This is a genomic window from Mesorhizobium sp. CNPSo 4689, from assembly GCF_057784325.1.
Map to the genome: position 1 here is coordinate 1 of NZ_JBWLUZ010000011.1, position 56,523 is coordinate 56,523.

53 protein-coding genes and 1 pseudogene (1 of these 54 only partly in view) are annotated in these 56,523 nt (G+C 63.7%); 26 read left to right on the forward strand and 28 right to left on the reverse strand.

Going from position 1 to position 56,523, the window contains the following annotated elements:
• The coding region (locus tag AC04SI_RS16735; protein ID WP_488474515.1) for an alcohol dehydrogenase catalytic domain-containing protein at positions 1-851 on the reverse strand (851 nt) is incomplete at its 3' end.
• Between the two features lie 257 nt (positions 852-1,108).
• On the opposite strand from AC04SI_RS16735, the gene AC04SI_RS16740 reads away from it, so the two are divergent.
• A complete protein-coding gene (locus AC04SI_RS16740) occupies positions 1,109-3,121 on the forward strand; it encodes an acetyl-CoA carboxylase biotin carboxylase subunit (RefSeq protein ID WP_404279073.1) in 2,013 nt (670 codons plus the stop codon).
• Positions 3,122-3,179: 58 nt separating this feature from the next.
• Here AC04SI_RS16740 and AC04SI_RS16745 read toward each other — a convergent pair whose 3' ends face one another.
• Positions 3,180-3,632 (reverse strand): hypothetical protein, encoded by a 453-nt coding sequence (locus tag AC04SI_RS16745; protein ID WP_404279075.1) that lies wholly within the window; start codon positions 3,630-3,632, stop codon positions 3,180-3,182.
• Between the two features lie 4 nt (positions 3,633-3,636).
• Positions 3,637-3,864 (reverse strand): hypothetical protein, encoded by a 228-nt coding sequence (locus tag AC04SI_RS16750; RefSeq protein WP_404279077.1) that lies wholly within the window; start codon positions 3,862-3,864, stop codon positions 3,637-3,639.
• A gap of 242 nt (positions 3,865-4,106) precedes the next feature.
• On the opposite strand from AC04SI_RS16750, the gene dnaE reads away from it, so the two are divergent.
• Positions 4,107-7,634, forward strand: coding sequence for a DNA polymerase III subunit alpha (gene dnaE / locus AC04SI_RS16755; protein ID WP_488474516.1), 3,528 nt, complete (start codon positions 4,107-4,109; stop codon positions 7,632-7,634).
• Between the two features lie 46 nt (positions 7,635-7,680).
• A complete protein-coding gene (locus AC04SI_RS16760) occupies positions 7,681-8,484 on the forward strand; it encodes a potassium channel family protein (protein ID WP_404279383.1) in 804 nt (267 codons plus the stop codon).
• A 10-nt stretch (positions 8,485-8,494) separates the two neighbouring features.
• On the opposite strand, the pseudogene AC04SI_RS16765 reads toward AC04SI_RS16760, so the two are convergent.
• Positions 8,495-9,376, reverse strand: a pseudogene (locus tag AC04SI_RS16765) (DMT family transporter).
• A 202-nt stretch (positions 9,377-9,578) separates the two neighbouring features.
• Between AC04SI_RS16765 and AC04SI_RS16770 the strand changes: the two are divergent.
• Positions 9,579-10,082, forward strand: coding sequence for a hypothetical protein (locus AC04SI_RS16770; RefSeq protein ID WP_404279083.1), 504 nt, complete (start codon positions 9,579-9,581; stop codon positions 10,080-10,082).
• A 21-nt stretch (positions 10,083-10,103) separates the two neighbouring features.
• Here the strand turns inward: AC04SI_RS16770 and AC04SI_RS16775 are convergent, their stop codons facing one another.
• Positions 10,104-11,432 carry a DNA polymerase IV gene (locus tag AC04SI_RS16775; protein WP_404279085.1) on the reverse strand — a complete coding sequence of 443 codons (1,329 nt, stop codon included), beginning with the start codon at positions 11,430-11,432 and terminating at the stop codon, positions 10,104-10,106.
• 67 nt (positions 11,433-11,499) lie between these two features.
• On the opposite strand from AC04SI_RS16775, the gene AC04SI_RS16780 reads away from it, so the two are divergent.
• Positions 11,500-12,075 (forward strand): GNAT family N-acetyltransferase, encoded by a 576-nt coding sequence (locus tag AC04SI_RS16780; protein ID WP_404279087.1) that lies wholly within the window; start codon positions 11,500-11,502, stop codon positions 12,073-12,075.
• Positions 12,076-12,182: 107 nt separating this feature from the next.
• The gene (locus AC04SI_RS16785) at positions 12,183-13,709 is read left to right on the forward strand and encodes a hypothetical protein (protein ID WP_404279089.1); all 1,527 of its coding nucleotides are present in this window, start codon (positions 12,183-12,185) and stop codon (positions 13,707-13,709) included.
• A gap of 11 nt (positions 13,710-13,720) precedes the next feature.
• Here the strand turns inward: AC04SI_RS16785 and AC04SI_RS16790 are convergent, their stop codons facing one another.
• Positions 13,721-14,374 (reverse strand): hypothetical protein, encoded by a 654-nt coding sequence (locus AC04SI_RS16790; RefSeq protein WP_404279091.1) that lies wholly within the window; start codon positions 14,372-14,374, stop codon positions 13,721-13,723.
• Positions 14,371-14,670: a DUF3572 domain-containing protein gene (locus AC04SI_RS16795; protein WP_040582650.1), complete on the reverse strand. Its 300-nt coding sequence runs from the start codon at positions 14,668-14,670 to the stop codon at positions 14,371-14,373. Before AC04SI_RS16795 ends, AC04SI_RS16790 begins: the two co-directional genes overlap by 4 nt.
• Positions 14,671-14,892: 222 nt before the next feature.
• Between AC04SI_RS16795 and AC04SI_RS16800 the strand changes: the two genes are divergently transcribed.
• Positions 14,893-15,264, forward strand: coding sequence for a response regulator (locus tag AC04SI_RS16800; protein WP_006201772.1), 372 nt, complete (start codon positions 14,893-14,895; stop codon positions 15,262-15,264).
• Positions 15,265-15,291: 27 nt separating this feature from the next.
• Complete coding sequence (locus AC04SI_RS16805) at positions 15,292-16,665, forward strand: PleD family two-component system response regulator (protein WP_488474517.1); 1,374 nt, start codon at positions 15,292-15,294, stop codon at positions 16,663-16,665.
• Positions 16,666-17,183: 518 nt separating this feature from the next.
• Here AC04SI_RS16805 and rpmG read toward each other — a convergent pair.
• From rpmG to AC04SI_RS16845, 8 genes are all read right to left on the reverse strand, one after another.
• A complete protein-coding gene (gene rpmG, locus AC04SI_RS16810; RefSeq protein WP_006201775.1) occupies positions 17,184-17,351 on the reverse strand; it encodes a 50S ribosomal protein L33 in 168 nt (55 codons plus the stop codon).
• Positions 17,352-17,539: 188 nt separating this feature from the next.
• Positions 17,540-17,998 (reverse strand): YqfO family protein, encoded by a 459-nt coding sequence (locus AC04SI_RS16815; protein WP_404279107.1) that lies wholly within the window; start codon positions 17,996-17,998, stop codon positions 17,540-17,542.
• Positions 17,999-18,096: 98 nt separating this feature from the next.
• A complete protein-coding gene (locus tag AC04SI_RS16820) occupies positions 18,097-19,272 on the reverse strand; it encodes an MFS transporter (RefSeq protein ID WP_404279109.1) in 1,176 nt (391 codons plus the stop codon).
• 16 nt (positions 19,273-19,288) lie between these two features.
• Positions 19,289-20,029 (reverse strand): NUDIX hydrolase, encoded by a 741-nt coding sequence (locus tag AC04SI_RS16825; protein WP_404279111.1) that lies wholly within the window; start codon positions 20,027-20,029, stop codon positions 19,289-19,291.
• A 168-nt stretch (positions 20,030-20,197) separates the two neighbouring features.
• Entirely contained in the window at positions 20,198-20,632 is a 435-nt protein-coding gene (locus AC04SI_RS16830) for a DUF983 domain-containing protein (protein ID WP_404279385.1), read from the reverse strand.
• A 17-nt stretch (positions 20,633-20,649) separates the two neighbouring features.
• Positions 20,650-22,956, reverse strand: a complete 2,307-nt coding sequence (rnr, locus tag AC04SI_RS16835) for a ribonuclease R (RefSeq protein ID WP_488474518.1) — start codon at positions 22,954-22,956, stop codon at positions 20,650-20,652.
• Between the two features lie 6 nt (positions 22,957-22,962).
• Complete coding sequence (topA, locus tag AC04SI_RS16840; protein ID WP_404279115.1) at positions 22,963-25,569, reverse strand: type I DNA topoisomerase; 2,607 nt, start codon at positions 25,567-25,569, stop codon at positions 22,963-22,965.
• A gap of 383 nt (positions 25,570-25,952) precedes the next feature.
• Positions 25,953-26,330, reverse strand: a complete 378-nt coding sequence (locus AC04SI_RS16845) for a COG4315 family predicted lipoprotein (RefSeq protein ID WP_040582653.1) — start codon at positions 26,328-26,330, stop codon at positions 25,953-25,955.
• Positions 26,331-26,512: 182 nt separating this feature from the next.
• Between AC04SI_RS16845 and AC04SI_RS16850 the strand changes: the two genes are divergently transcribed.
• From AC04SI_RS16850 to AC04SI_RS16875, 6 genes are all read left to right on the forward strand, one after another.
• Entirely contained in the window at positions 26,513-27,259 is a 747-nt protein-coding gene (locus AC04SI_RS16850) for a cytochrome c biogenesis CcdA family protein (protein WP_404279117.1), read from the forward strand.
• A gap of 160 nt (positions 27,260-27,419) precedes the next feature.
• The gene (gene glmU / locus AC04SI_RS16855; protein WP_488474519.1) at positions 27,420-28,778 is read left to right on the forward strand and encodes a bifunctional UDP-N-acetylglucosamine diphosphorylase/glucosamine-1-phosphate N-acetyltransferase GlmU; all 1,359 of its coding nucleotides are present in this window, start codon (positions 27,420-27,422) and stop codon (positions 28,776-28,778) included.
• A 187-nt stretch (positions 28,779-28,965) separates the two neighbouring features.
• Positions 28,966-30,789, forward strand: a complete 1,824-nt coding sequence (gene glmS, locus AC04SI_RS16860) for a glutamine--fructose-6-phosphate transaminase (isomerizing) (protein WP_404279121.1) — start codon at positions 28,966-28,968, stop codon at positions 30,787-30,789.
• A 125-nt stretch (positions 30,790-30,914) separates the two neighbouring features.
• Positions 30,915-31,196: a type II toxin-antitoxin system RelE/ParE family toxin gene (locus tag AC04SI_RS16865; RefSeq protein WP_404279387.1), complete on the forward strand. Its 282-nt coding sequence runs from the start codon at positions 30,915-30,917 to the stop codon at positions 31,194-31,196.
• A gap of 36 nt (positions 31,197-31,232) precedes the next feature.
• Positions 31,233-31,532 (forward strand): HigA family addiction module antitoxin, encoded by a 300-nt coding sequence (locus AC04SI_RS16870; protein WP_404279123.1) that lies wholly within the window; start codon positions 31,233-31,235, stop codon positions 31,530-31,532.
• 107 nt (positions 31,533-31,639) lie between these two features.
• Entirely contained in the window at positions 31,640-32,371 is a 732-nt protein-coding gene (locus AC04SI_RS16875) for a DUF502 domain-containing protein (protein WP_404279388.1), read from the forward strand.
• Here AC04SI_RS16875 and recG read toward each other — a convergent pair.
• Complete coding sequence (recG, locus tag AC04SI_RS16880; protein ID WP_404279125.1) at positions 32,323-34,431, reverse strand: ATP-dependent DNA helicase RecG; 2,109 nt, start codon at positions 34,429-34,431, stop codon at positions 32,323-32,325. The two genes, AC04SI_RS16875 and recG, sit on opposite strands and share 49 nt — an antisense overlap.
• 92 nt (positions 34,432-34,523) lie before the next feature.
• On the opposite strand from recG, the gene AC04SI_RS16885 reads away from it, so the two are divergent.
• The 4 genes from AC04SI_RS16885 (at position 34,524) to AC04SI_RS16900 (ending at position 40,734) form a co-directional block, all read left to right on the forward strand.
• Positions 34,524-34,811 (forward strand): succinate dehydrogenase assembly factor 2, encoded by a 288-nt coding sequence (locus tag AC04SI_RS16885; protein WP_404279128.1) that lies wholly within the window; start codon positions 34,524-34,526, stop codon positions 34,809-34,811.
• 13 nt (positions 34,812-34,824) lie between these two features.
• On the forward strand, positions 34,825-38,316 hold the full coding sequence (mfd, locus tag AC04SI_RS16890) for a transcription-repair coupling factor (RefSeq protein ID WP_488474520.1): 3,492 nt from the start codon (positions 34,825-34,827) through the stop codon (positions 38,314-38,316).
• 148 nt (positions 38,317-38,464) lie between these two features.
• Positions 38,465-39,838, forward strand: a complete 1,374-nt coding sequence (locus AC04SI_RS16895; RefSeq protein WP_065518317.1) for a class II 3-deoxy-7-phosphoheptulonate synthase — start codon at positions 38,465-38,467, stop codon at positions 39,836-39,838.
• Positions 39,839-40,029: 191 nt separating this feature from the next.
• Positions 40,030-40,734 (forward strand): hypothetical protein, encoded by a 705-nt coding sequence (locus AC04SI_RS16900; RefSeq protein ID WP_404279390.1) that lies wholly within the window; start codon positions 40,030-40,032, stop codon positions 40,732-40,734.
• Here the strand turns inward: AC04SI_RS16900 and AC04SI_RS16905 are convergent.
• The 3 genes from AC04SI_RS16905 to AC04SI_RS16915 all read right to left on the reverse strand — a co-directional run bounded on the left by AC04SI_RS16905 (position 40,731) and on the right by AC04SI_RS16915 (position 42,995).
• Entirely contained in the window at positions 40,731-41,501 is a 771-nt protein-coding gene (locus tag AC04SI_RS16905) for an RES family NAD+ phosphorylase (RefSeq protein ID WP_404279133.1), read from the reverse strand. The two genes, AC04SI_RS16900 and AC04SI_RS16905, sit on opposite strands and share 4 nt — an antisense overlap.
• Positions 41,461-41,838, reverse strand: a complete 378-nt coding sequence (locus tag AC04SI_RS16910; RefSeq protein WP_404279135.1) for an antitoxin Xre/MbcA/ParS toxin-binding domain-containing protein — start codon at positions 41,836-41,838, stop codon at positions 41,461-41,463. The genes AC04SI_RS16905 and AC04SI_RS16910 overlap by 41 nt, the downstream gene beginning before the upstream one ends.
• 86 nt (positions 41,839-41,924) lie before the next feature.
• A complete protein-coding gene (locus AC04SI_RS16915; RefSeq protein ID WP_488474521.1) occupies positions 41,925-42,995 on the reverse strand; it encodes a GGDEF domain-containing protein in 1,071 nt (356 codons plus the stop codon).
• Between the two features lie 341 nt (positions 42,996-43,336).
• Between AC04SI_RS16915 and AC04SI_RS16920 the strand changes: the two genes are divergently transcribed.
• The 3 genes from AC04SI_RS16920 to AC04SI_RS16930 all read left to right on the forward strand — a co-directional run bounded on the left by AC04SI_RS16920 (position 43,337) and on the right by AC04SI_RS16930 (position 44,884).
• A complete protein-coding gene (locus AC04SI_RS16920; protein ID WP_404279140.1) occupies positions 43,337-43,756 on the forward strand; it encodes a GFA family protein in 420 nt (139 codons plus the stop codon).
• A gap of 79 nt (positions 43,757-43,835) precedes the next feature.
• The gene (locus tag AC04SI_RS16925) at positions 43,836-44,195 is read left to right on the forward strand and encodes a diacylglycerol kinase (RefSeq protein ID WP_404279142.1); all 360 of its coding nucleotides are present in this window, start codon (positions 43,836-43,838) and stop codon (positions 44,193-44,195) included.
• A gap of 101 nt (positions 44,196-44,296) precedes the next feature.
• On the forward strand, positions 44,297-44,884 hold the full coding sequence (locus AC04SI_RS16930; RefSeq protein ID WP_404279144.1) for a hemerythrin domain-containing protein: 588 nt from the start codon (positions 44,297-44,299) through the stop codon (positions 44,882-44,884).
• Positions 44,885-44,887: 3 nt separating this feature from the next.
• Here the strand turns inward: AC04SI_RS16930 and AC04SI_RS16935 are convergent, their stop codons facing one another.
• Entirely contained in the window at positions 44,888-45,484 is a 597-nt protein-coding gene (locus AC04SI_RS16935) for a DedA family protein (RefSeq protein WP_488474522.1), read from the reverse strand.
• A complete protein-coding gene (locus AC04SI_RS16940; protein WP_404279148.1) occupies positions 45,484-46,044 on the reverse strand; it encodes a DUF1003 domain-containing protein in 561 nt (186 codons plus the stop codon). Before AC04SI_RS16940 ends, AC04SI_RS16935 begins: the two co-directional genes overlap by 1 nt.
• A gap of 88 nt (positions 46,045-46,132) precedes the next feature.
• On the opposite strand from AC04SI_RS16940, the gene AC04SI_RS16945 reads away from it, so the two are divergent.
• From AC04SI_RS16945 to AC04SI_RS16955, 3 genes are all read left to right on the forward strand, one after another.
• Positions 46,133-46,846, forward strand: a complete 714-nt coding sequence (locus AC04SI_RS16945) for a DNA-3-methyladenine glycosylase I (RefSeq protein ID WP_488474523.1) — start codon at positions 46,133-46,135, stop codon at positions 46,844-46,846.
• A gap of 140 nt (positions 46,847-46,986) precedes the next feature.
• On the forward strand, positions 46,987-48,663 hold the full coding sequence (locus tag AC04SI_RS16950; RefSeq protein ID WP_488474524.1) for an NAD+ synthase: 1,677 nt from the start codon (positions 46,987-46,989) through the stop codon (positions 48,661-48,663).
• Between the two features lie 422 nt (positions 48,664-49,085).
• Complete coding sequence (locus AC04SI_RS16955) at positions 49,086-50,891, forward strand: ABC transporter ATP-binding protein (RefSeq protein WP_404279183.1); 1,806 nt, start codon at positions 49,086-49,088, stop codon at positions 50,889-50,891.
• Positions 50,892-50,971: 80 nt separating this feature from the next.
• Here AC04SI_RS16955 and AC04SI_RS16960 read toward each other — a convergent pair whose 3' ends face one another.
• The 5 genes from AC04SI_RS16960 to AC04SI_RS16980 all read right to left on the reverse strand — a co-directional run bounded on the left by AC04SI_RS16960 (position 50,972) and on the right by AC04SI_RS16980 (position 54,422).
• Positions 50,972-51,283 carry a PilZ domain-containing protein gene (locus tag AC04SI_RS16960; RefSeq protein ID WP_192177583.1) on the reverse strand — a complete coding sequence of 104 codons (312 nt, stop codon included), beginning with the start codon at positions 51,281-51,283 and terminating at the stop codon, positions 50,972-50,974.
• Positions 51,284-51,404: 121 nt separating this feature from the next.
• On the reverse strand, positions 51,405-51,893 hold the full coding sequence (locus tag AC04SI_RS16965; RefSeq protein WP_404279185.1) for an NUDIX hydrolase: 489 nt from the start codon (positions 51,891-51,893) through the stop codon (positions 51,405-51,407).
• 209 nt (positions 51,894-52,102) lie between these two features.
• Positions 52,103-52,603 (reverse strand): xanthine phosphoribosyltransferase, encoded by a 501-nt coding sequence (gpt, locus tag AC04SI_RS16970; protein WP_006200882.1) that lies wholly within the window; start codon positions 52,601-52,603, stop codon positions 52,103-52,105.
• Positions 52,604-52,748: 145 nt separating this feature from the next.
• The gene (locus AC04SI_RS16975) at positions 52,749-53,582 is read right to left on the reverse strand and encodes a universal stress protein (RefSeq protein WP_404279188.1); all 834 of its coding nucleotides are present in this window, start codon (positions 53,580-53,582) and stop codon (positions 52,749-52,751) included.
• Between the two features lie 90 nt (positions 53,583-53,672).
• Positions 53,673-54,422: a competence/damage-inducible protein A gene (locus AC04SI_RS16980; protein ID WP_404279190.1), complete on the reverse strand. Its 750-nt coding sequence runs from the start codon at positions 54,420-54,422 to the stop codon at positions 53,673-53,675.
• 153 nt (positions 54,423-54,575) lie between these two features.
• Between AC04SI_RS16980 and AC04SI_RS16985 the strand changes: the two genes are divergently transcribed.
• A complete protein-coding gene (locus AC04SI_RS16985) occupies positions 54,576-55,589 on the forward strand; it encodes an alpha/beta fold hydrolase (protein WP_404279192.1) in 1,014 nt (337 codons plus the stop codon).
• Positions 55,590-55,643: 54 nt separating this feature from the next.
• The gene (locus AC04SI_RS16990) at positions 55,644-55,931 is read left to right on the forward strand and encodes a hypothetical protein (protein ID WP_404279194.1); all 288 of its coding nucleotides are present in this window, start codon (positions 55,644-55,646) and stop codon (positions 55,929-55,931) included.
• A gap of 74 nt (positions 55,932-56,005) precedes the next feature.
• On the opposite strand, the gene AC04SI_RS16995 is transcribed toward AC04SI_RS16990, so the two are convergent.
• Together AC04SI_RS16995 and AC04SI_RS17000 are read right to left on the reverse strand one after the other, a co-directional pair.
• Complete coding sequence (locus AC04SI_RS16995) at positions 56,006-56,245, reverse strand: DUF2188 domain-containing protein (protein WP_120017345.1); 240 nt, start codon at positions 56,243-56,245, stop codon at positions 56,006-56,008.
• A gap of 28 nt (positions 56,246-56,273) precedes the next feature.
• A protein-coding gene (locus AC04SI_RS17000) for a DUF982 domain-containing protein (protein WP_404279196.1) crosses the window boundary here: on the reverse strand, positions 56,274-56,523 show its 3' portion. The gene runs 29 nt beyond the window's last position; the window shows 250 of its 279 coding nt (coding positions 30-279); the start codon falls outside the window, past its right edge — the gene reads right to left on this strand; the stop codon is at positions 56,274-56,276.

Below are 56,523 nucleotides of genomic sequence, written 5' to 3' on the forward strand. Positions count from 1 at the left end.
TGCGAGGCTTCCAGCGCCTGGCGCATCACCTTGGTGCTGCCGGTGCAGTCGAAGGTGTAGTCGGCGCCGCCGATCTGGTCGGCACCGCGCTTGGTCATGTTGACCAGATGCGGGACGATGTCGCCGTCGATCTCCTTCGGATTGACGAAGTGCGTCATACCGAACTTCTCGCCCCACGGCTTCTTGTCGTTGTTCAAGTCGACGCCGATGATCATGTCGGCGCCGGCAAGCTTCAGGCCCTGGATGACGTTGAGGCCGATGCCGCCGAGGCCGAAGACGACGGCGGTGGCGCCTTGCTCGACCTTGGCCGTGTTGATGACCGCGCCGATGCCGGTGGTGACGCCACAGCCGATGTAGCAGATCTTGTCGAAGGGGGCGTCGGGGTTGACCTTGGCCAGCGCGATCTCCGGCAGCACGGTGAAGTTGGAGAAGGTCGAGCAGCCCATATAGTGGAAGAGCTTGTCCTTGCCGATCGAGAAGCGCGACGAGCCGTCGGGCATCAGGCCCTGTCCCTGCGTGGCACGGATGGCGGTGCAGAGGTTGGTCTTCCTCGAAAGGCAGGACGGGCACTGGCGGCATTCCGGCGTATAGAGCGGGATGACGTGGTCGCCCTTCTTGACCGACGTGACGCCCTTGCCGACATCGACGACGACGCCGGCGCCCTCATGGCCGAGAATGGCCGGAAACAGGCCTTCGGGATCGGCGCCCGACAGCGTGAACTCGTCGGTATGGCAGATGCCGGTCGCCTTGATCTCGACCAGCACTTCGCCATCGCGCGGACCGTCGAGGTCGACCTCCATGATTTCCAGCGGCTTTCCGGCAGCGACAGCGACAGCGGCGCGGGTTTTCATCAGGCAGTTCCTCCCAAGGCAATCGACAGAATTTCAGGTTGTGGCCGGCCTGTTCAGCCTGCCTGACGAGGCGAATGCCCGCCAGCCCTCCGCAGTGAGCCCACATGCCACCTTATCGCGTTCGGCGATGGTGGCAAACTTCCCTTGCGACGTTTTTCGGCGCACCGGCCAGAACGCGCTGGGTGGACTGCCGGGGCACTTGAGACATAGCCGGAGAGTCCATAGAACTGGTTCCTCCGGAGGGACATGACATCAGTATGTTCAAGAAGATCCTGATCGCCAATCGCGGCGAGATCGCCTGCCGTGTCATCAAAACGGCACGCAAGATGGGCATCGCCACGGTCGCCGTCTATTCCGATGCCGATCGCGATGCCGTGCATGTCGAGATGGCCGACGAGGCGGTGCGTGTAGGGCCTTCACCGGCCTCGCAGAGCTATCTGGTGGCCGAGAAGATCATCGCCGCCTGCAAGGAAACCGGCGCCGAAGCCGTGCATCCCGGCTACGGCTTCCTGTCGGAGCGGGCTTCCTTCTGCGAGGCGCTGGAGAAGGAGGGCATCGTCTTCATCGGGCCGAAGCCGAAAGCCATCAAGGCGATGGGCGACAAGATCGAATCGAAGAAGTTCGCCAGCGCCGCCAAGGTGTCGACCGTGCCTGGCTGGCTCGGCGTCATCGAAAATGCCGATCATGCCGAACAGATCGCCGGCGAGATCGGTTATCCCGTGATGATCAAGGCCTCGGCCGGCGGTGGCGGCAAGGGCATGCGCATCGCCTGGAACCAATCGGAAGTGCGCGACGGCTTCGACCGGGCACGTTCCGAGGCGAAAAGCTCGTTCGGCGACGACCGCGTCTTCATCGAAAAATTCGTGGTGGATCCGCGCCATATCGAGATCCAGGTGCTGGCCGATGCGCATGGCAACGCGCTCTATCTCGGCGAGCGCGAATGCTCGATTCAGCGGCGCAATCAGAAGGTGGCCGAGGAGGCGCCGTCGCCGTTTCTCGACGCCAAGACCAGGAAAGCCATGGGCGAGCAGTCGGTGGCGCTGGCCAAGGCGGTCGATTACCAGAGCGCGGGCACGGTCGAGTTCATCGTCGATAGCGAAAAGAACTTCTATTTCCTTGAAATGAATACGCGATTGCAGGTCGAGCATCCGGTGACGGAACTCGTCACCGGCATCGATCTGGTCGAGCAGATGATTCGCGTGGCGGCCGGCGAAAAGCTCGCGATCAAGCAGAGTGACGTGAAGCTGAACGGCTGGGCGGTGGAGAGCCGGCTCTATGCCGAGGACCCGTACCGCAATTTCCTGCCGTCGATCGGCCGGCTGACCAGATACCGGCCGCCGGAGGAGGGAACATTCGGCGATATCGTCATCCGCAACGACACCGGCGTCACCGAAGGCTCGGAGATTTCGATGTTCTATGACCCGATGGTGGCGAAACTCTGCACCTGGGCGCCGACGCGGCTCAAGGCCATCGACGCCATGTCGGAGGCGCTGGACAGCTTTGTCGTCGACGGCATCGAGCACAACATTCCGTTCCTGGCCGCACTCATGCAGCATCCGCGCTGGCGGGAAGGGCGGTTGTCGACCGGCTTCATCGCTGAAGAATATCCCGATGGCTTTGCACCGATCGTGCCGGACAAGGACGAGAAGGCGGTCCTGGCGTCGATCGCGACCGCCGTCGAATTGCTGCGCCGCGACCGGCTCGACCGGCTGGGCGGGCGGCTGGCACCACATTCCGGCATCCTGAAGCGGGACTGGGTGGTCAAGATCGGCGCCGACTATCTTTCGGCCGCCATCATCGAGGGCATGATCTCGATCCCGATGGAACTCGACCTGTCGATCGACGGCGGCAAGGCGCTGACCGTGGCCTCCGACTGGCGGCCCGGCGATCTGATCTGGCGCGGTACGGTGGACGGCCGCAGGATTGCGGCACAGATCAGGCCGGTGCCGAATGGTCTGCGCATCGCCTGGAAGGGCATGTCGGTGACGGCTCGAGCCATGCTGCCGCGCATCGCGGAGCTTGAAAGGCTGATGCCGGAGAAGGTGCCACCGGATACCTCCAGGATGCTGCTTTGCCCGATGCCCGGCCTTGTCGTGTCGATCGCCGTTGCCGAGGGGCAGGAGGTCAAGGCCGGCGAGACGCTGGCCGTGGTCGAGGCGATGAAGATGGAAAATGTGCTGCGCGCCGAGCGCGACCTCACCGTGTCGAAGCTCAACGCCAGGCCCGGCGACAGTCTCGCCGTCGATGCGGTGATCATGGAATTCGCATGACTTTCGTCACAGGCTGAAGGAGGGCAGGCCCGAAAGGCCCGCCCCCCGTGAGGTCACATCAGGCGTGTGCCACCAGCGCGCTCTGATCGGTGACGACGTAGACGCAAGCGCGGCAGGCGTCCGCGCCGCGCTGGCTGTACCAGCGGCATGTGCCACGGATGACGCAGCGCGGCAGGTTTTCGGCAGGCGCGATGTTCTGGTCGGCCATGCCTGTCAGAACCTTTTCGATGACGTCGCAGGAATTGCCGGTCCATTGCTTGCACTTGCCCTCGACGCAACGTCCGCCAAAGCGGAAACGCGCTTCGGGCACGCCCGATTTGCTTGCCCGCTCGACGAAGTCCGCGTCGATTTCGAGCCGGGTCGGGATCGGCTGCACGATGCCGTCGGCCCCGACGACACCGATCAAAAGCGCTCCGGGTTCGGCGTGGGCGCTTGGACACGACTTTTCGCCGTGATCGGCGATCTTCGGGTTCGCCGCGCCCTTTTTGCCGTCTGCCGGAGCGAGCGACATGGCGTCAGCGGATCAACCCGCCGATCTCTTTCTCGACGGCGGGCAGCTTGAGCTGGTCGATATGCGCAACCAGGCCGAGCCATTCCTTCGGGAAGCGCAGGACGACGTCCGGTTGCGCGCGGGTTTCGGCAATCGACGCCAGCACCGCCTGCTGGATGGTCTTTGCCAGCTTCTCGTCCATGCTCTTGGAGAGTTTGAGTCCGGATAGATCGACGACAAAACGACTAGCCATGGAAATTCTCCTCGTAAAAAAACTTCCTCTACATCCGGCAGTTTGTGGCAGCTGTTGCGGATCAACCATGAAGTGCTTCACACGGAGCCGCAACGAGAGGGACAGTGGGGCTTTTCCGCTCGAATCGGCAAGTTTCAGGGGATCGGTCGACGCTGGGACTGGGAACGCTGGCGGCTCGTTGCCGCGGCGCCTAGATTAGGGCGACGAACCAAGATTCGCGGATCAGATCAAAGGCAGGCCGGGTGGCAGACGAGAAAATGACGCGCGATCCGTTGCTGCGTGAAGCCTATGAGAGGGCGTCGAGGCCGGAGGCGCCGGCGCGGCCCTTCATTCATCTGCGCGCGCATTCGGCCTATTCGCTGCTGGAAGGTGCCTTGCAGCTCGGCACCGTCGTCGGCCACGCGGTCAAGGACGAATGTCCGGCGATCGCCGTCACCGACACCAACAATTTGTTCGGGGCGCTGGAGTTCGCGCAGAAGGCGGTCAAGGACGGCATCCAGCCGATCATCGGCTGTCAGATCGATCTCGCCTTTTCCGGTGAAAACAGCGACGGCCAGCGCGACCGCCGGCGGCAGGGACCGGAGATGCGCGCCGTGGTGCTGATTGCCGCGACCGAGGCCGGCTATGCCAATCTGGTCCGGCTCGTCAGTCGGGTTTATCTCCACACGCCGCCCGGCGAGCCTGTACACCTGACGACCGACATGCTTCAGGGACAATGCGATGGCCTGATTTGCCTGACCGGCGGGCCGCGCGGCCCTATCGGCAACGCCTTGAAGGAAGATCGCCGTGATCTCGCCGAGGCAAGGCTGCTGACCCTGAAAGCGCTGTTCGGCGACCGGCTCTATGTCGAACTGGAGCGGGTTTCCGGCTATGACCGGACAATCGAGAAATCGACGGTCGATCTTGCCTACTGCCACGACCTGCCGCTGGTCGCCACCAATGAGGCGTTCTTCTCCGCCCGCGACGACTACGAGGCGCATGACGCGCTGATTGCCATTGCCGAGGGCTCCGTGGTCGCGGCCGACAACCGCCGCCGGCTGTCGCCTGACAATTTCCTGCGCAGCCAGGCCGATATGGCCAGGTTGTTTTCGGACCTGCCGGAAGCGATCGACAACACCGTCGAGATCGCGTTGCGCTGCTCCTACTACCCGAAGAACCGCAACCCGATCCTGCCGCGCTTTACCGGTGGCGATGGCGCCGACAATGAAACGGCGCTGAAGGCAGAAGCCGACGAGCTGCGCCGCCAGGCCCATGAAGGGCTTGATGCGCGGCTGGCGGCGCATGGACCCACCGTCGGCTATACAGCCGAGCAGTATCGCGAGCGGCTCGATTTCGAGCTCGGCATCATCGAGAAGATGAAGTTTCCCGGTTACTTCCTGATCGTCGCCGACTTCATCAAATGGGCGAAGGCGCAAGGCATTCCCGTCGGACCGGGCCGCGGGTCGGGCGCCGGTTCGCTGGTCGCCTATTCGACGACCATCACCGACATCGACCCGTTGCGTTTCTCCTTGCTGTTCGAGCGCTTCCTCAACCCCGACCGTGTGTCGATGCCCGACTTCGACATCGACTTCTGCCAGGATCGGCGCGAGGAGGTCATCCGCTACGTCCAGCAGAAATACGGCCGCGACCAGGTCGGACAGATCATCACCTTCGGAACGCTGCAGGCGCGCGCCGTGCTGCGTGACGTCGGCCGCGTGCTGCAGATGCCCTACGGCCAAGTCGACAAGCTCTCCAAGATGGTGCCGCAGAATCCGGCCAATCCGGTCAAGCTGGCGGATGCCATCGCCAACGAGCCGCGCTTTGCCGAAGAGGCGGAAAAGGAGCCGATCGTCCAGACGCTGCTCGACATGGCGCAGAAGCTGGAAGGGCTTTATCGCCACGCCTCGACGCATGCCGCCGGCATCGTCATCGGCGACAGACCTCTGTCGGAGCTGGTGCCGATGTACCGCGATCCGCGCTCGGACATGCCGGTCACCCAGTTCAACATGAAATATGTCGAGCAGGCCGGGCTGGTGAAGTTCGACTTCCTCGGCCTGAAGACGCTGACGGTGCTGGAAACGGCGGTCAAGCTGATCCGCCGCCGCGGCATCGAGATCGATCTCGCCCGCATTCCGCTCGACGATCCCGACACCTATGCCATGCTGTCGCGCGGCGAAGTGGTCGGCGTGTTCCAGGTGGAAAGTGCCGGCATGCGCAAGGCGCTGATCGGCATGCGGCCCGACTGCATCGAGGACATCATCGCCCTGGTCGCGCTCTACCGTCCCGGCCCGATGGAGAACATCCCGACCTACAACGCCAGAAAGCATGGCGAGGAGGAGATGGCCTCGATCCACCCCAAGATCGACCATCTGGTGAAGGAGACGCAAGGCGTCATCGTCTACCAGGAACAGGTCATGCAGATCGCGCAGGAACTGTCCGGCTATTCGCTCGGCGAAGCCGACCTTTTGCGCCGCGCCATGGGCAAGAAGATCCGCGCCGAGATGGACAAGCAGCGCGAGCGGTTCGTCTCGGGCGCCGTCGAGCGCGGCGTCGGCAAGCCGCAGGCCGACTTCATTTTCGACCTGCTGGCAAAATTTGCCGACTACGGTTTCAACAAGTCGCACGCCGCGGCCTATGCCGTGGTGTCCTATCAGACGGCCTATCTCAAGGCGCACTATCCGGTGGAGTTCCTGGCGGCGTCGATGACGCTCGACATGGGCAACACCGACAAGCTCGCCGATTTCCGCCAGGATGCGCTGCGTCTCGGCATCCAGGTGCTGGCGCCGTCGGTGATGACCAGTTTCCGCGACTTCGAGGTCGGCGAGAACAAGATCTTCTATTCGCTGGCGGCGCTGAAAGGTGTCGGCGACGCGGCGGTCGAGCACATAGTCGCCATGCGCGGCGAAAAGCCGTTCAAGAACCTTGCCGATTTCTGCGAACGCGTCGATCCGAAGATCGTCGGCAAGCGCGTCTTCGAAAGCCTGGTCATGGCCGGCGCACTCGATTGCTTCGGCCACGACCGTGCCGCCATGATGGCCGGCGTAGAGCGGATGATGGGGCTGGCGTCGCTGGCGCAGCAGAATGCCGTCTCCGGCCAGGCCGACATTTTCGGCGCTTCGCTCGGCGCCCAGTCGCAGGCGCTCAACCTGCCGGCGACCGAGCCGTGGCTGGCCGCCGACCGGCTGCACCGCGAATTCCAGGTGGTCGGCTTCTATCTCTCGGCGCATCCGCTCGATGAATACAAGGCGGCGCTGCAGAAGATGCGGGTGCAGAACTGGGGCGAGTTTTCGGCCGCCGTCAAACGTGGTGCCGCCGCCGGCCGGCTTGCCGGCACCGTCACCACCAAGCAGGAGCGCAAGACGCGCACCGGCAACAAGATGGGCGTCGTGGCCTTTTCCGACACGTCGGGCCAGTACGAGGCGGTGCTGTTCTCCGAGGGGCTGGCGCAGTATCGCGACCTCCTGGAGCCCGGCCGTTCGGTGGTGATCACCGTTTCGGCCGAAGACAGGCCTGAAGGCGTCAACCTTCGCATCAACTCGGTGCAATCGCTGGAAGACGAGGCCAGCCGCATCCAGAAGGCGCTGCGCGTTTTTGTCAGGGACGATGGGCCAGCGTCGATCATTCAATCGCAGCTCAAACAGCGTGGCGACAGCCAGGTCAGCATCATTGTCCTCAAGGGAGAGGCGCAGGGCGAGGTCGAGATCGCTCTACCAGGTGGATATCGCGTCTCGCCACAAATCGCATCCGCCATGCGCGCGGTGCAGGGCGTGGTGGAAGTGGAGTTGGTGTGATCGTTCCCGCTGGTCGCGCACCCTGCCGATTTCGGCCATGTCCGCCATGATGGCGGCAGACAAGAACGGATCGCGGGACATTTCAGCCTTGGCGCCGCTTCGCGATGTGCTGCGCAGGCTCTATCACGGGCGGACCCCGGCGGCCTTCCGCTTCCAACTGGCGGCGGTGATCGTCGATCTTGCCATTATCGCCTTTTTCATCGCCACGCCGGTCCTGCAGGACAAACCGTCATTCCTCTGGCTCGACTATTCGGTGGCAGCCCTTGTCGCCGCCGACATGATCGCCCGGCTGCTTGCCTCCAACGACATGCTGCGGCTGATCAGGCAGCCGACCTCCTGGGTCGATGGCTTCATTCTTCTGACGCTGCTGATGCCCACGGCCTTCGCCAATCTCGCCTTCCTGCGCATCCTGAGGCTGTGGTCTCTGTCGCGCAGTGGCTCGCTCTGGCGGCATTTCGAGATGCGTGGGCTGAAGCCGTGGCGCGAGGCAAGCCAGGCGGTGATCAACCTTTTGACCTTTCTCTTCGTCGTTACCGGCTTCGTCTACACCTTCTTCTTCCGCAGCCAGGCAGGTCTCGAAGGCTATATCGATGCGCTCTATTTCACGGTCGCGACGGTGACGACGACCGGCTTCGGCGACATCGTGCTGCCGGGGATAGCAGGCAAGCTGACGGCGATCGTCACCATGATCATCGGCATATCGCTGTTCGTGAGGCTGGCGCAGGCGATCTTCCGTCCAACCAAGGTATTCTTTCCCTGCCCGCAATGCGGACTGCAGCGGCACGAGCCGGATGCCGTCCACTGCAAGGCCTGCGGCCATCTGCTGAACATACCGGACGAGGGGAACTGACAGGGTAGGGCTACGACGTGGCGACCTCGGCCGGTTGCGGCGCCTTGCGCTGCAGATTGAGCAGATTGCCCAACAGAATCAGCAAGGCGCCGCCGGCGGTGAAGGCGTCGATCTGCTCTTGGTAGAGCAGCCAGCCGATCAGCGCCGACAGCGGCACGCGCAAAAAATCCATCGGCGAGATGACGGTGGCATCGGCATGGGCAAGCGCGCGGGCCATGCAGAAATGCGACGACATGCCGGTGAAGGCGACGAGCAGGATCCATGGCCAGAGTTCGACCGGCGGGTTGCGCCACACATAGAGCGCCGGGATGAGGCCGAGCACCGACTGGATGATCAGCATCCAGAAGATGATGCGCACGACGCTGTCCGTGCGCGTCAGCGACTTGACCATGACCACCGAGATGCCGAAGCAGACCGCCGCGCCCAGCACGACAAGATGTCCGGGGTCGACGGAACCGACGCCCGGGCGAACTATGATCACCACACCGACCAGCCCCAGCACGATTGCCGCGAGCCTTGGCCGCGACAGTTTTTCGCCCAGGAAGCTGACGGCCAGGATCGCTGTCCAGATCGGCGTGGTGAATTCGATCGAAATCAGGACAGCCAGCGGGATCAGCGTCAGCGCATAGAGCTACGCGGCCTGGCCGGCATAGTGGACCACGTTGCGGGCAAGATGGGCCAGCGGCCGCTCGGTTCGCATCGCGGCAAAGCCGCCATTCGTCATCACCAGCGGCAGCAGGATGAAGAAGCCGATCACCGAGCGCAGCTCAACCACCTGAAAGACGTTGAGCTCGGCGGTCGTGGCGCGGCCGGCGACCGACATCGCCAGGAACGACGCAATCGACAGCGCCATCCAGAATGCGGCCTTGGGGATCGAGGGAGCGGGTGCCATGCGCGCTATGTCGCAAGCTACGCCTGCCATCGCAACCGCTAGCAACTGCATTCGACTGGGCCAGCCGCCGGAATCCGGGCGTTAAAAAACAGTCATGTTGAAGGCGGAACCTGCCGTCTTGGCAGGCGTTCCTTGAGTCTGCGTATTGCCAGCTTCGCTGGATGCACCGCATTTCCGATAAACTTTCTCGGGGGAGAGTTCCATGAAACCACTTGCATGCCTTGTCCTTGCCGGCAGCCTGATGGCCGCGGCCGACGCCCGTGCCGACGATGCCGACTTCCTGCGTTCGTTCCAGGGCAGCTTCGCCGGCAAAGGGACCGTCAAGGTGACAACCGAGGCGCCGACGGTGAATGTTTCCTGCACCTTCAGCTCCGGCGCGACCGCGACATCGCTGTCGCTCGATGGCAAATGCCGCGGTCTCGTCGTGGTGACGCGCGCCATCAGCGCCGATCTGAAATCGAGCGGCGCCGGCTACACGGGCGTCTATGTCGGGTCCCGCACCGGGCCGGCGCAGCTCGCCGGCAAACGGTCCGGCAATGCGATCAATCTCGGCATCCGCTGGGCGAAGGAGGTCAATGGCGACCGCAAGGCGCGGCTGACGGTCGAGAAAACCGGCGGCAACGGCATGCGGCTGACGGTGACCGACGTCGATCCCAAAACCGGCAAGACCGTGGTGACCAGCCGCATCGATCTGCAACGCACTTGAACGCGATGCAGGCGGCCGGTCTTAGTCTTCGATCGGTTCGGGCGGGTTGGCACTGCGGCCCTTGCCGAAGGTGTAGCCGGTTTCCACGGCCTTCTTGCCGAACTTGCCGCGCAGCGTGTCGATGGCGCCTTCTGCAAGCGCGCGCTTGCGCGACTGGATGTCGACCAGATCGGGCGGATCGGCCTTTTCGTCGTCCGAGAGATCGCTGACGCCGATGCCGAGCAGCCGGTACTTTGTCCCGTCCGCTTCCCGGCGCAACAGGTCGAGCCCGGTTTGGAAGATGCGGTCGGCCAGCCGGGTGGGATCGCCGAGCTGGCGGTTGCGGGTGCGGAGCTTGAAATCCTGCGTCTTCAGCTTCAGCACCACGGTACGGCCGGCAATGCCCGACTTCTTCAGCCGCGCCGAGACCTTTTCCGACAGCGCCCGCAGCACCGGGACAAGCTCGGCCATGGCTGAAATGTCGGTGTCGAAGGTGGTTTCCGCCGACACGCTCTTGGCGTCGCTGTCGGGGTGGACGCGGCGGTCGTCCTCGCCGCGCGACAGGTGGTAGAGCCGGTCGCCCATCACGCCATAGCGGCGCATCAGGTCGCCGCGCTCCATGCGCTGCAGCTGGCCGACTGTGCGAATGCCGTCACGCTCCAGGCTTGCGGCGAAGGCTTTGCCGACGCCCCAGATCAGCGTCACCGGCTGTTCGGCCAGGAAGCCGAGCGCCTCGACCTCGCCGATCACCGACAGGCCGCGCGGCTTGCGGAAATCGGACGCCACCTTGGCGAGGAACTTGCAATAGGAGAGGCCGGACGAAACCGTGATGCCGAGTTCCTTTTCCACCGTCAGCGCGAAGCGCGCCAAAACGACGGCAGGCGGCATGCCATGCAGGCGCTCGGTGCCGGAAAGGTCGAGAAACGCCTCGTCGATGGAGAGCGGTTCGACCAGCGGCGTCAGCGCCTGCATTAAGGCACGGACCTCGCGGCCAACGCGGACGTATTTCTCCATGTCCGGAGGGATTACCACTGCTTCTGGGCAGGCCTCGAGCGCCTTGAACATCGGCATCGCCGAGCGCACGCCGTGGATGCGGGCGATGTAGCAGGCGGTGGAGACGACGCCGCGCTTGCCGCCGCCGACGATCACCGGCTGGTCCTTCAGCGCCGGGTTGTCGCGCTTCTCGATGGCCGCGTAGAACGCATCGCAATCGATATGGGCAAGATGCAGCCGGTAAAGCTCGGGATGGCGGGCAAGCCGTGGACTGCCGCAGCGCTCGCAGCGGCGCGTCTCGCCGCGCTGAAAGGTCAGGCAGTCGCGGCAAAAACCGTGATCGGGATTGTTGACAGGAGCCGCCATCGCTGCGAACATAAAGAGAACAGATGCAATGGTACGTCAGGACGGAAGCCGCCACAAGCGGTTAGCCGGGAGAGAGTTTATGAGCACGACCATCGCGCCACTGGCGCCCGAACTGTGGGCGGATTTCGAGGATCTTTTCGGCAAGCAGGGCGCCTGTTACGGCTGCTGGTGTACGCATTTCCGGCTGGCGCCGGCGGTGCGTCGCGCGAGCGACCGGGAGCGCAACAAGGACCACATCAAAGCGCGGATCGAAGCCGGACCGCCGCCCGGGCTGCTGGCGTTCGAGGACGGCAAGGCGGTCGGCTGGATGCAGATCGGCCCGCGCGCCGACGTGCCCGAATGGAACAATCAGGGCAGGGGCTCGGCTCCCGTCGATCCGGCCGACGCCGCCGACCCGGGCGTCTGGGCGATCTCGTGCTTCTTCATCCGCGTCAAGGCGCGCGGCAGGGGCATCAGCCATCGCCTTGTCGACGGCGGCATCGCGTTTGCCCGGGAAAACGGCGCGCGGCTGGTCGAGGCCTGCCCGATCGACCTGTCGCGCGATTCGCGTTCGATCGGTCTGTTCGTCGGCTCGTCGCGGGTGTTCGAGAAGGCCGGTTTCGAACGGCTTGTCGAACGCAAGCCGGGGCGGCCGCTGATGCGGCTGGTGCTTTAGGAAAGCGACGGCCTCGTGTACTGGTCTTCGTCTTGCGGCTGTGATGGTATTTCCCTAACAGAAGCAAGACGTGATTTTTGCCTGCAAAGGCCAAAGGGAGAAGCGACGTGAAGCGTATTTTGCCATTTGTTTTCGTTCTCGCGCTCAGCGCGCCTGCCTTCGCCCAGACCGTCGACAGCCAGGGCGCGAAGCAGCTTTCCGAAGATCTGTCCCGCTATGTCGGCAAACAGGCGATCGAGAAAGGCGTGCTCAAGGTTTCGGTTGAAGGCGACGCTTACAGGATCACGTTTGATCTCAAGGCGCTGGTCAACGCCTTGCCGGAACAGAAACTCGTGAAATTCGACTTTGCGCCCTACGCGATGATGGTGAAACCGCGTAGTGACGGATCCTGGGACGTCTCGATGGAGTTCTCGCAGACCGGGTCCTTCGAGGTCAACGGGCCGGAAGGTTTGCAAAGCACGCAGTTCACGATCAAGGACGGCAAAGGCAACGGCGTTTACAATCCCGATCTGGCAGCGTTCACCAGCGGCGCCAGCACGATGGCCGGCATGACGATGACGTCCAAGGATGCCAAGCAGCACATGGACATCAGCGCCGGCGCCAGCACGGCAAACTTTGCAGCGACCAAGTCCGCGAATGGCGGCGTCGACGTGACAATGACGCAGAAGATGTCGAGCTTCGTGGAAGCGATCAAGTTCGACGATCCTGAGAGTGGGACGAAATTTCCGGTCACCGTGAAGTCGCCGGAACTGTCGGTGGATGCAACCGGCAAGGGAATGCGGACAAGGCCGCTGCTCGATCTGCTGGCATTTGCCGTGGCCAATGAAGACGAGGCCGCGCTGAAAGCAAACCAGGCGCAGCTCAAGTCGCTTCTTCTGGCGGCGCTGCCCTTGTGGGAAAGGCTCGACGGAACCTACGGGTTCAAGGATTTCGCGGTCGAAAGTCCGGTCGGCAAATTCGGCGCTGCGCAGCTGGGCACGGCGTTCGGAATGGACGGCATCGCCCAGGACGGAAAGATCAACTATGCGATCAAGGCATCGGGGCTGACGATACCCGCGCAGCTCCTGCCCAGATGGAGCGTGGCTTTGTTGCCCACCGATATCGACCTCAACTTCGGCGGCGCCAACATCGATCTCGACAGCATGGCGAAGAAAGCCATCGAAACCTTTGACCTCAACAAGAATCCGCCGCTGCCGGCTGATTTCGGCGATCAGATTTCCGCCGATTTCCTGGCCAAGACGCCCAAGTTCGTCATCGGGCATAGCACGGTGAAGAACGGCAATATCGAGATCGCGCTGGAAGGCGAGATGACCTTCCCCGGCAAGAAGCCCGATGCAAATGTGACATTCGATGTCGCGGGCTATGACAAGATCGTGGCGAGCCTGCAGGAGGCGGCCAAGACCGAGCCCGAGGCGGCGCAGTATTTTCCCATCGCCTTGGCCATCAAGGGATTTGGCAAGACGCTGCCGGACGGCCGCATCGAATGGGCCATCAACGCCAAGCCGGATGGTTCGGTCATCGTCAATGGCGCCGTGCTGAAACAGCCCGATCCGGTCACGGATGACAGCACCGATCAGGATGCGAGTCCTGGCGAGGGCAATAGCGGCGGAGCAGGAGCGAAGCTGAAACCCTGAATGTTCAGGAGCTAAAGCCCGAGCGCCGCCGCGATCTTCGGCGCGGCGTCGCGCCAGTCCTCGACGACGGTGACGCCGTCCGGCGCGGGCGGCAGGAAGGCTCGCAGCGAATTATCGGCCATCAAATGGAAGAGATGCGCGTCGGCGACCGAACTTTTCACCGACGCCAGGTTCGACGGCTGGTCGTCGACGAAAACCACCGGCCGGCCCTTCTTGCCGCGCAATTTGGCCACCGCCGGTCCCTTGGCCATTTCGGTGGTCAGAAGCGGGTAGGGCAGCCCGAGCGTGTCGAGATGGGCGCGGCGCACGGCACGGTGCCTGTGCGGCATGGCGGTCAGCAGGACGATCTCGGCGCTGCCGCCGAGCGTGCCTAGGGCTTCCGCCGCGCCGTCGGTGATGCTTTGCCATTCGGCCTGGGCGTCGAAGAATTCACCCAGAAGCGCCGTCACCTCTTCCTGTTCGATCAGGCGGCCGCTCGCCGTTTCGGCGATGTTGCCGGTGAGGCGGAAGGACGCGAGCGTCAGGCCGAAGCCGCGCGATTTGAGAAAATGCGGGAAGGGCCGGATAAATTCTAGCACGACATCGTCGACGTCGAGCACCAGCAGCGGCCGGTCGTCCGCGGCAAGCTCTTCGATCTGCCGTGCTGTCTCGGGATCGTCGCTCATATCGAACGCTCGTGATCGTCGTCGCCGAGCGGCAGCGCGCGCAAGGCCTTGCCGACGGCAGCCGGCGGGGTTCCGGTCTCCTCGGCGAAGCGCAGCAAGGTCGGTTCGTGGGCCAGGATGAACTGCAGCACGCCGGCCAGGAAACCCGGCTCGCCTGCCGCGCGCCGGATCGACTGCGCCTCGATGCCGGTGATCGCCAGGAAGCGCGGCAGAAGCTCCGGATCGGCCGCGACGAAGCCCAATGCCTTGACGGCAATGGTCTCCGCTTCCTCGCGCATTGACGCTGCGTTTGCCATCATTACCTTCTGAATGCGGAATGAGTCTCTTTCCGCAGTAATGGCAAGTGTCCCTTGCGGCAAGCCATCACCGTCTCCGCGTTGGAATCCGGACAGCTTTTGAGGCGGCCGGTTTCCGTTTCGTCAATCAAATTGGCGTAGAGTGGCGAAGGGTTGGGGTGCGATCCGGCAAGGACGCATGACGATGGTCTTCACGCAGAAGGCCGTCGGGACGGGAAATCGATGCCTAAGAAGGTCATGATCGTCGAGGACAACGAGCTCAATATGAAGCTCTTTCGGGACCTCATCGAAGCCAGCGGTTACGAGACGGTTCGCACACGCAATGGCCTGGAAGCGCTGGATCTGGCGCGCCGGCATCGGCCGGACCTGATCCTGATGGACATCCAGCTGCCGGAGGTTTCGGGGCTGGAAGTGACCAAATGGCTGAAGGAGGATGACGACCTCCACTCGATTCCGGTCATTGCCGTCACCGCCTTCGCCATGAAAGGCGACGAGGAACGCATCCGCCAGGGCGGCTGCGAGGCCTATATTTCCAAGCCGATCTCGGTGCCGCGCTTCATCGAGACCATCAAATCCTATCTGGGCGATGCCTGATGTCCAGCCAAGCCGGAGCCTTGTGACATGACCGCGCGGATCCTCGTCGTCGACGACGTCCCTGCCAATGTGAGGCTGCTCGAGGTTCGGCTGCTTGCCGAATATTTCGAGGTGCTGACTGCGTCCAACGGGCCGGACGCCATCGAGACCTGCGAGAACGGCAAGGTCGATGTCGTGCTGCTCGACGTGATGATGCCCGACATGGACGGCTTCGAGGTCTGCAAGCGGCTGAAAAGCGATCCGGCGACCGCGCACATCCCAGTCGTCATGATCACCGCGCTCGACCAGGTTTCGGACCGGGTGCGCGGCCTCGAGGCCGGCGCCGACGATTTCCTGACCAAGCCGGTCAACGACCTGCAGCTGATGACGCGCGTCAAGAGCCTGGTCAGGCTGAAGTCGCTGACCGACGAGTTGCGGCTGCGCGCCTCGACAACCCGCAACATCGGCATCGAGGAGCTTTTGAGCCGCAACTTCACCGCGGCCGACACCACGCCGAAGGTTCTTTTGATCGACGAGCGCAAATCGTCCTACGAGCGTATCCAGAAGATGCTGCGCGGCAGGGCCGATCTCGACATCGCCAGCGATCCGCATGCCGGTTTCTTCCAGGCGGCCGAGACAGCCTATGAATGCGTGCTGATCTCGACGGCGTTCGCCGATTTCGATCCGCTGCGGCTGTGCTCGCAGCTGCGCTCGCTCGATCGCACGCGCTTCCTGCCGATCATCCTTCTGGCCGACGAGGGCGAGGAGGGGCGCATCATTCGCGGCCTCGAACTCGGCATCAACGATTTCCTGATGCGGCCGATCGACCAGCAGGAGCTGACCGCGCGGCTGCGCACGCAGGTGCGCCGCAAGCGCTACAACGACCAACTCCGCGCCAGTGTCATCCAGACCATCGAGATGGCGGTGACCGACGGGCTGACCGGGCTGCACAACCGCCGTTACCTCGACAGCCATCTGCAAACGCTGTTCGACCGCTCCGTGGCGCGGCGGCGGCCGCTATCGGTGATGATCACCGACCTCGACCGCTTCAAGGCCATCAACGATCTGCACGGCCATGATGGCGGCGATGACGTGCTGCGCGAATTCGCGCGGCGGTTGCGCAAGAACGTGCGCGGCATCGACCTTGCCTGCCGCTTCGGCGGCGAGGAGTTCGTCGTGGTCATGCCCGACACGGACGGCGCGGTGGCCGAAAAGGTCGCCGAACGCATCCGTGCCGAGATCGCCCAGATGCCCTTTGCGATCGGCCATGAGGGCAAGACGATCGAGGTCACCGTAAGCGTCGGCGTATCGTCTGTGCTGAAGGGGACCGATACGGTCGCGGCGCTGATGAAACGCGCCGACCTTGCGCTTTACGAGGCCAAGAGCGGTGGCCGCAACCGCGTCGTCGCCAAGGCTGCATAGAACCTGTTCCCTCCCGATGGAGCCGGGACGGGGCTCTATCTTTTTTGTTCGAGCATGATCTTTTCCGAAGCCGGATACCACTTTTGGGGGATCATGCTCTGGCGCCGGCGCCCGATTTCCCGGTCAAGCCAACAAGGTTAGGAATTTACCTTAATCCAAGCGATTCGCGAGGCTTGGTTAAGAAACTGTTGATTTTTATAAGGTCTTGCGCAAATGTGAAGCCATAGACCAAGACGACCGGCACGAGGATGGATTTGCCGGTTCGATCCGAAAAATACCCCATGATGCTCAGGTCCGCCGCATCTCCTGGGTCCGTGGGGTCGGCCGGCCGGCGCTGGCACATAGTGGCCTCCTCGTACCGCTGCCAAACGCCGACCGGCCCCCTTTCTCCCAAAAAACGACATCAGGATTCCGCGCCGAGCGGCGGAAGATCTGCGTTTTCGGCGCGGGCTGTCAGTCCACCCAAACGAAAAACGCCGCCCGGTGGGCGGCGCTTCGGCATACTCGGAGGAAACCGATTACTTGATCTTGGTTTCCTTGAATTCGACGTGCTTCTTGGCGACCGGATCGTACTTGCGGAACGACAGCTTGTCGGTCTTGGTACGGCTGTTCTTGCTGGTCACGTAGAAGAAACCGGTGTCGGCGGTCGACAGAAGCTTGATCTTGATGTTTGCGGCTTTGGCCATGATGTTCGTCCGTTAATGTTCGTGGAGTTTTGGCCGCTGGAGCACGGGGAAAACACCCGGACGCGGGAAACTTGGCGCGACACATAAAGAACGTGCCCGGAAAGTCAAGCCCGGCCGGGCCTCTGCCGCGCCCAATGCCCATGTTGCCGCAGGCAAGGAGCGTGCCGACGGCAGCGACGTCGGCAGCTTCAGGCGTCCTCCCTGACCGGTGAAGCGGCCTTCTTCCAGTCGCCCGTGGTGTTCCACCAGCGATTGGGGTTGGCGCGGTCGTCGAGACCTTTCGAGCTGCTGGCGAGCAGCGGCTGGATGCGGATCACCGGCTCCTGATAGGAATGCGCCTGGTAGATCGCCTCAACGATTCGGGCGGCCAGCGTCTGGTCGTCGGGCAGTTCGAACGACACCTCGACCGTGCCTGGCCGCTCACGCAAGATCGTCTCGGCGCCGGCGGCAGCACCTTCGAGCGGCCGGTAGCGCTCGACGCCGCCAGCCGACTGGAAGGCGTTGCTGTCATAATTGCCCATGCCGAGCGGGTTGATCGCCACCACCGCTTCCATGATGCGGTCGACATCGGCGGGCGGTGCCTGGAAGCTGACAAGCAGCAGCAACTCCATCCGCACCGATCTGGTTTCAAATCCACTGTCGATCATCTGATATCTCCCTGCTTGTGGAGCGTCGATATAGCAGGGGTGCTGCTGACACGGTGATGTCAGCAGCCTCGTGCGCCGAGGCGCCTGATCGAGCCGCTCTACAGGATTTTCCGGACGAGCCTGATGCCGACCAAAGCGATATAGGCGGCGAAGAAAACACCGAGCGACCAGCCGAAGCCGGAGGGGCCGAAGATGTCCATACCGATGCCGATCGCCTGCGGCCCGAGCACCATGCCGACGCCATAGCAAAGCACGAAGGCGGCGTTGGCGGAGGCCAACTCATGGCCGGAGAGCTGGGAGCCGAGATGGGCAAGGCCGATCGTATAGAGCGCGGCGACCACGCCACCCCAGACGAACAGAAGCGCTGCCATCAGGTGCCAATTCGCGGCGAAGTGCGGCATGAAGACGGTGCCGGCGAGGCCGACGGTGGCGCAAGCCAGGAGCAGATGGCGGCGGTCCGAGACGCGGTCGCTGATCATGCCGATCGGGATCTGCAGAAGCACGTTGCCGAGGCCGATCATGGTCAGCAGCAGGGCGGCGTCGGCTTCGGAGTAGCCGATGCGGCTGCCATAGATCGGGAACAGTGCGAAGCCGCCGGTCTCGACGGCGCCGAACACCAGCACCGCGAAGGTGGCGGTCGGCACCAGCCAGATGTAGCGCAGGAAATTGCTGGTCTCGCCGTCCGCCACGATCGTCGGGCTCTCGTTGCGTGCCGCCAGCACCGGTATTGCGGCCAGTGTCACCAACCCGATGATGACGCCGAAGGGCCGGAAGCCGGAGCTGCCGAGATGGGAAAACAGCCACGGCCCGGCAGCGAAACCGAGCGACAGTACGGTGGCATAGATGCCCAGCACCAGGCCGCGCCGGTGCGGCGGTGCCGAGGTGCTGATCCAGAATTCCGACAGGATGAACAGCACTGTCAGCGCGATATGCAGCACGACGCGCAGCGGGAACCACATCCAGAAGTCCGGCGCGAAATGGAAGCCGACGAAGGCGAGCGCGCCGGCGGCAATCATGGCTAACATGGTCCAGGCGACACCGAAGCGCATGGCAAGCGGCGTGGCGAGCGGCGCACCGGCGATCGAGGCCAGGCCGGCGACGGCGGTGTTAAGGCCGATCATCGAGGCCGAGTGGCCGCGCGTCTCCAGGATGACGCTGAGCAGCGGCATGCCGAGGCCGATGGCGATGCCGACAACGCTGATCGAGGAGATCGCAGCGACCATCGGCAGCCAGTGTACGCGTTCGTCTCCCTGTTGCTGGGTATCGACCGTCATGTGATGCCTGAATTACCTATAGAATTTCGCGGATGAAGCGGTTGCGGACAAGCCGGTAGAGGGGCACGGAGCCGCCCGGACGCAGCAGCGGATCGTCGGCGAGCCGCCTTTCCAGCTCCTCCAGGATCATGCGGGTGATGTCGGGTATGTCTGCCTGCCTGGCCTTGGCCAGCGGCAGCCAGACCAGCTCCTCCAACTCATTGGTCGGACCGCCGCCCGGAAGCTCAACCGCCACGTTGCCGCGCCAGGCGCTGAAGAAGCGGGTGTCGAAACGGCGTACCCGGTTTGGCGGCGTGATCGCCCGCGCGATGAAACGCAGCGGCTCCAGCGAGGGCATCACACCGTGTTTGGCAAAGCCTTGCCAATCACGACTGGTCGTCGCGAAGGTGCCTTTGCGGCCGATGAGCAGGCCGGCTTCCTCGTAGGTCTCGCGGATCGCCGACAGCGCAATGGCGCGGGCGCGTGCCACGCTCGTGCGGCCAAGGCCGGTGGTCAAATTGGCTTGTTCCTCCGAGTGGAGCCCTGCTGCGACGGGAATGCGGCTGTCGGCTGGATCCGTGCGGCCGCCGGGAAAGACGAATTTCCCGGGCATGAAGGCATGACCGGCATGGCGGCGGCCCATCAGCACCTGGATGTCATCGCCCTTGCGGTCGAGCAGAATCAGCGTCGCGGCGTCGCGCGGACGCAACGCCCGGGCCTGTGGCAGTGCAACACTCCGCTCAACCTTGTCGATGTCGGCCTTGGTCATCCCGTCCATACGCTCGACCTGATGCATGTCGTCCAGAAGGTTCGGGGACCAACGACCTGCACGGAAATAAGATCTGAAGCGTGTCGCGTGAACCCGTTCATACGCGACGCGCTTTAGCGGAAACTTGTCTTGTGCGAAAGTGGCGTTCAGCCATCGCCGATTGCACCAGCCGCGACTTCAAGCCTCGGGGTGAGACTCGATGACATCCTTTTCGCCGCCGAAGCCGTGCATATAGAGCGCCCATTGCAGGCCGATGACGGCGCCCTTGACCGGCTGTAAGAGCACCACCGCGAGCAGGATGGTCAGCGGCACCCAGATGGCGATGTGCTGCCAGGTGGAGAGGGTGGAGGTTGCCTCGACGCCCATGAAGGCGCCAAGCACGATATGGCCGACGATGACGATCACCAGATAGGCGGGCAGGTCGTCGGCACGGTGGTGATGCAGTTCCTCGCCGCAATGGTCGCATTTGTCGACGGACTTGGTGAAGCCGCGAAACAGCTTGCCTTCGCCGCAATGCGGGCAGCGGCCGAGCAGGCCGCGCTTCATCGCTGTCCACAGCGGTCGTGCGACCCGGCCCGAATGAAGTTCGCCGCCGAAAACCTGGTCTTCCATCTGCAACTGTCTTGCCATCATCGTCTCCTGCCGCGCGTGCCCGGACGCGATTGCGACGCGCGGGCGCGGCCCTTGGCCTTGTGGAACGACCGTTTGGAACCGGGCAGCGGCTTCGGGTCGGTCAGCGTCTCGAAACGCATCGCGCCGGCCATCGGCGCCACCTCGACCAGGCGAACCTCGACGCGGTCGGCAAGCTGATAACCCTTGCCGGTGCGCTCTCCGAACAGCGATCGAGCGGTTTCGTCGTAGATATAGTAATCGCCGTCCAGACTTGACACCGGGATAAAGCCATCCGCGCCGTACTGCGGCAATTGGACAAATAGTCCCGATTTGGTGACGCCGGAGATGCGCGCGTCGAAGCGGTCGTCGATGCGTTCGGCCAGATAGGCCGCGACCAGCCGGTCGACCGTGTCGCGTTCGGCCGCCATGGCGCGGCGCTCGGTGCCGGAGATCAGCACGGAAACATCTTCCAGCCGGTCTGCCTCATTCTGTGTCAGGCCGCCCGCGCCGAGGTCGAGTGCGGCAATCAGCCCGCGATGCACGATCAGGTCGGCATAGCGGCGGATCGGCGAGGTGAAATGCGCGTAGCGTTTCAGGTTAAGGCCGAAATGGCCGATATTCTTCGGCGAATATTCGGCCTGGCTCTGCGAGCGCAGCACCACTTCGTTGACCAGCCCCTCATTGTCGGCGCCGCTGACGCGCTCGAGGATGCCGTTGAACTGGGCCGGGCGCATCTGGGTGCCGCGCGCCAGCGACAGGCCGAGCGTCTGCAGGAATTCGCGCAGCGATTCCTGCTTGGCCAGCGAAGGCGCATCGTGGATGCGGTAGACCAGCGCCTGGCGCTTGGCCTCCAGCGTTTCGGCGGCCGCGACATTGGCCTGGATCATGAACTCTTCGATGAGCCTGTGGGCGTCGAGCCGCTCCGGCACGACGACGCGGTCGACGGTGCCGTCCTCCTTCAGCAGGATCTTGCGCTCCGGCAGGTCGAGTTCCAACGGCTGGCGGGAATCGCGACCGCGCTTGAGGATGGCATAAGCGTCCCATAGCGGCTTCAGCACCGCGTCGAGGATCGGGCCGGTCTTGTCGTCAGGCATGCCGTCGATGGCCGCCTGCGCCTGCGGGTAGGCGAGTTTCGCCGCCGACTTCATCATGACACGGTGGAAGGAATGCCTGACTTTGCGGCCGTCGGCGGAAAAGGTCATGCGCACCGCAAGCGCCGGGCGATCCTGGCCCTCGCGCAGCGAGCAAAGGTCGTTGGAGATGCGTTCGGGCAGCATCGGCACGACGCGGTCGGGGAAATAGACCGAATTGCCGCGCTTCAGCGCCTCGCGGTCGAGCGCGGTGCCATAGCGGACGTAAGCCGCGACATCGGCGATCGCCACGGTGACGACCACGCCGCCGGGGTTCTTGTCGTCGGTGTCGGGCGTGGCGAACACCGCATCGTCATGGTCCTTGGCGTCGGCCGGATCGATGGTGACAAGCGGCAGGTCGCGCCAGTCCTCGCGGTGATCAAGCGTCGCCGGCTTCACGGCCTCGGATTCGGCGATTACGTCGGCCGGAAAGATATGCGGAATATCGTGGGCATGGATGGCGATCATCGAGACCGCCTTCTCGCTGGTCAGCGAGCCCAGCACCGTCAGGACTTTCGCGCGCGGCAGCCCGTAGCGGGAGGCGCGCGCCGGCTCGACCTCGACCAGGTCGCCGTTCTTGGCGCCGTTCTGGAATTCCTTGTCGACGACCAGTTCGGGCTGGCGCCGTTCCACCGGCTCGATCCGGAAGGTTCCGTCCTTCAGCACACGAAAAACGCCGAGCACGGCATCCGTGCGTTTCTCGAAGATCTTCATCACCCGGCCGGTATAGGCGGGGCCTGTCGCATCGTCGGTGGGGAAGGTCTTGGCCAGCACGCGGTCACCGATGCCCGGCGCCGGACCATTGCCGCCGCGCGAGACGCGGATCGAGACGACCGGCGGCTCGCCGTTGCCGATAGGCTCGGCCGGGTGCGCCAGCAGCACGCCGTCGCCATCGCGGCCAAAAATGTCGAGCACCGCGACATGGGGCAGGGCGCCGACGCGGGCGAGCCGCTTGCGCTCCTTGGTCAGGATGCCTTCGTCCTGCAGGTCGCGCAGCATGTCCTTCAGCCAGATGCGGTCCTCGCCGCGCAGCGCGAACGCCTTGGCGATGTCGCGCTTGCCGGCGCGGTCCGGGTTTTCGGCGATGTAGCGCAGGATCTCGTCGCGTGAGGGGCGGTAGTCGTCCTTCACCTTGGCGCGGGTATCGGCGGTGCGCGGATCGCCGTGGCTTCGTCCGGAGATCCTGCGCGCCACGGCCTGCTATCCCTTTTTCTTCGCCGCCGGCTTTTTGGCGGCCGCGGGCTTCGCCCCCGCCGCCTTGCGGAACGGCTTCTTGCCGCCGCCGCCCTTGGCTTCCTTCTCGGCAATCAGCGCCAGCGCGTCCTCGATGGTCACCGATTGCGGGTCCTTGCCCTTGGGCAGCGTCGCGTTGACCTTGCCGAAATTGACGTAGGGCCCGTATTTGCCGTCGCGCACGACGATCTTGCCGCCGCCATCGGGGTGATCGCCAAGCTCCTTCAGCGCGGCGGGGGTGCCGCCATTGCGGCCGTTCTTGCCCTTCAGCTGCTTCTCGGCGATCACCGACACGGCGCGGTTGAGGCCGATCGAGAACACGTCCTCGATGCTTTCGAGATTGGCGTAGGTGCCGTCATGCAGCACGAACGGTCCGTAGCGGCCGAGCCCTGCCGAAATCATCTTGCCGCTCTCCGGATGCTTGCCGACGTCGCGCGGCAGCGCCAAGAGGGCGAGCGCCTTTTCGTGGTCGATTGTATCGACCGTCCAGCCCTTGGGCAGGCTGGAGCGCTTGGCTTCCTTGCCATCGCCGCGCTGGATGTAGGGGCCGAAGCGACCGCTACGCAGCGTGATCTCCTCAGCCGTGTAGGGGTCCTTGCCCAGCACCTTGGTGCCGTCGTCGCCATTGCCGTTCTCGCCATTGGGGTTGGCGGCGTCGCCGAGCTGGCGGGTGAACGAGCATTCCGGATAGTTCGAGCAGCCGACGAAGGCGCCGAATTTGCCGAGCTTGAGCGACAGATTGCCGGTGCCGCATTTCGGGCAGATGCGGGGGTTCGAGCCGTCTTCCCGCGCCGGGAACACCAGTGGCGCCAGCTCTTCGTTCAGCGCATCGAGAACATCAGTGACGCGCAGTTCCTTGATGTCGGCGACGGCGCCGGAAAAATCCTTCCAGAAGTCGCGCAGCACATCCTTCCAGGCGAGCTTGCCGTCGGAGATCTCGTCGAGCTTTTCCTCGAGCGAGGCGGTGAAATCATATTCGACATAGCGCTCGAAGAAGCTTTCGAGGAAGGCCGACAACAGCCGGCCCTTGGCCTGCGGCACCAGCTTGCGCTTGTCGATCTCGACGTAATCGCGGTCCTCGAGCGTCTTCAGGATCGCCGTGTAGGTGGACGGGCGGCCGATGCCGAGCTCTTCCAGCTTCTTGATCAGTGAGGCTTCCGAATAGCGCGGCGGCGGCTCGGTGGTGTGCTGGGTGGCGTTGATCGCCTGGCGCGCAAGCTGTTCGCCGGCACGGATCTCGGGCAGGCGGCGGCTTTCCTCGTCCTCCGCGTCCTCGTCCTTCTGGTCGGTGTAGGCGGCGATGAAACCGTCGAAGCGAACGACCGAACCGACGGCGCGAAGCTCGGCGGTGCGAGCGCCGTTGACCGCTTCGATCTCGACCGTGGTGCGCTCGATCTCGGCCGGCTGCATCTGGCTGGCGATGGCGCGCTTCCAGATCAGCTCGTAGAGCCGCGCCTGGTCGGCATCGAGATACTGCCGGACCGAAGCCGGCGTGCGCATGAAATCGGTCGGTCGGATCGCCTCGTGCGCTTCCTGGGCGTTCTTGGCCTTGGTCGTGTAAAAGCGCGGCTTTTCCGGCAGGTATTTTGCGCCGAATTCCTTGGCGATCGCATCGCGCGCGGCGTCGATCGCCTCCGGCGCCATCTGCACGCCGTCGGTTCGCATATAGGTGATCAGGCCGGCGGCCTCGCCGCCGATGTCCATGCCTTCATAGAGGCGCTGCGCCACCTGCATGGTGCGGCTGGCGGAAAAGCCGAGGCCAGAGGAGGCCGCCTGCTGCAGCGTCGAGGTGGTGAAGGGCGGGCCCGGATTGCGCTTGGTCGGCTTTGCCTCGACCGATACCGCCTTGAAGGCAGCGCCTTCGAGCATCGCCTTGATGTCGTCGGCCTGCGCCTTGTTGGCGATGTCGAGTTTTTGCAGCTTCTTGCGCTCGAAGGCGGTGAGCCGTGCTTCGAAATTCTCGTTGCGCGGCGTGCCGAGAATGGCGGCGATCTGCCAGTATTCCTCGCGGATGAAGCGCTCGATCTCGGATTCGCGGTCGCAGACCAGGCGCAGCGCCACCGACTGGACGCGGCCGGCCGAGCGGGCGCCGGGCAGCTTGCGCCACAGCACCGGCGACAGCGTGAAGCCGACGAGATAGTCCAGCGCCCGGCGGGCGAGATAGGCATCGACCAGTGGCGCGTCGATCTGGCGCGGATTGGCCATGGCTTCCAGCACCGAGGACTTGGTGATGGCGTTGAAGACGACGCGGCTGACCGGCTTGTCCTTCAGCGCGCGCTTCTGCTTCAGCACTTCCAGCACATGCCAGGAGATCGCTTCGCCTTCGCGGTCCGGGTCGGTGGCGAGGATCAGGCCGTCGGCATCCTTGACCGCCTTGGCGATGTCGGCCAAGCGCTTGCCCGATGCGGTATCGACGGCCCAGGACATGGCGAAATCCTCGTCCGGGCGCACCGAGCCGTCCTTGGCCGGCAGATCGCGGACATGGCCGAACGAGGCCAGAACCTTGTAGTTCTTGCCGAGGTATTTGTTGATTGTCTTTGCCTTGGCCGGCGATTCGACGACGACGACGTCCATGAGGTCTCATATCAGCTGTGGGGCGGCAGAAGAATTCCGCTGCGCGACGCGTTCTTTTCGTCGCTCACATGGCCGCGCTTTTGCAATCGGTCAAGGGGAAGTGGCCAAATTGCGAGGACGTCCGCAGCAATACACTCTTAGAGTGTATGGGGAACATCACAGAATTTCGGGGAAGGCCGTTCATGCTTCGAGCGACCCGAAACGACTCGGAGATACGTCGCCAGCGACCATGCAAATCCGGCCCAGTGCCGCATCTGAGCAGGCGCAATGGCCTGCATTGTGAAACCGGCCGCCAGGCGAATGGAGGGTGCCCGGCGACCAGTCGACGTCCCGCTAGCGGCAGCACACTGTCCGCCAGCAGGCAGGACGCTGCATTGGGAACGTCAGTCGGCCTTGACGACGTGCCAGACTTCGCCGACGCCGTCACCGGTCATGTCGCCGGCTTTCTTGTCCTTGATGAAGGTGTAGACCGGCTTGCCCTCATAGGCCCACATCTTGGTGCCGTCGGTGCGGTCGACGACTGTCCATTCACCGTCGGCTTTCGCGTCGGCCTCGGCCTTCAGCGGCGGCCAGTTGGTGGCGCATTTGTCGTAGCAGTTGGTCTTGCCCTTCTCGTCCTTGTCGTAGGTATAAAGCGTCATGCCGTTGGCATCGGTGTAGATCTTGGTGCCACCGACATCGGCTTCCTTCCACGCCTCGGCAGCGAAGGATGCGGCGGTGCTGAGCAAAAGCGCGGCCAGCCCGGCTGTGATCGTTTTCATGGAAATCTCCCTGAGTGATCCGAAAAGGCGCGCGGGAAATCGCGGCCTTGTCTGTTCAACGTGTCCGGCTGCCCGTTTCTTCCCCGTCTGTCGCTGCAGGCAGTGCGGCTTGCCACAAAATGGTGATTGGTGGACAAGGCGGTGCGTCGCTATATGCGCGCCAGCATTGTTGGAGCTACGGAATGGCATTGGACATCGGCTATGTCAGCGCGGTTGGGGCGGGGGCGATCTCGTTCCTGTCGCCTTGCGTGCTGCCGCTGGTGCCGCCCTATCTCTGCTACATGGCCGGCGTGTCGGTCGACGACTTTCGCGGCGATGCCGGCGCCACGGCCAGGGCCGGCGCGCGTGGTGCGTTGATTGCGTCCTCGATCGCCTTCGTGCTCGGCTTCTCCACCGTGTTCGTCGCGCTCGGCGCCGGCGCCTCGACCATCGGTCATTGGCTACGCATCTGGCAGGAGCAGCTGGCGATGGCCGCCGGCGTGCTGATCATCCTGATGGGGCTGAATTTCCTCGGCATATTGCGCATCCCGCTTCTGTCGCGCGAGGCGCGCTTCCAGTCGCAAGGCAAGCCGGCCAGCCTGATTGCCGCCTATGTCATGGGGCTGGCCTTCGCTTTCGGCTGGACACCCTGCATCGGTCCGGTGCTGGGACCGATCCTGACGCTGGCCGGCGGCCGCGAGACGGTCGGTGAGGGCGCGCTGCTGCTCGCTGCCTATTCGCTCGGGCTGGGCATCCCGTTCCTGATCGCAGCCCTGTTTTCCTCGGCCTTCATGCGCTTCCTTGGCAAATTCCGCGTCCATCTCGGCCGCGTCGAAAAGGCGATCGGCGCACTACTGGTTGTCGCGGGGGTGTTTTTCCTGACCGGCGGGGTACAGAGCGCGTCGTATTGGCTCCTGGAGAACTTCCCAGCCCTGGGGCAATTGGGATAGGCGTCCCGATACAAGCCCGGGCTGTCGTACAGAACTTTAGGCCCGCTGATTAAGAGTCAGCTGCTCCGCCATCTCACCGGAATTTAACCGCATTGGTGCAGCATGGCGCCAATGCTAGATAGTTTCGATTCCTGATCCCTTTTCATACGGTTGCCCATTCATGAGCCAGAGATCCTGCCTGTCCGTCATCCTCGCCGCCGGCGAAGGCACGCGCATGAAGAGCGCGCTGCCGAAGGTGCTGCATCAGATCGCCGGCCTGCCGATGGTTGCCCATGTGGTGAAGGCGGCCGAAGCCGCCGGCGCTGGGGATCAGGCGCTGGTGATCGGCCATGGCGCGGACGAGATGCGGAAGGCGGCGACCAAGTTTGCGCCGAAGGCAGAGACTTTTGTGCAGGAAAAGCGCTTGGGCACCGCGCATGCCGTGCTGGCTGCGCGCGACGCGATATCAAGGGGTTACGACGATGTCCTCGTAATGTTCGGCGACACGCCGTTGATCGATCCGGACGCGCTCACCGTGGCACGGTTGAAACTGGCCGAAGGTGCTGGCGTCGTTGTGATCGGTTTCCGCACGGCCAACCCGACCGGCTATGGCCGCCTGATCGAAAAGGGCGGCAACCTGGTCGCAATCCGCGAGGAGAAGGACTGCTCCGACGAGGAGAAAAAGATTACCTTCTGCAATGGCGGGCTGATGGCGGTGGCCGGCAGCCAGGCGCTGAAGCTGCTCGAAGCGGTTGGCAACAAGAACGCCAAGGGCGAATACTACCTGACCGATATCGTCGAGATCGCCAGCGGCCAAGGGCTCGATGTCATCGCCACTGAGGCCAGTTTCGAGAACGCGCTCGGCATCAACAACCGCGCCGAACTTGCCGAAGCCGAAGGCATCTGGCAGCGGCGCCGGCGGCGCGAGACGATGCTGTCGGGAGTGACGCTGATATCGCCCGAGACAGTTTTCTTCTCGCACGATACCGAGATCGGCGCCGACACGGTCGTCGAACCCAATGTCTGGTTCGGGCTAGGCGTGAAGATCGCCACGGGCGCCAAGATCCATGCCTTCAGCCATATCGAGGGCGCCACCGTCGCCTCGAACTGCGATGTCGGGCCGTTCGCGCGGCTGCGGCCGGGTGCCGATCTCAAGCAGAAGGCCAAGGTCGGCAATTTCTGCGAGGTCAAGCAGGCTGTCATCGAGGAGGGCGCCAAGGTCAACCATCTGACCTATATCGGCGATGCGAGGGTTGGAGCGGGCGCCAATATCGGCGCCGGCACCATCACCTGCAATTATGACGGCTATTCGAAATTCTTCACCGACATCGGCGAGGGCGCCTTCATCGGTTCGAACTCCTCGCTGGTGGCGCCGGTCACGATCGGCAACGGCGGCTACATCGCCTCGGGCAGTGTGATTACCGAAAGCGTGCCGGATGACGCGCTGGCCTTCGGCCGCGCCCGTCAGAAAACGATTCCAGGCAAGGGCAAGGAATTGCGCGAGCGTTTTGCTTCGGCGGCTGCGGCGAAGAAAAAGTGAATATTGGCAGGCCAAGCGCCTGAAAAACCGAACGATTGCAGTAACCGGATTGCAAGAGCGGTCTGGCATGGTGCATTGCGAGCAGGACCGTTCCGCTGACACGGAACGAAACGCAAAGTGACTTTTACGGCAGGCCGGCAATCCCTAGATAGCGCTGGGTTTCTGCAAGGAATCGGGGGCAAGCGCCATGTGCGGTATCGTCGGAATTGTCGGCCAACAGCAGGTCGCGCCGCTCATCGTCGATGCGCTGAAACGGCTCGAATACCGCGGCTATGACTCGGCCGGCGTCGCCACCATCGAACATGGCGAGCTTGGCCGCAGGCGCGCCGAAGGCAAGCTGGTCAATCTCGAACGCCTGCTGAAGAGCGAGCCGCTCGACGGTACGATCGGCATCGGCCACACGCGCTGGGCGACGCATGGCGTGCCGAATGAGACCAACGCGCATCCGCATTTTTCCGACGGCGTCGCCATCGTCCACAACGGCATCATCGAGAACTTCGCCGAATTGCGCGACGAACTGATCCGCGACGGCTATTCTTTCTCGTCGCAGACCGACACCGAGGTCGTCGCGCACCTGGTGGCGCGCGAACTGGCCAAGGGGCTGAAGCCGGTCGAGGCCGCGCACCAGGCGCTGAAGCGGCTGGACGGCGCCTTCGCGCTGGCGATCATGTTCAGGGGTGACGAGGACCTCATCGTCGGCGCCCGCAACGGCCCGCCCTTGGCCGTCGGCCATGGCGACGGCGAGATGTTTTTGGGCTCCGACGCCATCGCGCTGGCGCCCTTCACCAATTCGATCACCTATCTGGAAGACGGCGACTGGGCTGTCGTGCGCCGCAATGAGGTCGCCATTTTCGACATGGACGGCAACAAGGTCGACCGCAAGCGCCAGCAGTCGCTGTCGACCAGCTTCATGGTCGACAAGGGCAACCGCCGGCACTTCATGGAAAAGGAAATCCATGAGCAGCCGGAAGTGATCTCGCACACGCTGGCGCATTATGTGGATTTCGTCTCCGGCGTCTCCAAGCCGCTCGAGCTGCCCTTCGATTTCGCCAAGATCGGCCGGCTGGCGATCTCGGCCTGCGGCACCGCCTATCTCGCCGGCTTGATCAGCAAATACTGGTTCGAGCGTTATGCGCGGCTGCCGGTCGACATCGATGTCGCCTCGGAATTCCGCTACCGCGAGATGCCGCTGTCGGCCAACGACGCCGCTTTCTTCATCTCGCAGTCGGGCGAGACCGCCGACACGCTGGCGTCGCTGCGCTACTGCCGCAAGGCCGGCATGAAGATCGGTGCTGTCGTCAATGTGCGCGAATCGACCATGGCGCGCGAATCCGACGTGGTGCTGCCGACGCTGGCCGGCCCCGAGATTGGCGTCGCCTCGACCAAGGCGTTCACTTGCCAGCTTTCGGTGCTGGCTTCACTTGCGGTACGCGCCGGCGTGGCGCGCGGAACGATTTCGCGTGAGCAGGAAAAGACGCTGGTGCGCGAGCTGTCGGAAGCGCCGCGCTACGCCAACCAGGTGCTGAAGCTCGACGGGCAGATCGAACGAATCGCGCGCGAACTCTCGCGCTACAAGGACGTGCTTTATCTCGGCCGCGACACCAATTTTCCGCTGGCTATGGAAGGCGCGCTGAAGCTCAAGGAAATCTCCTATATCCACGCCGAGGGCTATGCCGCCGGCGAGCTGAAGCATGGGCCGATCGCGCTGATCGACGAGAACATGCCGGTCATCGTCATCGCGCCGCATGACCGCATCTTCGAAAAGACCGTGTCGAACATGCAGGAAGTGGCGGCGCGCGGCGGCAAGATCATCCTGATCACCGACAGCAAGGGCGCGGCGCAGGCCAGCGTTAAGACGATGGAGACGATCATCCTGCCCGACGTGCCGGAAATCATCTCGCCGATCATCTACGCGCTGCCGATCCAGATGCTCGCCTACTTCACCGCCGTGTTCATGGGTACCGACGTCGACCAGCCGCGCAATCTGGCGAAATCGGTGACGGTGGAATAGGCCGGGGTCAAGTCTTGACTGCCGCCCGAATGGTCCCAAACAGCTTGGTTTGTATCAGTTGTTGATACGTTTCCCCTTGCATGGTGCATTGTATCAATCTATGATACAAATCTTGGGGGATGGCATTGATCGTTTCGTTTAGGGGCAAAGCGGTCGAGGCTGTTGCCGAAGGCAAGGCGCCGAAAGGCTTTCCACCAGATTTGGTTGCTCGTGGTGAACGCCGCCTCAGGGCAATCGACAATGCAGCTCAACTGAATGACCTTCGATCGCCACCTGGAAATCATCTCGAAGCCCTGAAAGGAAGCAGGACCGGGCAACATTCTATTCGCATCAACGATCAATGGCGCATCTGCTTCAGGTGGACGGCCGCCGGGGCTGAAGATGTGGAGATCGTTGACTACCATTGAGTGGGCGCTTGCCCCGACCCTGGAGGTCCTTGAACTATGCTCAAGTTTGCACGTCCGATTCATCCGGGAGAATATCTGCGCGAGGAATATCTCGTCCCGCTCGGCATGAGTCCCGGTGCGCTCGCGAGGAGGCTCAACCTTCCCCGCACCCGCATCGAGCGTATCGTCAAGGAGGAGGTTGGCCTGACTCCCGATTCGGCGCTTCGCCTTGCCAGATTCTTCAACACCACGCCCGAATTCTGGATGAATTTTCAGCAGGCCTATGAACTTGAAACCGAGGCGAAAAAACTCGCGCCGGAGCTTGAGAAGATCGCGCCTCTGGACGCAGCTGCGTAAACAGCCTTTTAAAAACTTCGCAATTCCAAACCGCCTTGCGGTTCACTAATGTCGCGTTGCAATCAGCGCGCTGCGGTGAACCCATGAACGCTCCCAAGACCTCAGGCATGACCCGGCTGCGGAATTATTTCCTGACCGGCTTCATCGTCTGCGCACCTCTGGCCATCACCGCCTATATCGCCTGGTCGTTCATCGGCTGGGTCGATTCCTGGGTGAAACCCTATATTCCGGCACGCTACAGCCCGGACACCTATCTGCCGGTCCCGGTTCCGGGCTTTGGCCTGATCGTTGCCTTGATCCTGATCACGCTGATCGGCTTCATGACGGCCAACATCGTCGGCCGCGCCATCGTCAACTTCGGCGAGCGCTTGCTCGGTCGCATGCCCCTGGTGCGCGGCATCTACGGTTCGCTGAAGCAGATTTTCCAAACGGTGCTGTCGAACAAGGGCGACATGTTCCACCAGGTCGGGCTGGTCGAATATCCGCGCAAGGGGGTCTGGTCGCTGGTGTTCGTCGCCAGCGAGAAGGAAACCGAGATCAACCAGAAGCTCGACCAGGAAGGCGACCCGCTGATCGCGGTGTTCATGCCGTGCACGCCGAACCCGACCACCGGCTTCCTGATGTATGTGCTGAAATCCGACATCGTGCTGCTCGACATGACGATCGAAGACGGCGCCAAGCTGATCGTGTCGGCCGGGCTTGTGGCACCTGAGGTGAAGGCCAAGATCGTGACCGTCAATGGAGAGCGGATCGATGGCCCGCTTGCCAATCCGCCTGTCGGCGCCGGGCCTCAGCCGGCGCGGAGCAGACGCACGGCCTCGTCGCGGCCGAACAGATAGAGCAATAGCCGAAGCGCCGAACCGCGCTCGGACTGCAATTCCGGATCGCGCGACAGGACCAGCCTTGCGTCGTCGCGTGCGGCTTCGAGCAGATCGGCATGCGCCTCGATGCGCGCCACCTGGAAGCCCGGCGTGCCGGACTGGCGGGTGCCCAGCAACTCGCCTTCGCCGCGCAGCTTCAGATCCTCCTCTGCGATGCGGAACCCGTCCTCGGTCTCGCGCATCACCGACAGCCGGCGTTTTGCCGTCTCGCCCAGCGGATCCTTGTAGAGCAGCACGCAGGATGACGGCTTGCCGCCGCGCCCGACCCGGCCGCGCAGCTGGTGCAGTTGCGCAAGGCCGAAGCGCTCGGCATGCTCGATGACCATGATCGTCGCGTCCGGCACGTCGACGCCGACCTCGATGACTGTGGTGGCGATCAGGATGCGCGTCTCGCCCTGCTTGAAGGCACGCATCGCCTCGTCCTTCTCTGTGCCCTTCATACGTCCGTGCACCAGCCCGATCCTGTCGCCGAATAGCGGCTTCAGCGAAGCGAAACGATCCTCGGCCGACATCAGCTTGATCTCTTCGGATTCCTCGACCAGCGGACAGATCCAGTAGATTTTCTGACCGTCGGTGACGGCATCGAGCATACGGCCAACCAGTTCGTCCAGCCTTTCGAGCGGCAAGGTCACGGTGCGGATCGGCTGGCGGCCGACCGGCTTTTCGGTCAGTTTCGAGACATCCATGTCGCCGAAGGCGGTCAGCACCAAAGTGCGCGGGATCGGCGTCGCCGTCATCACCAGCATGTCGGGCGCATCGCCCTTGGCGGTGATGGCAAGCCGCTGGTGGACACCGAAACGGTGCTGCTCGTCGACCACGGCGAAGACGAGGTCATGGAAAGTCACGGTTTCCTGGAACAGCGCATGGGTGCCGACAACGATGTCGATTTCTCCGTTTGCAAGACCGGCGAGCGTGTCGGTGCGCTCGCGGCCCTTTTCGCGGCCGGTGAGGATGGCGATGCGTAGGCCGGCCTTTTCCGCCAAAGGCGTGATCGTCGCAAGATGCTGGCGGGCCAGGATTTCGGTCGGCGCCATCAGCGCCGCCTGGCCGCCGGCCTCGACGGCGCGCGCCATGGCGAGCAGCGCGACCACCGTCTTGCCGGAGCCGACGTCGCCTTGCAGCAGACGCAGCATGCGTTCTGGGTCGGCGAGATCGGCGTTGATTTCGGCGAGCGCGAATTCTTGGCTACCAGTCAGTGAATAGGGCAGGGCCGCGCGCAGTTTTTCGACGATACGGCCGTCGCCAATCAGCGGGCGGCCGGACAGGCGGCGCACCTTTGCCCGCACCAGCGCCAGCGACACCTGGCCGGCCAGCAGTTCATCATAGGCAAGCCGCCGCCACGCTGCCCCCTCGATGGCGACGTCGATCGGGTCGGCCGGATTGTGGATGCGGGTGAGCGCATCGCCGAAGGCCGGAAAAGTCTGGCGGCGCATGAAGGCGCCGTCCTGCCATTCCGGCAGCTCCGGCAGCCGGCCGAGAGCCTGGCCGATCGCGCGGCGCAGCACCTTTCCCGACAGGCCGGCGGTCAACGGATAGACAGGCTCGACCAGGGGCAGGGCTTCGGCGTCACTGGCGAGCGCGATATGATCGGGGTGAACCATGGTCGGGCGGCCGTTGAACCATTCCATGCGGCCGGAGACGACGACATGCTCGCCCACGGGCATGGCCTTTTCGAGATAGGCGGCATGGGCATGGAAGAACGTCAGGCCGATTTCGCCGGTCTCGTCATGGGCATAGACCCGGTAGGGCACCGACCTGTTGCCGCGCTGTGGCGGCTGGTGGCGGTCGATGCGCACTTCGAGCGTGACGATGGCGCCTGCCGGTGCGAGCGCAATGCCCGGCCGGTTGCGGCGGTCGATCACCGTGTGGGGCAAGACGAACAAGAGGTCGCCGGCGCGGGCGGCGCGGTCGCCGAGATCGGCAGTGACCACCTTCTCGATCAGTGTGCCGACTTTCGGCCCAACACCGGCAAGCGAGGTGATTGGGACGAACAGCGGATCGAGGAGGGAAGGACGCATGATGTCAGCTTATGTCGCGACGGCCATTGCGCAAGGCTGACACCGCCCTCTATCCACGCTATATGCGCCGCTTCAGACAGGGATGCGGCACGATGACCGGAACGAAACGATCAAGCGAGGGGCTCGATGCCCGCCGCCGCAAGCTTCTGTTCCGCTCCTGGCATCGCGGCATGCGCGAGATGGATCTTATCCTCGGCACCTTCGCCGATGCCGAAATCGGCGCCTTGACCGGCGACGAAATCGACCAATATGAGAGGCTCCTCGACATCCCCGACACCGAATTCCTGCCTCTGATTACCGGCGAACGCGCGGTTCCGCCCGATATCGATTGTGCCGTGCTGCAAAAGATCCTGGCGTCGCGCCGGACCATGACATTCTGAACGACGTGATTTCATGAGCCTCATTCCCACAATCGGCCTGCCGAAAGGCCGCGCCGGCCAGTTCATCGTCGACGGCGTCGCCGACGGCTACGAGGCCTTCGCGCTGGTGCAGACAGTGCACGAGATCGCGCCCGACAAGCCGGTGCTGTTCGTGGCGCGCGACGGTCAGCGCCTGCCGGCGATCATCGAGGCGCTGGCCTTTGCCGCGCCCGGCCTGCCGGTGCTGGAATTGCCGGCTTGGGATTGTTTGCCTTACGACCGCGTCTCGCCGGGTTCCGATGCCGCCGCCAAGCGGCTCGACGCGCTGACGGCAATGATCGCGCTGGCGAGGCAACCGCACCGCGCCGTCATTCTCACCACCGCCAACGCGCTGCTGCAGCGCATTCCGCCGGCTGATCTGGTCGAGGCGCAGACCTTCCATGCCAAGCCGGGCAACCAGATCGATATGAACGCGCTGATCGCGCGGCTGGAGACATCGGGTTTCGAGCGGGTGCCGACGGTGCGCGACGTCGGCGAGTTCGCGGTGCGCGGCGGCATTCTCGACCTTTTCGCGCCCGGCTGGACGGAAGCGCTGCGGCTCGATTTCTTCGGCGACACGCTGGAATCGATCCGCGTCTTCGACGCCGCCACGCAGCGCACCACCGGCCAGCGCAAGTCGATGGCGCTGCAGGCGATGAGCGAAGTGGCGCTGACGCCCGAGACCATCAGCCGTTTCCGACGCGCCTATATCGAGGCCTTTGGCGCGCCGCAGCGCGATGACGGGCTCTATGCGGCGGTCAGCGAGGGCCGGCGCTTCGCCGGCATGGAACATTGGCTGCCGTTGTTCTATGAGCGGCTGGAGACGGTGTTCGACTATCTGCCGGATACTCCCATCGTCTTCGACCATCTGGCGCATGAGGCACTCGCCGAACGCCACACGCTGATCCTCGACCATTACGAGGCGCGTAGGAAACAGGCCGACGGCGCGCTGAAGGACGCCGTGCCCTACAAGCCGGTGGCGCCGGACCTGCTCTATCTCTCGCCGGAAAACCTCGTCGCCTCGCTGGGTCCGCGCGAAGCCATCGACTTCACCGCCTTCGACGCGCCGGATGCGGGGGCCAGAAAGGTCTTCCACGCCGGCTCGCGCCATGGCCGCAGCTTCGTCGAGGAGCGCGCCGACCCCAACGTCAATGTCTTCGACGTCGTCGTGAAGCATATCGCCGACGAGCGCGCCGCACGCCGCCGCGTCGTCATTGCCGGCTGGACCGAAGGCTCGCTCGACCGGCTTGGCCAGATCCTGGCCGAACATCATCTCGGCAGTCTCGTGCCGGTGGCGACGCTTGCCGAAGCGGACAAGCTCGAGCCGGGGCAGGCAGCACTTGCCGTGCTGCCGCTGGAATCCGGCTTCGAGACGGAAAAACTGGTCGTCGTCGCCGAGCAGGACATTCTGGGCGACCGCCTGATCCGGCGCTCGAAGCGCAAGAAGCGTGCTTCCGACTTCATCGCCGAGGCCTCGTCCTTGTCTGCCGGCGACATCGTCGTCCACACCGATCACGGCATTGGCCGTTTCATCGGCCTGCGCACCATCGAGGCCGTCGGCGCGCCGCATGACTGCCTCGAAATCCACTATGCCGGCGACGACCGGCTGTTCCTGCCAGTGGAGAACATCGAGCTTCTGTCGCGCTACGGCTCGGATTCGACTGAGGCGACGCTGGACAAGCTCGGTGGCGGCGCCTGGCAGTCGCGCAAGGCGCGGCTGAAGCGGCGGCTGCTCGATATGGCCGGGCAGTTGATCCGCATCGCCGCCGAGCGGCAGATGCGCTCGGCGCCGTCGCTGGTGCCGGCGGATGGCCTCTATGGCGAGTTCTCCGCGCGCTTTCCCTATGAGGAAACCGACGACCAGCAGACGGCGATCGATTCCGTCATGGACGATCTCGGCGCCGGCAAGCCGATGGACCGGCTGATCTGCGGCGATGTCGGTTTCGGCAAGACGGAAGTGGCGCTGCGCGCCGCCTTCATCGCGGCTATGGAGGGTTTTCAGGTCGCGGTCGTGGTGCCGACGACGCTGCTATCACGCCAGCATTTCAAAACTTTCTCGCAGCGCTTCTCCGGCCTGCCGATCCGCGTCGCCCAGGCCTCTCGGCTGGTCGTGGCCAAGGAACTTGCCGAAACCAAGAAGGGTATCGCCGAGGGCACGGTCGATATCGTCGTCGGCACGCATGCGCTGCTCGGGTCCGCGATCTCGTTCAAGAATCTCGGCCTGCTGATCATCGACGAGGAGCAGCACTTCGGCGTCAAGCACAAGGAGCGGCTGAAGGATCTCAAGACCGATGTGCACGTGCTGACGCTGTCGGCGACGCCAATCCCGCGCACGCTGCAATTGGCGCTGACCGGCGTGCGCGAACTGTCGCTGATCGCGACGCCGCCGGTCGACCGCATGGCGGTGCGCACCTTCATCTCGCCTTTCGACCCGCTGGTCATCCGCGAGACGCTGCTGCGCGAGCGCTACCGCGGCGGCCATTCCTTCTATGTTGTTCCGCGCATCAGCGATCTCGCCGAAATCCATGATTTCCTGCGTGAATCTGTGCCCGAGCTGAAGGTCGCGGTGGCCCATGGCCAGATGCCGCCGGGCGAGCTCGACGACATCATGAACGCCTTCTACGACGGCCAGTACGATGTGCTTTTGTCGACCACCATCATCGAGTCCGGTCTGGACATCCCGACCGCGAACACGCTGATCATCCATCGCGCCGACATGTTCGGCCTGTCGCAGCTCTACCAGCTGCGCGGCCGCGTCGGCCGCTCCAAGGTGCGCGCCTACGCGCTGTTCACGCTGCCGGCCAACCGCAAGCTGACCGACACCGCCGAGCGCCGGCTGAAGGTGCTGCAGTCGCTGGATACGCTGGGCGCCGGTTTCCAGCTCGCCAGCCACGACCTCGATATCAGGGGCGCCGGCAATCTGCTCGGCGAAGAGCAATCCGGCCACATCAAGGAGGTCGGCTTCGAGCTCTACCAGCAGATGCTGGAAGAGGCTGTCGCCGAAGTGAAGGATTCCGGCGAGGTGCAGGATGGCGGCTGGTCGCCGCAGATCGCCGTCGGCACGGCGGTGATGATCCCGGAGGGCTATGTGCCGGACCTGCAGCTCAGGCTGGCGCTCTATCGCCGCCTCGGCGACCTCGAAAACACCGAGGAGATCGGCGCCTTCGGCGCCGAACTGATCGACCGCTTCGGACCGCTGCCCGAGGAGGTGAAGCATCTCCTGAAGATCGTCTTCATCAAGGCGCTCTGCCGCAAGGCCAATGTCGAGAAGCTCGATGCGGGCCCCAAGGGCGTCGTCATTCACTTCCGCAAGCGCGAATTCCCCAACCCGGTCGGATTGGTCAAGTTCATCGGCGAGCAGGGCTCGCTGGCCAAAATCCGGCCCGACCACAGCGTCGTCTTCATCCGCGACTGGCCGAACGCCGAAAAGCGGCTGGCCGGGTCAGCGGTGGTGATGACGCAGCTGGCGCGGCTGGTGGCAGCGTAGCAAGGCTGCTCGCGGCGTCTGGCGCATTCGCCAGCGCTGAAATTCCAGTCTAGAATACGAAATCGGCTTCGTGTATGGAGCCGCCACCCCCTTATGGGGCTGGAAGAGCGGCGAGGATGCCGGCTGGAAAGAGCGTTTGGGTGCAACGATGACGAAATGGTCGCCGAATTCGTGGAGGGCAAAGCCGATCAAGCAGGTTCCTGCTTATCCGGACCTTGCCGCGCTGAAGAACACGGAAGCCCAGCTCGCCACCTTTCCGCCGCTGGTTTTTGCCGGTGAGGCGCGCAAGCTGAAGAAGCAGCTTGCAGCTGTCGCAGCCGGTGACGCATTCCTTCTCCAGGGCGGCGACTGCGCCGAGAGTTTTGCCGAGCATGGCGCGGACAATATCCGCGACTTCTTCCGTGTCTTCCTGCAAATGTCGGTGGTGCTGACCTTCGCCGGCGCGCAGCCGGTGGTGAAGGTCGGCCGCGTTGCCGGCCAGTTCGCCAAGCCGCGCTCGTCCGACAACGAGACCAAGGGCGAGGTGACGCTGCCCAGCTACCGCGGCGACATCATCAATGGCATCGAGTTCGACGCCAAGTCGCGCATTCCCGATCCCGCTCGCCAGGAGATGGCGTACCGCCAGTCGGCGGCGACGCTCAACCTTTTGCGCGCCTTCGCGCAGGGCGGCTATGCCAGCCTGGAGAACGTGCATAGCTGGATGCTGGGCTTCGTCTCCGACAGCCCGCAAGGCGAAAAGTACGAGTCGCTGGCGAACCGCATCACCGAGACGATGGATTTCATGCGCGCGGTTGGCATCACCTCCGAAACCAATTTCGCGCTGCGCGAGACGGATTTCTACACCAGCCACGAGGCGCTGCTGCTCGGCTATGAGGAGGCGCTGACCCGCGTCGATTCGACCTCGGGCGACTGGTACGCCACGTCGGGCCACATGATCTGGATCGGCGACCGCACCCGCCAGCCCGACCATGCGCATGTCGAATACTGCCGCGGCATCAAGAACCCGCTCGGCCTCAAATGCGGCCCGTCGTTGACGCCGGACGGATTGCTGGAACTGATCGACCTGCTCAATCCGGAGAACGAGCCGGGCCGGCTGACGCTGATCGCGCGCTTCGGCTCGGACAAGGTTGCCGACCATCTGCCGAAGCTGGTGCGGGCGGTGCAGAAGGAAGGCCGCAGCGTGGTGTGGTCGTCGGATCCGATGCACGGCAACACCATCGAGGCCGCCGGCTACAAGACGCGGCCGTTCGACCGCATTCTCAAGGAGGTGCAGACTTTCTTCGAGGTGCACCGCGCCGAGGGCACGCATCCGGGCGGCATCCATGTCGAGATGACCGGCAAGAACGTCACCGAATGCACGGGTGGCGCCCGCGCCATCACCGCCGAGGAATTGCAGGATCGCTACCACACCCATTGCGACCCGCGCCTCAACGCCGACCAAGCGATCGAGTTGGCTTTCCTGGTCTCGGACCTGCTCAAGAAGAGCCATCCGGTCCAGCACAAGCAGGCCGCCAACGGCTGAACCATTTCCGACCTGAGTTGGTTGATCAAAAGCGCTGGAGAAATCCGGCGCTTTTTTGTTTCGCGGCGATGTATGACGGGCCGCGATCACATCAGCGCTTACGAAAATGTGTTCTCACACGACCATCGCAAAACCAAGATTGAGGCGGAACGCACGGCAAACTCCGAGCCCTCTCGATGCGATCCAGCACCATGCGCCACGAGCATGCCATCATTCACCACCGCGCACTCGACTTCTGGTCGGCGCGCGCCGCGGTCCTCGTCATCATCTGTCTGCAGCTTCTGGTCATCAACGATCTTTCGTTCGGCCCGCGGTGGCTGGCGCCCTCGATCGAAGGGACGCTCCTCGTGCCTCTCTCGATCGCGACGGCCTGGACGCAAATGGCAACCCAGAGGGCTGTCGAGCACGATCACTGGTACACGATCGGCCGGTTTCGGCTTTTCATCCGCCGGACGGCCCTGGTCATGACCGGCGTCATCAGCATCATGAATTGCGGAGCGCTGGTTTTCCTGGTGCGCGCGCTGCTGGCAGGCCATGCCGGCTCCGGAACGACGCTGCTTGTCGATGCGCTGAACATCTGGGTCACCAACGTCATCGTCTTTGCGCTGTGGTTCTGGAGCACCGACCGAGGCGGTCCGCCGACCTGCGGCCTGGTCAAGCGCGCGCAGGCCGACTTCCTGTTTCCGCAAATGACGCTGACCGATCGTGAAATCCGTGGCTGGCTGCCCGGCTTCGTCGACTATGTGTTCCTGGCATTCACCAATGCGACGGCGTTCTCGCCGACCGACACTTTGCCGCTGTCCCAGCGTGCCAAGCTGTTGATGATGGCGGAGGCGATGATCTCGCTGCTGACGATCGCGCTGGTCGCCGCGCGGGCCGTCAACATACTGGCTTAGCGCCTTCCGCGTTCCCAGCGCAGGCCGGCAAGCCTCGGGTCGGAAAAAGCCGTACTGGAGAACTCGATCCGCTTTTCCGGGAATTCGCAGATCGCCTGCACGCCGAAGGCGCCGAGGCGGATGCGCCAGGTCTGCGGCTCCAGCGGCTTTGCCTTGGCAAAACCCTTGCACGTCAAAAGCGCGATGTTGGCGCCTTTCGGGTCGCGCGCCGAGCGGTAGCGAATCGCCTGCAGCCCGGCCTCGCGCGCGACATCGGCGATTGCCTGGCAAGCGCTGTAGTCGGTCGGATGCGTCCATACGGCCTGGTCGCGATCGAGCGGCGGTCGTGTCAGGTCGATGGCGTTGGCACATTTGATGGCGGCGGCGAAGGCGGTGTAGTCGGCGGCGTCGCGCGGCCAGGGTGTATCAGGGGATTCGGCGAAGAACAGCAACCGGTAGAACGCCATTTCGGCGACCGCCGTCAGCATCGTCTCGGCGGCATAGTAGACGCCCAGGGTCCTGCCGGAGCGGCGGAAGCGCGAGCCGTGCGGGTAGACCGAACCGTAGCGGAAAGGCGTCGCCAGCAGATAATGGAGATGCCGGCATTCCAGCGGGATCTGCGGCTTGGTCTCCTCGATCAGGTCCTCGAGCAGGGTCTGTTCGTCAAGCGTGTCGACGACCTTCAAGGTCGAGACGCGGTGCTGCGCCTCGACCATGCGCCAGTACTTGCCGTCGAGTGGAATGGCCTCAGACGAGAGCGCGGCGGGAGTCCAGGTAGGCGATGACATCGACGAGCCCTGAAATTGTCTGGATTTTCTCGACTGGCGCGCCGTCGAAGGCCGTGTTGGCATTCTTCAGCCATGCCCGGGCGATCGTCTCGTCACCGCCGACAATGGCGTCGAGCGAACGGAACAGGCGGACGAACAGCACCGCAAGCTCGAATGGCTTGGTGCCGCGCTCCAGCAGGAATTCCTGTTTGCGCATGCGGGAAACCGTGGCTTCCGAGACGCCGATGATCGACGCCAGTATCCTGGCGGTGACGTCGAGCAATTCAGCGGCGCGCAGCGTGGCCTTGGTCAGGACCGCGTTCTCGGCTGCGCCAGCAGCGATTTGAGGCTGTATCATGGGCGTATTTCCATTTCTATGGAAAACATAGGTCACAAAAATTCACATGGAAAGGTGGCGGCAACAATTTTTCTGCCCGCGGCGCCTCAGTCCTTCTTGTAGAGCAGCCAGCTCTTGCCGGCGCGACCGGCCACCGCCGAATGGCGGGTCACGCGGTTGCGCCCACTTACTTTCGAGCGATAGAGCGCCCGGTCGGCTTTGGTATAGAGATCCTCAGGGCTTTCAGCCTCGGATGCCATGCAGATGCCCATCGACACCGTCACGGTGCCATAATTGGTGCCGGTCTGGCTGCTGGTGAACGGCGTCTGCTCGATCAGCATGCGTATGCGCTCGGCGATCTCGTAGGTGGTGTCCTCGCTGGCGCCTTCGACGATCAGCGCGAACTCCTCGCCGCCGGTGCGGGCCACGAACATGTCGCCGCGGAGGCTGGTCTGGAGGATCTCGGCGATGATCTGGATGATCCTGTCGCCGACCGGGTGTCCGTAGCGGTCGTTGATGTCCTTGAAGCGGTCGATATCGGCAAGGATCAGGGCATTGAACAGGATGCCCTTGTTGCTGTTGTAGATCTTGGTGATTTCCTTGTCGAAGGCGCGGCGGTTCCAGATATGGGTCAGGGGATCGGTGTCGGCGAGGCGCTTGTACTCCTCGAGCTTCGACTTGACGCTCTCGAGTTCGGCGGTCTTGTCGCTGAGCGTGCTCGCCACCTGCCTGCCATGGTCGATCGTCGAGTTGGTGGCCGCCGACATGGCGCCGACGATCTTCTGCAGCAAATCCTGGGAAAGCAGGCTGCGGTTGCTCAGTCCGCTCGACGTCTCGTTGAGGATCCTGCCGTATTTTTCGATATGGGTGCGTTCGCTTCTGAGCAGTGAGGCGATGTCCTCGAGTTCCTTGGCGATGACGTCCCGGGCGTGCTCGACGATGCCCGGACCGTGATGCTGGGCAAAGAAGGTGCGCCCGATGCGGTCGAGATCTTCCTGCGTCGGCCGGTTGCTCAGCGAGACCACGGCGAGGCTGAGCTCATGGTTGCTGCCGCTCAGCGCCTCGTAGAAGATCTCGTAGTTGCGCGGCAGGCCCAGCACGCCAAGCTGGCGCATGGTTGCCACGACGGTGCTAGCAATGTCGGTGTTCCTGTCGGTCGGGGCGGCTGCCGGCTGCATGTTCTGTTCACTCTACCCCTAAGAGCCACCGCAGACCTGCGAGTGCCGGACGTCGCCGATGCGGGGAGTGCGACCGAAATTCCAGACATGCGAAGAGATGCGTCCCCAAATCACGACCTCCGCTTGCAGGAACAATAGATGCGGGCGCGCTAAAGTTTCCTTAATGCGCTGCATTGCAACGCATTTTCCTCTACCTCAGGATGCAAGAGGTTCTTAGTGACCAGGCGACGAGGATTTCGGAACGCGTCCTTGCGGTGTCGCTTTTGTCTGTGCCTGGCCGGCGCAAAACTGGAATCCTGCCGGTGAAATGAATCTGGCAGCGAAATCAAACGGAGGCCGAGATGAGCGACGATCACAGCGGATCATGCCTGTGCGGGGCGGTGCGCTTCAGGACGCGGGGGGCCTTGCGCGGCGTGATCTACTGCCATTGTTCGCAATGCCGCAATCAGAGTGGCCACTACTACGCCGCAACCAATGTCCCTGACGAAAACATCACGATAGAGGGCGCCGAGAACATCAGCTGGTACGAAGCGTCGTCGTTTGCCAGGCGCGGCTTCTGCAAGACATGCGGCTCGGTGCTGTTCTGGAAGCCTCACCAGGATGCCTATGTTTCGGTCATGGCCGGATCGTTCGATGCGCCGACCGGGCTTCAAGGTGAGAGTCACATCTTCGTCGGCGACAAGGGCGACTACTACACGATCGACGACGGGCTGCCGCAATTCGAGAAATCGACGCCGACGCTCAGGGTCGCGGACGAATGATTTTTGCAGGCTCTGCCTTATTCCCTTGATCCTGCGGTTGCGATATCCCCTGCCGGTGACTCGGAAAGGGACGTTGGGCATGCAGCGGCTGATCGATGCTTTCTATAATTCGGTGCGGGCGTTTCGCAAGCTGGCCGCCAGCGAGAAGGCGTTTCAGCAGGAGCTGATGCTGCTGGTGCTGGCCTTGCCGCTCGGCTGGTTCGTGTCGACGTCGTGGCGTGGCTACGCACTGCTGATCGGCGCGGTGCTGCTGCTGATCATGGTCGAAGTGCTCAACACCGGCATCGAGGCGGCGTGCGATGCCTTCAGCCGCGAATTCAACGTCGACATCCAGCTGGCCAAGGATTGCGGCTCGCTGGCGGTGCTGATTTCGGTGGTGATCGTCGCCGGCGTCTGGGGCATCGCCATCATCGAGCGCCTCACGGGGCTACCGATCTGATCTTGCCAACACTACATGGCGGTTACCCCAACCTGATCCCGACCATGATCTGATCCGAAAACCGGTATCCACTTTTCGGGATCATGGTCCAGGAGACCGCCATGTCGGATGTTGCCAATTTTCTGCTGCTTGAACGGACAGGGCTGCCGGACGATTTGCGCTGGCTGGTCGAAAAATATCCGCGCGAGATGTGGCAGGGCCACGCCAACATCCACGGCATGGCGAACATGTGGCTTGAGCGGCACGACATGTTCCGCGAACTCGGCGGCATGCTGACCAGCGGCATTGGCGACTATCGCGAGGGCAGGCTGACGGCGCCGGATTTCGCGCGCTGGTTCGCGCCGCGCCTCAACCATTTTCTTGGGCATCTCGACGGCCACCACAATGTCGAGGACCATCACTATTTCCCGGTCTTCGCCAAGGCAGAGACGCGGCTGAAGCGCGGCTTCGAGATCCTCGACGCCGATCACCACACGATCCACGAAGGGCTGGAGCGCAACGCCGAGGCGGCGAACGCCTTCATCCGGGCGCTGGAGGAGAGCGAGGACAGGCAGCGCTTTGCCGCCGATGCCTATGCCGACGAGAACAGCCGGCTGATTGCCATGCTGACAAGGCATCTGGCCGATGAAGAGGACCTGATCATTCCCCTGATCCTCGACCGGGGTGATCGCGCGCTGGATCCCGACTGACGTTCACGTTTCCCCGGCATCCTTGGCGCGTTCCTTCTTGGCCACGGAATGGGCGACGAACCAGGCCAGGACGACGACGATGACGCCAATGGACAGGGCGACCAGCAACCGCTCGTGGCGATGCAGCGCCTGGCCAACGATGCGCTCGGCTCCAAGCCCGAAGACATAGCCGACAGTGCCGAACAATGCCGCCCAGACCAGCGACGAGACGGCGTTGAGGATGACGAAACGCGTTGCCGTGATGCTGGCAAAACCGGCGGCGATGCCGCCGACCAGGCGCATGCCGTATATGTAGCGGTTCGACAGCACGAAGATGTTGGGATGCGCGGAGACGAGGCGAAAGGCGTGGCTGAAACCCGGCCTTGCCTTCAGTTTGAGAACATAGGGATGATCGGCAAAGCTTCGGCCGAGGATGAAGAAGAAGGTGTCGCCGACAAAGGCGCCGAAGGCGGCCACCAGGAAGGCCTGCCAAAGGACGAAAACGTGCTGGTGGGCGAAGAAGCCGCCGAGGATGGCGGCACTTTCGCCTTCGGCCACGCAGCCCAGGAAAACCGCGATCAGCCCATACTGCTCGATGAGATGATGGATCGCCTCTGTCATCAGGAGGCTTGCCGCGCCGACAGTTTCTCGTCGATCCGTTTGACCTGCTCGGCCAGACGCAGGATCTCGTCGCGCAAGCCGATGATCTCGCTATGGCGCAGCTCGTCCAGCTTCTCGTGCAGCGCCATGATCTCGATCTCGGCCTTGAGATTGACCTCATAGTCGTGGGCGGCGTCGATACGGTCGCGCTCGGTCTGGCGGTTCTGCGACATCATGATGACCGGCGCCTGCAGCGCCGCGACCATCGAGAGGACCAGGTTGAGGAAGATGAAGGGGTAGGGGTCGAAGGCATCGCGCGTCAGCAGCCAGACATTGCCTGCGGTCCACAGGATCAGAAAGGCGATGAAACCGAGTATGAAGGACCACGAGCCGCCGATGCGGGCGATGGTGTCGGCGACGCGGTCGCCGAGCGTCTGATGGAAGGCGACGGCCTTGTTGGTGTCCTTGGATATGGTGGTGCGTTCGAGCGTCGCTTGCAGTACCCGGCTTTCAAGTTTGCTCAAGGCATCCGGCCTTCGCTTCAGCCAGCGGCTTGCCAGATCTTCGACAGTCTTGTTCATGTCTCGCCTCCGTCAGCGTCTGTGATAGACGTAGAGGCTGCCGGTTCGAACGGGAAGTGGTAGATTGACGCGACCTGTGAGGGACCAAATGGCCGATTTCCAGAAAATCCGCGCCCGTGCGGTAAAACGCAAAGGCGGTGAGGCGGCTTTGGCGTCGCTGCTTGGGCCTATGCCCGACAATGCTGCCGTGGCGAAGATCACAGACGATCGCATCCTGTCGACCATGGCCGAGCGCGTCTTTGCCGCCGGTTTCGTCTGGCGCGTCATCGAGCAGAAGTGGCCTGGTTTCGAGGAAGCGTTCCTCGGCTTCGAGCCGAAGCGGCTGTTGTTCCAGCCCGACGATTTCTGGCACGAGCTGGCGTCCGACAAACGCATCGTGCGCAATCCGCAGAAGATCAAATCCGTGCGCGACAACGCCGCTTTCGTCGAGCGGGTGTCGAAGGAACATGGCGGCTTCGGCAAGTTCCTCGCCGAGTGGCCGGCCGACGACCAGGTCGGCCTGATGGCCTATCTCGGCAAGCATGGCAGCCGGCTCGGCGGCAATACCGGCCAGTACTTCCTGCGCTGGCTGGAATGGGACGCCTTTATCGTTTCGGCTGACATGGCAGCCGCATTGCGCGACGCCGGTCTCGACATCGCCGAAAGCCCGACCTCGAAGCGGGATCTCGACAAGATCCAGGCTCAGATCAATGCCTGGGCCGCGCAAACCGGCCTGCCGCGTCGGCACATTTCGCGCATCCTGGCGATGTCGATCGGCGAGAACCATTCGCCGGAAGCACTGCGCGAATATATGGGCGAATAGGGACACGATCGACGATCGGTCCTACACGATTGGCATCGGCCCGACAGGATCGACATCCAGCAATCGCCCAATCGATCAGCCCGGTTTGGTCCAAAGGAACGCCATTGCCCGGGCAATTCCGCCACGCTAAACCCTCAGACATGACCAAGAAGCCCGACATACTGCGCATCGCCGTTGCCCAGCTTAACCCGACGGTCGGCGACGTCGCCGGCAATCTCGCCAAGGCGCGCGAGGCGAGGGCGGACGCCGCCCGCCAGGGCGCCGATCTCGTGCTCTACACCGAGCTGTTCCTCGCCGGGTATCCGCCGGAGGACCTGGTGCTGAAGCCGGCGTTCCTGAAGTCCTGCGAACGGGCGGCGGAAGAGTTCGCCAAGGACACCGCCGATGGCGGGCCGGGCGTCATTATCGGCACGCCGCTGAAGCGCAAGAGCGGCACGCACAATTCGATCATCGTCGCCGATGGCGGCAAGATCCTGGCCGAACGCTACAAGCTCGACCTGCCAAACTACGGCGAGTTCGACGAGAAGCGCGTCTTCCAGGCCGGGCCGGAGCTGCAGGGACCGGTCAATTTCCGCGGCGTGCGCATCGGAATCCCGATCTGCGAGGACATCTGGGGCGAGGTTGCCGTCTGCGAGACGCTGGCCGAAAGCGGAGCCGAAATCCTGCTGGTGCCAAACGGCTCGCCCTACTATCGCGCCAAGATGGACGTTCGCCACCAGGTCGTCATCCGCCAGGTCATCGAATGCGGCCTGCCGATGATCTATGCCAACCAGCTTGGCGGCCAGGACGAGCTGATCTTCGACGGCGCATCGTTCGCCATCGGCGCGGACAAGACGCTGGCCTTCCAGATGAGCCAGTTCGAGGAGGCGGTCGACGTCAGCACCTGGAAAAGGACTTCGGACGGCTGGATCTGCTCCGAAGGGCCGATGTCGAAGATTCCCGAACGGGAGGAGGCGGACTACCGCGCCTGCATGCTCGGCCTGCGCGACTACGTCAACAAGAACGGCTTCAAGAACGTCGTGCTCGGCCTTTCCGGCGGCATCGATTCGGCGATCTGCGCGGCACTTGCCGTCGATGCGCTCGGCGAGGAACGGCTGCGCGCGGTGATGCTGCCTTACCGCTACACGTCGAAGGATTCGCTGAAGGACGCCGAGGACTGCGCCCGCGCACTCGGCTGCCGCTACGACATCGTGCCGATCTTCGAGCCGGTCGAAGGTTTTCTGCACGCGCTGACGCAGATGTTCGAAGGCACCAAGGAAGGCATCACCGAGGAGAATTTGCAGAGCCGCGCGCGCGGCACGATCCTGATGGCGATCTCCAACAAGTTCGGCTCGATGGTGGTCACCACCGGCAACAAGAGCGAGATGTCGGTCGGCTACGCCACGCTCTATGGCGACATGAATGGCGGCTTCAATCCGATCAAGGACCTCTACAAGATGCAGGTCTATGCGCTGTCGCGCTGGCGCAACAGCCATGTGCCGCCGGGCGCTCTCGGACCTTCCGGCGAGGTGATCCCGAAGAACATCATCGACAAGGCGCCGTCGGCGGAATTGCGCGAGAACCAGACCGACCAGGATTCGCTGCCGCCCTATCCGGTGCTGGATGACATCCTGGAATGCCTGGTCGAACACGAGATGGGCGTCGACGAGATCGTCGCGCGCGGCCATGAGCGGGCGACGGTGACGCGGATCGAGCACCTGCTCTACATCGCCGAGTACAAGCGCCGGCAGGCAGCACCTGGCGTGAAGATCACCAGCAAGAACTTCGGCCGCGATCGCCGCTATCCGATTACCAACAGATTCAGGGATCGCGGATAGATCGTCATCCCGGCTTGGGTGCAGCCCGAACAGCAACGGCGCGCAACCGACCGTTGTTGCAAAATCGTCTCACTGCTTGGACCAGTTGCGCTTTCGGTCACGGCCCGCCTTGGCGATGCGCCGGGGCATCTCTATAAGAACTCCTCCGCGCTTCCCCTTCAGGAGGAACCGAATGCCACGATTTGACATCGTTATGCGAGGCCGCGAAGCCTAGGTCCTGGTCAGCACGCCGCGAGGGTTCGCCTTCGCGACGAGAGCTGATCCGAGAACAGGCATTTGCCGCTGCAGGTCGCCGCCCCTTGTATGGGCGGCGAGCCGCCAAATATGCCGAACCTCCGCATTTCCGGGCGCCAATGGCGCCAGCGCGGTTTTTTCAATTTTGACCTTACCGGGACCGGGCTCGTTTGCGCCCGGATGACATCATGGCTCGTTTTCGACTCGACCTGCGCGCCGACGCCTTCCGCAGCGTTCTCGGCTTCACGCTCATCCATTGGCGGCGCCAGCCGTGGCGGCTTTCGCTGATCATGGGCGCCTTCCTTTTGTCGACGCTGGCCGACGTGCTGACGCCGCTCTATTCGGGACGGCTGGTCGACGCGGTGGCCAGCAGCGCCGCTGCGGACGACGCCGCCTGGAATGCGGCCATCGCGGCCTTTTCGATGCTGGTGGCGCTGGCGCTGGCCGGCGTCGTGCTGCGCAACGCCGCTTTCATGGCCATCGTCGAGCTGACGCTGAAGATGATGGCGGATATCGCCGCCGATGCCTTCCACCGCGTCCAGCGCTTTTCCACCGACTGGCACGCCAACAGCTTTGCCGGATCGACGGTGCGCAAGGTCACGCGCGGCATGTGGGCGCTTGACCTGCTCAACGACACGATCCTGATTGCGTTGCTGCCGTCGGTCGTCATGCTCGTCGGCTCGACGCTGCTGCTCGGCTGGTTCTGGCCGCTGATGGGCGCGGTGGTCGCCGCCGGATCGGTGCTGTTCATCGCTGTCACGGCGATGCTGTCGCTCGGCTATGTCGCGCCAGCGGCAAGGCTCGCCAACACATGGGACACGCGCCTCGGCGGCTCGCTGGCCGACGCGGTGAGCTGCAACGCCGTGGTCAAGGGATTTGGCGCCGAGGCGCGCGAGGAAACGCGGCTCGCGAGGGTGGTCGCCAAGTGGCGAGCGCGTACGCGCCGCACCTGGGTGCGCGGCACCGTCAACGGCACGACGCAAGGCACGATGCTTTTGCTGCTCAGGACGGCGGTGATCGGGCTGGCGCTGATGCTGTGGGCTTGGGGTGAGGCCAGCGCCGGTGATGTCGCCTTCGTGCTGACCTCGTTCTTCGTGCTGCAGGGTTATCTGCGCGACATCGGCACGCATATCCGCAATCTGCAGCGCTCGATCAACGACATGGAGGAACTGGTCGATTTCCAGTCCGAACCGCTCGGCATCGAGGACGGACCCGGCGCCGGGCCGATCCGCATCGGTGACGGCCGCATCACCTTCGACAAGGTCACCTTCCATTATGGCAACCATCGGCTGCCGCTTTATCGCGACTTCTCGGTGGAGATCGCGCCCGGCGAACGCGTCGGCCTGGTCGGTCATTCCGGCTCGGGCAAGACGACCTTCGTCAAGCTGATCCAGCGCCTCTATGATGTAAGCGCCGGAAGGATCCTGATCGACGGCCAGGATATTTCCGAGGTTGCGCAGGCGTCGCTGCGCGGGCAGATCGCAATCGTCCAGCAGGAGCCGATCCTGTTCCACCGGTCGCTGGCGGAAAACATCGCCTATGCCCGCCCGAACGCCAGCCAGGCCGAGATCGAGCATGCGGCCCGGCTGGCCAGCGCGCACGACTTCATCGCCAACCTGCCGAAGGGCTACGGGACGCTGGTCGGCGAGCGCGGCGTGAAGCTGTCGGGCGGCGAGCGCCAGCGGGTGGCGATCGCGCGTGCGTTCCTTGCCGATGCGCGCATCCTGATCCTCGACGAGGCCACGTCGAGCCTCGACTCGGAATCGGAAGTGCTCATCCAGGAGGCGATGGAGCGGCTGATGGTCGGCCGCACGACGCTGGTCATCGCGCACCGGCTGTCGACGGTGCGGGCGCTGGACAGGCTGCTGGTGTTCGATCGCGGCCGCATCACCGAAGAGGGCTCGCATGACGAGCTGATCCGGCTGAACGGCGGCATCTACCGCCGGCTGTTCGAGCGTCAGGCGCTCGAGCTGACCAAAGGACTGGTGGTCTGATTTCGCCTGACACCCGGATCCTGACACCCGGATAAAGAGCACCCGGATCGAATGGTCCGGGTGCCTTCGATGGAATGGCGTCAGCCGTAATGCAGCTTCGGCTTCGGCGCGGTGCCGGTGAAGCGGACGCCGACGCGGTCAGTGCGGCGCCAGCGGACTTCCGCGCGATAGGCAATTCCATCGACCGGCACATAGAGCAGGAAATTGTCGGGAACCCGCGAGTCGGGGGCAACCTTCAACTCGGCGCCGCCAGCATGCTGATTGCGCAAGGTGCAACTGACCTCGGAATTCTGGATGCCGGTGATGATCGTGCCGCCCTTGAGCACACGCTGGCGATGCGCGCGTTTGTGTTCGCCGGAATTCTCTTCGAGTGGTCGTGCAGTGTTCGTCATCGGTAAAACGCCAGAGCAGTCCAATCGACTCTAGACGCAATAGCCGCAATAGCAAAGCATTCGTCCCCGGCGCCCGGCGACGTCTGGCCGGGCTGGCGCCCCTCGGCCGGTCAGCTCCAGATCAGGCGTATCCGTGCGGATCGACGCAGAAATGGGCGATGATCTGGCAGAGGTCCGGCTCGTTGATCATGCGCACGGCCTCTGCCGAGCTTACCCATTTGCGGGTCCGCGCGCGCTTTTCCTTCCAGCGCTCGGCGACGCGGTCGACCTGCAGCGGAAAGACCAGCACCTCGCACGGCACTTCCTCGCCGGAAGCCAGCGCCTTGGCGTAGAAATAGCGACCGGCCTCGAAATGCGAGACCGTGCCGCGCAATCCGGCTTCCTCGCCGGCCTCACGCGCCGCCGCCTCGCAAAGCGGCTCCCTGGCCTCTGGCCAGCCCTTGGGCAGCACCCAGCGGCCGGTGTCGCGGCTGGTGATCAGCATGATTTCGACGCCCTGCCCGGCCTCTCGCCAGGGCAGGGCGGCAACCTGCAGGCGGTACGGCGCGGTGCCGAAGAGTCGCCGGACTCTTTCGACCAGGTGATTGTGCGTCGTTGGCCTCGTCAACATCGGAGAAGCTGCCCCAGCCTCCAGAATCATTTGCCGCCTGATGAATCTTACGACGTATCTTGGGCATTAAAAGTAAAAAACTTCACTCGGATTGGTTAAATTCCACCAAGGCGGGCCGGTTCCACGAAATATCGTGCCCGGCAATCCTCCTTGTGAAGCAAAGGGTGCTCGCCGAGGCAGGCTAGACAGAAAAATGGCTTTCCGACGAATCAGCCGGCGTGGTCGTCGGCGATCGGCTTCTGATAGGTAAAACCCATGTCCCACGGAAAATAGATCCAGGTGTCCTGGCTGACCTCGGTGACGAAGGTGTCGACCAGCGGGCGGCCTTTCGGCTTGGCGTAGACGGTGGCGAAATGCGCCTTCGGCATCATCGCGCGCACGATGCCCGCCGTCTTGCCGGTGTCGGTGAGGTCGTCGATGATCAGCACGCCGGCGCCGTCGTCGGCGAGCAGCGCCGGTGTGATCTCCTTCAGCACCTGCAACTGCCCTTGCGAGGTGTAGTCGTGATAGGAGGCGACGCAGACGGTCTCGATGACCCGGATGCCGAGTTCGCGCGAGATGATGGCGGCCGGCACGAGACCGCCGCGGGTGATGCAGACGATCGCCTTCCATTGTCCTTTATTGGCGCCGGCAAGCCGCCAGGCAAGCGCGCGGGCGTCGCGGTGGAACTGGTCCCAGGAGACCGGGAAGGCTTTTTCGGGAAGAGACATGGTCGCGCACTCCGCAGGCGCGCTGGCCGCGCGCAGTCACGATGGAATGCGGGCGGAATTAGCCGGAAAGCGCTGGTCTTGGCAAGGTGGCGGCAAGCGATGCCTGTGGACTTGAAGCGCGTCGCACACTTTTGGGCGACATGCATTACCTTGAGAGGAAGGCCGCAACCTGCACTGAGCGCAGCACCGTGCGCGTCACGCCGCCGAACAGAAGCTGGCGCAGCCAGGAGTGGCTGTAGGCGCCGAGCACCAAAAGGTCGGCGCCGGTCTCAGTGATCCTGGTCTGGATGAGGTCATCGACCGAGATGCCGCCCGACTGCTGCACCGAGACGCTGACGGTCGCGCCATGCCTGGAAAGTGCGGCGGCGATTTCGGCGCCGGCGGCGTCCGGGCTATCGTCCAGCGTCTCCGGCGGATCGATGACCAGTATGTCCGTCTTCTCGGCCTCTATGATGAAGGGCAGGGCGTCGAAGGCCGCGCGGGCTGCCTCCTTGCTGCCGTTCCAGGCCAGCAGCACGTGCTTGAAGGTGGTGACAAGAGGGCCGGCATGCGGCACGACGAGCACGGGCCGCCCGGCATCGTAGACCAGCGTGTCGACGTCGGCGCTCGGGTCGCCGCCGGTGTCGCGCTGCGCGGCGATGACCAGATCGGCGGCGCGGACGTTGGAGATGCCGGTCAGCGCGCTATCGCCGGAAAAACTCTCGAGGCTGCGCCATTCGAAGGACAGGCCGGACTCCTCGATGCGCTTGAGGAAGAGCGCCTGCAATTTCTCGGCCCGCTCCTTGTTCATTTCGGCGGAGACCTGCAGGAACTCTGTGTCGGGAAAGCCCGTCGCGGAGGTGTAGGGGACGGGAAGCGCCTCGGCATGGATGCCGACGAGATGGCTCTGGAAGCGCTCGGCGAGTGGGATGGCGCAGTCGAGCACGCGCTCGGCATCCTGTTCGTTCTGCAATATCGCGACGATGGTCTTGAAGCGCATGGGAATCCCTCAAAATCTGCTGGCGCTGGGTGCGCCCGGGGGAAACGTCAGAACGCCATGCTTGGTTCCGGGCCGCTCGCGGCCCGGGGATCACGGATCAGTTGCGCCGGCGGCGATGCCGGCCACCATGGCTTCGACATCCTTGCGCGCCGCCTCCAACGCCTCTTCGCTGCGGGCGCGGACGACGAGCTCGGTCCAGAACTTGCCGTCGCCATATTTCGGATAGGAGCCGATTATCGTGTTCGGATGGGCTTTCTGGATGTCGCCCAGCGGCCCGCCGACCATGCCTTCGCCGAACGGGCAATGCACGGTCGCCGAGAGCATTTTGGTGCCCGCCTTCAGCGTCGGCACGACATTGTCGAGCATGGCCTGGAAGATCGACGGCACACCGGCCATGACATGGACGTTGCCGATGCGAAAGCCGGGCGCGATCGAGACGGGATTGTCGATATGGTCGGCCCCGCGCGGCATGCGCGCCATGCGCTTGCGTGCTTCGGTGTATTCGATGCCGCGCGCGGCGTAGCTCGCTTCCAGCATGGCATAGGCCTTGGCGTCGTACTCGCACGGCACGCCGAAGGCCTTGGAGATCGAATCCGCCGTTATGTCGTCATGCGTGGGGCCGATGCCGCCGGTGGTGAAGACGTAGGTGTAGCGGGCACGCACGGCATTCACCGCGGCGACGATCTCGTCCTCCTCGTCGGGAACGATGCGCACTTCCTTCAGGTCGATGCCGATCGCCGTCATGATGTCGGCGAGGTGGCCGATGTTCCTGTCCTTGGTGCGGCCGGACAGGATCTCGTCGCCGATGACAAGCATGGCGGCGGTGACGATTTCAGGCATGAGGGGCTCCGGCAACATGTCGCCTTGGGAAGACTGGGTCGCCTGAGATAGCGCGGCGGGCGGCCGGCGGCAATGCGCCACGGATCGCGCGTCGATGGCCTTGCGGTGGCACCGGCGGCAGGTATGGTGCGGGGCGTTCGCTTCGGGTGAAAAATGCTTCTGTCCGTGTTGTCGTGGCTGTTCGGCGGCCTGCTGCTGCTGGCGGTGATCGTGGTCGCCGGCCTGGTTCTGGCGACATGGTGGATCGCCGCGAAGGCCGAAAGGCTGGTGCCGGCGAACGGAAAGTTCATCGAAATCGACGGCAACCGCATCCATTACGTCGAGACCGGCGAGGGCAGGCCGATCGTGTTCCTGCATGGGCTTGGCGCGCAGCTTCACCATTTCCGGCATACGCTGTTCGACCGTTTCGGCCCCGGCTACCAACTGATCGCGCTCGACCGCCCGGGCTCGGGCCATTCGCTCCGGGCAAGCGGAGCGACTGGCCGGCTGCCGGAGCAGGCGCAACTGGTGCGGCGCTTCATCGAGGCGCTTGGGCTGGAACGTCCTTTGGTCGTCGGCCATTCGCTTGGCGGCGCTATCGTGCTGACCTTGGCGGTGGAACATCCCGAGACGATTTCGGGCATCGCCTTGCTCGCGCCGTTGACGCATCTGGAAACCAGGGTGCGCCAAAAATTCGACCTGCTCTATGTTCCTTCACGCCTGTTGCGCTGGATCATGGCCTATACGGTGGCGATACCGGTAAGCTTGAAATACGCGGAGCCGACGATGAAATTCATCTTCGCGCCGCAGCCAGTTGCCGGCGACTACATGATCGCAGGCGGTGGCTGGCTCGGACTGCGGCCCGCCCACTATCATGCGACTTCGACCGATGTCGTGGCGGTGGAACAGGATCTCGGCCGCATCGAGCAGCGCTATGGCGAGATCGCCATGCCGGCCGGCATCCTGTTCGGCACGGCCGACCGCGTCATTGGCATCGCTGTCCATGGCGAGCCGATGCGGGACAGGATCAAAGGGCTCGATTTCGAGGCTGTCGACGGGCTTGGACATATGCCGCAATTCGTCGAGCCGGAACGCGTCATCGCTTTCATCAAGCGCATTGCCGAGCGGGCGTTCACGGGCCGAACATCAACACAGCCTCACAACAATTTCACTGAACCTTTGGGCTGACTACCGGTTGTACCCGCGCCGCACCTTTGCGGCAGAGACACGGAGTAAACATCAATGATCATGAAAATTCTTGCCGCGTCGGCCTTGACCATCGGCCTCGCTACATCGGCACTGGCCCAGTCAGCCGAGTCAACGTCCGACAGTCATCACAATTGGCTATTCGGCAATGAGGACACGAGGTCTGTCGATCGAAACACCACCGGCAGCATAGCCGCGGGTAGCGATGCATCAGGCCTGAACACGCTGGGCAATTCCGGTCCGGTCGGCCCTTGTGCCTCGAACACGGCTGGACCCGACGCCAATGCCGGGCTGAGCGTCAACGATCATTACTGCGGCAAGTAATCAACCGCACTTGCGAGTGGCTGGCAGGATGCTCTCGGGGGGCATCCGCAGCCGCCGCAGTCACCAACACTGGGCTAATCGGAAACTTCGGTTTGCGGCCGATCCCGGCCATCGGCCAGTTCGTCATGCCATTTGCCGTCGGCGTCCTCGTACTGGATGCCGTCCGTGGTGCCGGCAATCTGCTGCTCGGCCGAAGCGATCTCGGCGGCGCGCAGCGCATCCTGATGGCTGGGGAACGTTTCCGAGAAGGTCGAGCCGACCTTGTAGGCCCAGCCGCCATCATGCTCGACGATCTTGTAAGTCAGCTTCGCCATGAAGTCCTCCTGGTGAAAGGCTCGTTGCTCAATGCCGCTTGCTGTCGAGCAGCCTGTCGTTGGGAACCAGCACTTCCGATTCCTTGGCCGCTTCGATCAATGCCCGGCGCGCGTCCGCGGTCGAACGATACCCTTCCAGCACTTTGAGGCAAGTGTCGAGCGCATCACGATGCCGAGGGCCGCGGTTGAGCGGCCACACTGTCATCAGGCACTCCGCGGCTTCCCGGGTGCTGCGGATCTGGCGATATTTGCCGACATGGCCGAGTTCGACCACCACC

Bases quoted from the DNA above. Each gene is read 5' to 3' on its own strand.
- AC04SI_RS16740 (WP_404279073.1), top strand. From the start codon at position 1,109: ATGTTCAAGAAGATCCTGATCGCCAATCGCGGCGAGATCGCCTGCCGT.
- AC04SI_RS16745 (WP_404279075.1), bottom strand. From the start codon at position 3,632: ATGTCGCTCGCTCCGGCAGACGGCAAAAAGGGCGCGGCGAACCCGAAG.
- AC04SI_RS16750 (WP_404279077.1), bottom strand. From the start codon at position 3,864: ATGGCTAGTCGTTTTGTCGTCGATCTATCCGGACTCAAACTCTCCAAG.
- AC04SI_RS16760 (WP_404279383.1), top strand. From the start codon at position 7,681: ATGATGGCGGCAGACAAGAACGGATCGCGGGACATTTCAGCCTTGGCG.
- AC04SI_RS16770 (WP_404279083.1), top strand. From the start codon at position 9,579: ATGAAACCACTTGCATGCCTTGTCCTTGCCGGCAGCCTGATGGCCGCG.
- AC04SI_RS16775 (WP_404279085.1), bottom strand. From the start codon at position 11,432: ATGTTCGCAGCGATGGCGGCTCCTGTCAACAATCCCGATCACGGTTTT.
- AC04SI_RS16780 (WP_404279087.1), top strand. From the start codon at position 11,500: ATGAGCACGACCATCGCGCCACTGGCGCCCGAACTGTGGGCGGATTTC.
- AC04SI_RS16790 (WP_404279091.1), bottom strand. From the start codon at position 14,374: ATGAGCGACGATCCCGAGACAGCACGGCAGATCGAAGAGCTTGCCGCG.
- AC04SI_RS16795 (WP_040582650.1), bottom strand. From the start codon at position 14,670: ATGGCAAACGCAGCGTCAATGCGCGAGGAAGCGGAGACCATTGCCGTC.
- AC04SI_RS16800 (WP_006201772.1), top strand. From the start codon at position 14,893: ATGCCTAAGAAGGTCATGATCGTCGAGGACAACGAGCTCAATATGAAG.
- AC04SI_RS16805 (WP_488474517.1), top strand. From the start codon at position 15,292: ATGACCGCGCGGATCCTCGTCGTCGACGACGTCCCTGCCAATGTGAGG.
- rpmG (WP_006201775.1), bottom strand. From the start codon at position 17,351: ATGGCCAAAGCCGCAAACATCAAGATCAAGCTTCTGTCGACCGCCGAC.
- AC04SI_RS16815 (WP_404279107.1), bottom strand. From the start codon at position 17,998: ATGATCGACAGTGGATTTGAAACCAGATCGGTGCGGATGGAGTTGCTG.
- AC04SI_RS16820 (WP_404279109.1), bottom strand. From the start codon at position 19,272: ATGACGGTCGATACCCAGCAACAGGGAGACGAACGCGTACACTGGCTG.
- AC04SI_RS16825 (WP_404279111.1), bottom strand. From the start codon at position 20,029: ATGGACGGGATGACCAAGGCCGACATCGACAAGGTTGAGCGGAGTGTT.
- AC04SI_RS16830 (WP_404279385.1), bottom strand. From the start codon at position 20,632: ATGGAAGACCAGGTTTTCGGCGGCGAACTTCATTCGGGCCGGGTCGCA.
- topA (WP_404279115.1), bottom strand. From the start codon at position 25,569: ATGGACGTCGTCGTCGTCGAATCGCCGGCCAAGGCAAAGACAATCAAC.
- AC04SI_RS16845 (WP_040582653.1), bottom strand. From the start codon at position 26,330: ATGAAAACGATCACAGCCGGGCTGGCCGCGCTTTTGCTCAGCACCGCC.
- AC04SI_RS16850 (WP_404279117.1), top strand. From the start codon at position 26,513: ATGGCATTGGACATCGGCTATGTCAGCGCGGTTGGGGCGGGGGCGATC.
- glmU (WP_488474519.1), top strand. From the start codon at position 27,420: ATGAGCCAGAGATCCTGCCTGTCCGTCATCCTCGCCGCCGGCGAAGGC.
- glmS (WP_404279121.1), top strand. From the start codon at position 28,966: ATGTGCGGTATCGTCGGAATTGTCGGCCAACAGCAGGTCGCGCCGCTC.
- AC04SI_RS16870 (WP_404279123.1), top strand. From the start codon at position 31,233: ATGCTCAAGTTTGCACGTCCGATTCATCCGGGAGAATATCTGCGCGAG.
- AC04SI_RS16875 (WP_404279388.1), top strand. From the start codon at position 31,640: ATGACCCGGCTGCGGAATTATTTCCTGACCGGCTTCATCGTCTGCGCA.
- recG (WP_404279125.1), bottom strand. From the start codon at position 34,431: ATGCGTCCTTCCCTCCTCGATCCGCTGTTCGTCCCAATCACCTCGCTT.
- AC04SI_RS16885 (WP_404279128.1), top strand. From the start codon at position 34,524: ATGACCGGAACGAAACGATCAAGCGAGGGGCTCGATGCCCGCCGCCGC.
- mfd (WP_488474520.1), top strand. From the start codon at position 34,825: ATGAGCCTCATTCCCACAATCGGCCTGCCGAAAGGCCGCGCCGGCCAG.
- AC04SI_RS16895 (WP_065518317.1), top strand. From the start codon at position 38,465: ATGACGAAATGGTCGCCGAATTCGTGGAGGGCAAAGCCGATCAAGCAG.
- AC04SI_RS16900 (WP_404279390.1), top strand. From the start codon at position 40,030: ATGCGCCACGAGCATGCCATCATTCACCACCGCGCACTCGACTTCTGG.
- AC04SI_RS16905 (WP_404279133.1), bottom strand. From the start codon at position 41,501: ATGTCATCGCCTACCTGGACTCCCGCCGCGCTCTCGTCTGAGGCCATT.
- AC04SI_RS16910 (WP_404279135.1), bottom strand. From the start codon at position 41,838: ATGATACAGCCTCAAATCGCTGCTGGCGCAGCCGAGAACGCGGTCCTG.
- AC04SI_RS16915 (WP_488474521.1), bottom strand. From the start codon at position 42,995: ATGCAGCCGGCAGCCGCCCCGACCGACAGGAACACCGACATTGCTAGC.
- AC04SI_RS16920 (WP_404279140.1), top strand. From the start codon at position 43,337: ATGAGCGACGATCACAGCGGATCATGCCTGTGCGGGGCGGTGCGCTTC.
- AC04SI_RS16925 (WP_404279142.1), top strand. From the start codon at position 43,836: ATGCAGCGGCTGATCGATGCTTTCTATAATTCGGTGCGGGCGTTTCGC.
- AC04SI_RS16930 (WP_404279144.1), top strand. From the start codon at position 44,297: ATGTCGGATGTTGCCAATTTTCTGCTGCTTGAACGGACAGGGCTGCCG.
- AC04SI_RS16935 (WP_488474522.1), bottom strand. From the start codon at position 45,484: ATGACAGAGGCGATCCATCATCTCATCGAGCAGTATGGGCTGATCGCG.
- AC04SI_RS16940 (WP_404279148.1), bottom strand. From the start codon at position 46,044: ATGAACAAGACTGTCGAAGATCTGGCAAGCCGCTGGCTGAAGCGAAGG.
- AC04SI_RS16945 (WP_488474523.1), top strand. From the start codon at position 46,133: ATGGCCGATTTCCAGAAAATCCGCGCCCGTGCGGTAAAACGCAAAGGC.
- AC04SI_RS16950 (WP_488474524.1), top strand. From the start codon at position 46,987: ATGACCAAGAAGCCCGACATACTGCGCATCGCCGTTGCCCAGCTTAAC.
- AC04SI_RS16955 (WP_404279183.1), top strand. From the start codon at position 49,086: ATGGCTCGTTTTCGACTCGACCTGCGCGCCGACGCCTTCCGCAGCGTT.
- AC04SI_RS16960 (WP_192177583.1), bottom strand. From the start codon at position 51,283: ATGACGAACACTGCACGACCACTCGAAGAGAATTCCGGCGAACACAAA.
- AC04SI_RS16965 (WP_404279185.1), bottom strand. From the start codon at position 51,893: ATGTTGACGAGGCCAACGACGCACAATCACCTGGTCGAAAGAGTCCGG.
- gpt (WP_006200882.1), bottom strand. From the start codon at position 52,603: ATGTCTCTTCCCGAAAAAGCCTTCCCGGTCTCCTGGGACCAGTTCCAC.
- AC04SI_RS16975 (WP_404279188.1), bottom strand. From the start codon at position 53,582: ATGCGCTTCAAGACCATCGTCGCGATATTGCAGAACGAACAGGATGCC.
- AC04SI_RS16980 (WP_404279190.1), bottom strand. From the start codon at position 54,422: ATGCCTGAAATCGTCACCGCCGCCATGCTTGTCATCGGCGACGAGATC.
- AC04SI_RS16985 (WP_404279192.1), top strand. From the start codon at position 54,576: ATGCTTCTGTCCGTGTTGTCGTGGCTGTTCGGCGGCCTGCTGCTGCTG.
- AC04SI_RS16990 (WP_404279194.1), top strand. From the start codon at position 55,644: ATGATCATGAAAATTCTTGCCGCGTCGGCCTTGACCATCGGCCTCGCT.
- AC04SI_RS16995 (WP_120017345.1), bottom strand. From the start codon at position 56,245: ATGGCGAAGCTGACTTACAAGATCGTCGAGCATGATGGCGGCTGGGCC.